Origin of the sequence: Streptomyces sp. NPDC059499 (assembly GCF_042749285.1) — a bacterium.
Classification (GTDB): Bacteria; Actinomycetota; Actinomycetes; order Streptomycetales; family Streptomycetaceae; genus Streptomyces.
Genome location: NZ_JBHYTT010000010.1, coordinates 230,007 through 287,348, shown reverse-complemented (window position 1 = coordinate 287,348; position 57,342 = coordinate 230,007). Strand labels below are relative to the sequence as shown.

51 protein-coding genes (1 of these 51 cut by a window edge) are annotated in these 57,342 nt (G+C 69.9%); 32 read left to right on the top strand and 19 right to left on the bottom strand.

All coding sequences use genetic code 11. The annotated features are described in order from the left end of the window. From rimO to ACFW9O_RS23815, 7 genes are all read left to right on the top strand, one after another. On the top strand, positions 1-1,131 hold the 3' portion of the coding sequence (rimO, locus tag ACFW9O_RS23845; protein ID WP_384611960.1) for a 30S ribosomal protein S12 methylthiotransferase RimO. 351 nt of this gene lie to the left of the window's left edge; only the last 1,131 of its 1,482 coding nucleotides appear in the window; its start codon lies beyond the left edge, outside the window; the stop codon is at positions 1,129-1,131. Then, a complete protein-coding gene (pgsA, locus tag ACFW9O_RS23840; protein WP_351167759.1) occupies positions 1,128-1,907 on the top strand; it encodes a CDP-diacylglycerol--glycerol-3-phosphate 3-phosphatidyltransferase in 780 nt (259 codons plus the stop codon). Before rimO ends, pgsA begins: the two co-directional genes overlap by 4 nt. Then, positions 1,904-2,416 (top strand): CinA family protein, encoded by a 513-nt coding sequence (locus tag ACFW9O_RS23835; RefSeq protein ID WP_384611959.1) that lies wholly within the window; start codon positions 1,904-1,906, stop codon positions 2,414-2,416. The genes pgsA and ACFW9O_RS23835 overlap by 4 nt, the downstream gene beginning before the upstream one ends. Positions 2,417-2,525: 109 nt before the next feature. Further along, complete coding sequence (locus ACFW9O_RS23830) at positions 2,526-2,909, top strand: helix-turn-helix domain-containing protein (RefSeq protein ID WP_384611957.1); 384 nt, start codon at positions 2,526-2,528, stop codon at positions 2,907-2,909. A 198-nt stretch (positions 2,910-3,107) separates the two neighbouring features. Then, a complete protein-coding gene (locus tag ACFW9O_RS23825; RefSeq protein WP_351167763.1) occupies positions 3,108-3,578 on the top strand; it encodes a DNA starvation/stationary phase protection protein in 471 nt (156 codons plus the stop codon). A 65-nt stretch (positions 3,579-3,643) separates the two neighbouring features. Then, positions 3,644-3,838 (top strand): CsbD family protein, encoded by a 195-nt coding sequence (locus ACFW9O_RS23820; RefSeq protein WP_351167765.1) that lies wholly within the window; start codon positions 3,644-3,646, stop codon positions 3,836-3,838. 277 nt (positions 3,839-4,115) lie between these two features. Continuing rightward, entirely contained in the window at positions 4,116-4,322 is a 207-nt protein-coding gene (locus tag ACFW9O_RS23815) for a hypothetical protein (protein ID WP_384611955.1), read from the top strand. A gap of 79 nt (positions 4,323-4,401) precedes the next feature. Here the strand turns inward: ACFW9O_RS23815 and ACFW9O_RS23810 are convergent, their stop codons facing one another. Both ACFW9O_RS23810 and ACFW9O_RS23805 read right to left on the bottom strand, forming a co-directional pair. Further along, positions 4,402-5,208, bottom strand: a complete 807-nt coding sequence (locus ACFW9O_RS23810) for an Fpg/Nei family DNA glycosylase (RefSeq protein WP_384611953.1) — start codon at positions 5,206-5,208, stop codon at positions 4,402-4,404. A 119-nt stretch (positions 5,209-5,327) separates the two neighbouring features. Then, positions 5,328-10,016: a DEAD/DEAH box helicase gene (locus tag ACFW9O_RS23805; RefSeq protein ID WP_384611951.1), complete on the bottom strand. Its 4,689-nt coding sequence runs from the start codon at positions 10,014-10,016 to the stop codon at positions 5,328-5,330. Between the two features lie 101 nt (positions 10,017-10,117). Between ACFW9O_RS23805 and ACFW9O_RS23800 the strand changes: the two genes are divergently transcribed. The 3 genes from ACFW9O_RS23800 to ACFW9O_RS23790 are packed head-to-tail and all read left to right on the top strand — an operon-like array spanning position 10,118 to position 12,070. Beyond that, entirely contained in the window at positions 10,118-10,981 is an 864-nt protein-coding gene (locus tag ACFW9O_RS23800) for an AraC family transcriptional regulator (RefSeq protein ID WP_384611949.1), read from the top strand. A 10-nt stretch (positions 10,982-10,991) separates the two neighbouring features. Then, positions 10,992-11,768, top strand: coding sequence for an AzlC family ABC transporter permease (locus ACFW9O_RS23795; RefSeq protein ID WP_384611947.1), 777 nt, complete (start codon positions 10,992-10,994; stop codon positions 11,766-11,768). Beyond that, complete coding sequence (locus tag ACFW9O_RS23790; protein WP_351167777.1) at positions 11,765-12,070, top strand: AzlD domain-containing protein; 306 nt, start codon at positions 11,765-11,767, stop codon at positions 12,068-12,070. The genes ACFW9O_RS23795 and ACFW9O_RS23790 overlap by 4 nt, the downstream gene beginning before the upstream one ends. Positions 12,071-12,085: 15 nt before the next feature. Here ACFW9O_RS23790 and ACFW9O_RS23785 read toward each other — a convergent pair whose 3' ends face one another. Continuing rightward, positions 12,086-13,000 carry a hypothetical protein gene (locus ACFW9O_RS23785; RefSeq protein WP_384611945.1) on the bottom strand — a complete coding sequence of 305 codons (915 nt, stop codon included), beginning with the start codon at positions 12,998-13,000 and terminating at the stop codon, positions 12,086-12,088. A gap of 79 nt (positions 13,001-13,079) precedes the next feature. Between ACFW9O_RS23785 and ACFW9O_RS23780 the strand changes: the two genes are divergently transcribed. After that, positions 13,080-13,274, top strand: coding sequence for a DUF3046 domain-containing protein (locus tag ACFW9O_RS23780; protein WP_384611943.1), 195 nt, complete (start codon positions 13,080-13,082; stop codon positions 13,272-13,274). A 164-nt stretch (positions 13,275-13,438) separates the two neighbouring features. Next, positions 13,439-14,560: an AI-2E family transporter gene (locus tag ACFW9O_RS23775; protein ID WP_384611982.1), complete on the top strand. Its 1,122-nt coding sequence runs from the start codon at positions 13,439-13,441 to the stop codon at positions 14,558-14,560. Positions 14,561-14,611: 51 nt separating this feature from the next. Here ACFW9O_RS23775 and ACFW9O_RS23770 read toward each other — a convergent pair whose 3' ends face one another. Next, entirely contained in the window at positions 14,612-15,529 is a 918-nt protein-coding gene (locus tag ACFW9O_RS23770) for an SDR family oxidoreductase (protein WP_384611941.1), read from the bottom strand. A gap of 268 nt (positions 15,530-15,797) precedes the next feature. Here ACFW9O_RS23770 and recA point away from each other — a divergent pair, with 268 nt between their 5' ends. Beyond that, positions 15,798-16,925, top strand: coding sequence for a recombinase RecA (recA, locus tag ACFW9O_RS23765; protein WP_351167785.1), 1,128 nt, complete (start codon positions 15,798-15,800; stop codon positions 16,923-16,925). Between the two features lie 3 nt (positions 16,926-16,928). Beyond that, complete coding sequence (recX, locus tag ACFW9O_RS23760) at positions 16,929-17,621, top strand: recombination regulator RecX (RefSeq protein ID WP_384611940.1); 693 nt, start codon at positions 16,929-16,931, stop codon at positions 17,619-17,621. Between the two features lie 158 nt (positions 17,622-17,779). Here the strand turns inward: recX and ACFW9O_RS23755 are convergent, their stop codons facing one another. The 9 genes from ACFW9O_RS23755 to ACFW9O_RS23715 all read right to left on the bottom strand — a co-directional run bounded on the left by ACFW9O_RS23755 (position 17,780) and on the right by ACFW9O_RS23715 (position 24,971). Next, the gene (locus ACFW9O_RS23755) at positions 17,780-18,415 is read right to left on the bottom strand and encodes a hypothetical protein (protein ID WP_384611938.1); all 636 of its coding nucleotides are present in this window, start codon (positions 18,413-18,415) and stop codon (positions 17,780-17,782) included. Between the two features lie 222 nt (positions 18,416-18,637). Further along, positions 18,638-19,045: a rhodanese-like domain-containing protein gene (locus ACFW9O_RS23750; RefSeq protein ID WP_384611936.1), complete on the bottom strand. Its 408-nt coding sequence runs from the start codon at positions 19,043-19,045 to the stop codon at positions 18,638-18,640. Next, positions 19,042-19,590: a cysteine dioxygenase gene (locus ACFW9O_RS23745; RefSeq protein ID WP_384611934.1), complete on the bottom strand. Its 549-nt coding sequence runs from the start codon at positions 19,588-19,590 to the stop codon at positions 19,042-19,044. The genes ACFW9O_RS23750 and ACFW9O_RS23745 overlap by 4 nt, the downstream gene beginning before the upstream one ends. A gap of 74 nt (positions 19,591-19,664) precedes the next feature. Further along, positions 19,665-19,712, bottom strand: coding sequence for a hypothetical protein (locus tag ACFW9O_RS23740; protein WP_309506048.1), 48 nt, complete (start codon positions 19,710-19,712; stop codon positions 19,665-19,667). 71 nt (positions 19,713-19,783) lie between these two features. Next, complete coding sequence (locus ACFW9O_RS23735) at positions 19,784-21,418, bottom strand: FAD-dependent monooxygenase (RefSeq protein ID WP_384611933.1); 1,635 nt, start codon at positions 21,416-21,418, stop codon at positions 19,784-19,786. A 189-nt stretch (positions 21,419-21,607) separates the two neighbouring features. After that, positions 21,608-22,519 (bottom strand): amino acid ABC transporter permease, encoded by a 912-nt coding sequence (locus tag ACFW9O_RS23730; protein ID WP_351167797.1) that lies wholly within the window; start codon positions 22,517-22,519, stop codon positions 21,608-21,610. Continuing rightward, on the bottom strand, positions 22,516-23,181 hold the full coding sequence (locus ACFW9O_RS23725) for an amino acid ABC transporter permease (RefSeq protein WP_351167848.1): 666 nt from the start codon (positions 23,179-23,181) through the stop codon (positions 22,516-22,518). The genes ACFW9O_RS23730 and ACFW9O_RS23725 overlap by 4 nt, the downstream gene beginning before the upstream one ends. Positions 23,182-23,278: 97 nt before the next feature. After that, positions 23,279-24,121 carry a glutamate ABC transporter substrate-binding protein gene (locus ACFW9O_RS23720; protein ID WP_351167799.1) on the bottom strand — a complete coding sequence of 281 codons (843 nt, stop codon included), beginning with the start codon at positions 24,119-24,121 and terminating at the stop codon, positions 23,279-23,281. 64 nt (positions 24,122-24,185) lie between these two features. Next, complete coding sequence (locus ACFW9O_RS23715) at positions 24,186-24,971, bottom strand: amino acid ABC transporter ATP-binding protein (protein WP_351167801.1); 786 nt, start codon at positions 24,969-24,971, stop codon at positions 24,186-24,188. Positions 24,972-25,314: 343 nt separating this feature from the next. Here ACFW9O_RS23715 and ACFW9O_RS23710 point away from each other — a divergent pair, with 343 nt between their 5' ends. Beyond that, a complete protein-coding gene (locus tag ACFW9O_RS23710) occupies positions 25,315-26,007 on the top strand; it encodes a response regulator transcription factor (RefSeq protein ID WP_329206760.1) in 693 nt (230 codons plus the stop codon). Positions 26,008-26,022: 15 nt separating this feature from the next. After that, entirely contained in the window at positions 26,023-27,417 is a 1,395-nt protein-coding gene (locus tag ACFW9O_RS23705; RefSeq protein WP_351167805.1) for a HAMP domain-containing sensor histidine kinase, read from the top strand. Between the two features lie 9 nt (positions 27,418-27,426). Here ACFW9O_RS23705 and ACFW9O_RS23700 read toward each other — a convergent pair whose 3' ends face one another. Beyond that, positions 27,427-28,425, bottom strand: a complete 999-nt coding sequence (locus tag ACFW9O_RS23700; protein WP_384611929.1) for a TAXI family TRAP transporter solute-binding subunit — start codon at positions 28,423-28,425, stop codon at positions 27,427-27,429. 99 nt (positions 28,426-28,524) lie between these two features. Between ACFW9O_RS23700 and miaB the strand changes: the two genes are divergently transcribed. Both miaB and ACFW9O_RS23690 read left to right on the top strand, forming a co-directional pair. Then, on the top strand, positions 28,525-30,045 hold the full coding sequence (miaB, locus tag ACFW9O_RS23695; protein ID WP_384611927.1) for a tRNA (N6-isopentenyl adenosine(37)-C2)-methylthiotransferase MiaB: 1,521 nt from the start codon (positions 28,525-28,527) through the stop codon (positions 30,043-30,045). 92 nt (positions 30,046-30,137) lie between these two features. Continuing rightward, the gene (locus ACFW9O_RS23690; RefSeq protein WP_384611925.1) at positions 30,138-30,857 is read left to right on the top strand and encodes a class III extradiol dioxygenase subunit B-like domain-containing protein; all 720 of its coding nucleotides are present in this window, start codon (positions 30,138-30,140) and stop codon (positions 30,855-30,857) included. A gap of 90 nt (positions 30,858-30,947) precedes the next feature. On the opposite strand, the gene ACFW9O_RS23685 is transcribed toward ACFW9O_RS23690, so the two are convergent. Further along, positions 30,948-31,199: an antitoxin gene (locus ACFW9O_RS23685; protein WP_351167813.1), complete on the bottom strand. Its 252-nt coding sequence runs from the start codon at positions 31,197-31,199 to the stop codon at positions 30,948-30,950. Positions 31,200-31,362: 163 nt separating this feature from the next. Between ACFW9O_RS23685 and miaA the strand changes: the two genes are divergently transcribed. The 6 genes from miaA to hflX all read left to right on the top strand — a co-directional run bounded on the left by miaA (position 31,363) and on the right by hflX (position 39,434). Next, positions 31,363-32,301, top strand: a complete 939-nt coding sequence (miaA, locus tag ACFW9O_RS23680) for a tRNA (adenosine(37)-N6)-dimethylallyltransferase MiaA (protein ID WP_351167815.1) — start codon at positions 31,363-31,365, stop codon at positions 32,299-32,301. A 108-nt stretch (positions 32,302-32,409) separates the two neighbouring features. After that, complete coding sequence (locus tag ACFW9O_RS23675) at positions 32,410-32,847, top strand: hypothetical protein (RefSeq protein WP_351167850.1); 438 nt, start codon at positions 32,410-32,412, stop codon at positions 32,845-32,847. Positions 32,848-32,951: 104 nt separating this feature from the next. Beyond that, a complete protein-coding gene (gene dapF, locus ACFW9O_RS23670; protein WP_384611923.1) occupies positions 32,952-33,824 on the top strand; it encodes a diaminopimelate epimerase in 873 nt (290 codons plus the stop codon). A gap of 140 nt (positions 33,825-33,964) precedes the next feature. After that, complete coding sequence (locus ACFW9O_RS23665; RefSeq protein WP_351167819.1) at positions 33,965-36,112, top strand: HD domain-containing protein; 2,148 nt, start codon at positions 33,965-33,967, stop codon at positions 36,110-36,112. Between the two features lie 178 nt (positions 36,113-36,290). Beyond that, entirely contained in the window at positions 36,291-37,781 is a 1,491-nt protein-coding gene (locus ACFW9O_RS23660) for a M1 family metallopeptidase (RefSeq protein ID WP_384611921.1), read from the top strand. Between the two features lie 132 nt (positions 37,782-37,913). Then, the gene (gene hflX, locus ACFW9O_RS23655) at positions 37,914-39,434 is read left to right on the top strand and encodes a GTPase HflX (protein ID WP_351167823.1); all 1,521 of its coding nucleotides are present in this window, start codon (positions 37,914-37,916) and stop codon (positions 39,432-39,434) included. Between the two features lie 112 nt (positions 39,435-39,546). On the opposite strand, the gene ACFW9O_RS23650 is transcribed toward hflX, so the two are convergent. Together ACFW9O_RS23650 and ACFW9O_RS23645 are read right to left on the bottom strand one after the other, a co-directional pair. Beyond that, positions 39,547-40,722 carry a trypsin-like serine peptidase gene (locus tag ACFW9O_RS23650; RefSeq protein WP_384611919.1) on the bottom strand — a complete coding sequence of 392 codons (1,176 nt, stop codon included), beginning with the start codon at positions 40,720-40,722 and terminating at the stop codon, positions 39,547-39,549. Between the two features lie 226 nt (positions 40,723-40,948). Then, positions 40,949-42,169 (bottom strand): trypsin-like serine peptidase, encoded by a 1,221-nt coding sequence (locus ACFW9O_RS23645; RefSeq protein WP_384611917.1) that lies wholly within the window; start codon positions 42,167-42,169, stop codon positions 40,949-40,951. 343 nt (positions 42,170-42,512) lie between these two features. Between ACFW9O_RS23645 and ACFW9O_RS23640 the strand changes: the two genes are divergently transcribed. Genes ACFW9O_RS23640 through ACFW9O_RS23620 form a run of 5 tightly spaced genes read left to right on the top strand, consistent with a single transcriptional unit; the run spans position 42,513 to position 50,578 of the window. Further along, positions 42,513-43,904: a diaminobutyrate--2-oxoglutarate transaminase family protein gene (locus ACFW9O_RS23640; RefSeq protein ID WP_384611915.1), complete on the top strand. Its 1,392-nt coding sequence runs from the start codon at positions 42,513-42,515 to the stop codon at positions 43,902-43,904. 29 nt (positions 43,905-43,933) lie between these two features. Then, the gene (locus ACFW9O_RS23635; RefSeq protein ID WP_384611913.1) at positions 43,934-45,874 is read left to right on the top strand and encodes an IucA/IucC family protein; all 1,941 of its coding nucleotides are present in this window, start codon (positions 43,934-43,936) and stop codon (positions 45,872-45,874) included. A gap of 40 nt (positions 45,875-45,914) precedes the next feature. Continuing rightward, entirely contained in the window at positions 45,915-46,643 is a 729-nt protein-coding gene (locus ACFW9O_RS23630; protein WP_351167833.1) for a GNAT family N-acetyltransferase, read from the top strand. Between the two features lie 60 nt (positions 46,644-46,703). Further along, complete coding sequence (locus tag ACFW9O_RS23625; protein WP_384611912.1) at positions 46,704-48,560, top strand: IucA/IucC family protein; 1,857 nt, start codon at positions 46,704-46,706, stop codon at positions 48,558-48,560. A 50-nt stretch (positions 48,561-48,610) separates the two neighbouring features. Further along, the gene (locus ACFW9O_RS23620) at positions 48,611-50,578 is read left to right on the top strand and encodes an ATP-dependent DNA helicase (protein WP_384611910.1); all 1,968 of its coding nucleotides are present in this window, start codon (positions 48,611-48,613) and stop codon (positions 50,576-50,578) included. 69 nt (positions 50,579-50,647) lie between these two features. Here the strand turns inward: ACFW9O_RS23620 and lexA are convergent, their stop codons facing one another. Continuing rightward, complete coding sequence (gene lexA, locus ACFW9O_RS23615; protein WP_384611908.1) at positions 50,648-51,445, bottom strand: transcriptional repressor LexA; 798 nt, start codon at positions 51,443-51,445, stop codon at positions 50,648-50,650. 544 nt (positions 51,446-51,989) lie between these two features. Between lexA and nrdR the strand changes: the two genes are divergently transcribed. Together nrdR and ACFW9O_RS23605 are read left to right on the top strand one after the other, a co-directional pair. Next, positions 51,990-52,505: a transcriptional regulator NrdR gene (gene nrdR / locus ACFW9O_RS23610; protein WP_351167840.1), complete on the top strand. Its 516-nt coding sequence runs from the start codon at positions 51,990-51,992 to the stop codon at positions 52,503-52,505. A 156-nt stretch (positions 52,506-52,661) separates the two neighbouring features. Further along, positions 52,662-55,571 carry a vitamin B12-dependent ribonucleotide reductase gene (locus ACFW9O_RS23605; RefSeq protein ID WP_384611906.1) on the top strand — a complete coding sequence of 970 codons (2,910 nt, stop codon included), beginning with the start codon at positions 52,662-52,664 and terminating at the stop codon, positions 55,569-55,571. Between the two features lie 405 nt (positions 55,572-55,976). Here ACFW9O_RS23605 and ACFW9O_RS23600 read toward each other — a convergent pair whose 3' ends face one another. After that, positions 55,977-56,513 (bottom strand): TerD family protein, encoded by a 537-nt coding sequence (locus tag ACFW9O_RS23600; protein WP_384611904.1) that lies wholly within the window; start codon positions 56,511-56,513, stop codon positions 55,977-55,979. Between the two features lie 201 nt (positions 56,514-56,714). Between ACFW9O_RS23600 and ACFW9O_RS23595 the strand changes: the two genes are divergently transcribed. Next, positions 56,715-57,320: a YdbC family protein gene (locus tag ACFW9O_RS23595; protein ID WP_384611902.1), complete on the top strand. Its 606-nt coding sequence runs from the start codon at positions 56,715-56,717 to the stop codon at positions 57,318-57,320. Positions 57,321-57,342: the final 22 nt, after the last annotated feature.

Genomic DNA, 57,342 nt, shown 5'->3' with positions numbered 1-57,342 from the left:
ACCATTCTCAACGGCGGCATCCACGCCTCCCACACCCCGCGCGACCGGCGCAAACTGCTCCCGATCAGCCCGGCCGAGCGGCAGGACGCCGCCGTCGCGCTGCCCGGACACGCCCAGGAGGAGGTCACGCCGGCTCCTGCCGACCTCCCGGAGGGCCTCGCGCCCGTATCCGGTCCGCGGGCACCGCTGCGCCGCAGGCTGGGTACCAGCCCCGTCGCGTCGGTGAAGCTCGCCTCCGGCTGCGACCGCCGCTGCACCTTCTGCGCCATTCCCTCCTTCCGGGGGTCCTTCATCTCCCGGCGTCCGTCGGACGTCCTGGGGGAGACGCGCTGGCTCGCCGAGCAGGGCGTCAAGGAGGTCATGCTGGTCTCCGAGAACAACACCTCGTACGGCAAGGACCTCGGCGACATCAGGCTCCTGGAGACCCTGCTGCCGGAGCTCGCCGACGTCGACGGGATCGAGCGGATCCGCGTCAGCTATCTGCAGCCCGCCGAGATGCGCCCCGGACTGATCGACGTCCTCACGTCCACGCCGAAGGTCGCCCCCTACTTCGACCTCTCCTTCCAGCACTCCGCCCCCGGCGTGCTGCGCGCGATGCGACGCTTCGGCGACACGGACCGTTTCCTGGAGCTTCTGGAAACCATCCGCGGCAAGGCGCCGCAGGCCGGTGCCCGGTCGAACTTCATCGTCGGCTTCCCCGGCGAGACCGAGGCCGACCTCGCCGAGCTGGAACGCTTCCTCACCGGAGCGCGCCTGGACGCCATCGGGGTGTTCGGCTACTCCGACGAGGAGGGCACCGAAGCCGTCGGTTACGAGAACAAGCTGGACGCCGACGTCATCGCCGAGCGGCTCGCCCACATCTCGCAGCTGGCCGAGGAACTGACCTCGCAGCGTGCCGAGGAGCGGGTCGGCGAGACCCTTCAGGTTCTTGTCGAGTCGGTGGAGTCCGAGGAGGACGGTCCCGTCGCGGTGGGCCGTGCCGCGCACCAGGCGCCCGAAACGGACGGTCAGGTCGTCTTCACCGCACGCGAGGGTCTCGTGCCGGGCCGTATGGTCGAGGCAAAGGCAGTGGGCTCCGAGGGAGTGGACCTCGTGGCCGAACACCACGAGCTTGCGGAGGCAGCCAGATGACGGGAGTCCCGGCATCCGCGGCAGGCGGCTCCGGCGCGACGCCGGTACCCCGCGGCGGCAAGCTGGGCACGGCGGCCGTCAACCAGGCCGGTCTGTGGAACATCGCCAACATCCTGACCATGGTGCGGCTGCTGCTGGTCCCGGGCTTCGTGATGCTGCTCCTGCACGACGGCGGCTACGACCCGGTCTGGAGGTCCTTCGCGTGGGCGGCCTTCGCCGTGGCGATGATCACCGACCTGTTCGACGGCCATCTGGCGCGCGCGTACAACCTGGTGACGGACTTCGGGAAGATCGCCGACCCGATCGCCGACAAGGCGATCATGGGCGCGGCGCTCATCTGCCTTTCCTCGCTCGGGGATCTGCCGTGGTGGATCACGGGCGTGATCCTCTTCCGGGAACTCGGCATCACCCTCATGCGGTTCTGGGTGATCCGGCACGCGGTGATTCCGGCCAGCCGCGGCGGGAAGATGAAGACGCTGGCGCAGGGCACGGCCGTCGGGATGTACGTCCTGGTGCTGACGGGGCCGCTGGCCACGATGCGCTTCTGGATGATGATGGCCGCCGTCGTGCTGACGGTCGTCACCGGCCTCGACTATGTGCGCCAGGCCGTCGTGCTGAGGCGCCAAGGGCTGGCGGCGGAGCGGTACGCGGCCATGGAGGCGGTCACGGCGGCAGCGGACTCGGGCACGGGGCACTGCGCTTCGAGCACGGAAGCCGGCGGAGAGGCCGCGGAGCCCGTGACCGGCAGCCGGGGCGCCGCGGAGGCCGAGCGGTGACTGCCGTGGCGGCCCGGGTGCTGCGGCGGCTCGTGGAGCGGGGCGAGACACTCGCCGTCGCCGAGTCACTCACCGGCGGCATGGTCGCCGCGGAGCTCACCTCTGTACCCGGCGCCTCGCGGTCCTTCCGCGGGTCCGTCACGGCGTACGCGACGTCCCTGAAGCATGACGTCCTGGGCGTCGACGGGCTGCTTCTCGCCGAGCGCGGTGCGGTGGACCCCGACGTCGCGCGCGCGATGGCAACGGGCGTACGGCTGACCCTGGGCGCAGACTGGGGAGTGTCGACCACCGGGGTGGCGGGTCCCGAGCCGCAGGACGGCAAGCCCGTCGGAACGGTCTATGTGGCGGTCTCCGGGCCCGGTGGCGTACAGAAAGTCGCCGAGCTGAGGTTGAACGGCGAGCGGGCGGACATCCGTAGAGAGAGTGTACGGAGCCTTCTCGAGCTGCTCTCCGGCGAACTCGGCGACAATGCGAGGGCACAGGATACGGAACAGAACGGGGGGAATTGATGTTTGCAGCCCTGAGTGAACACGACATCGCTCCCCGCACGGCCGCAGCGCAAGGCGGTACGGTGGGGCGTGAAGGATGCGGCTACGCGGTCCGAGGAGGGAGCCACCGATGATTCTGCTCCGTCGCCTGCTTGGTGACGTGCTGCGTCGGCAGCGCCAGCGCCAAGGCCGTACTCTGCGCGAAGTCTCCTCGTCCGCCCGAGTCTCGCTCGGCTATCTCTCCGAGGTGGAGCGGGGGCAGAAGGAGGCATCCTCCGAGCTGCTCTCCGCCATTTGCGACGCGCTTGACGTACGGATGTCCCAGCTCATGCGTGAAGTGAGCGATGAACTGTCTCTGGCAGAGCTGGCCGAGTCGGCAGCTGCCAGCGACCCGGTGCCTGTGCCGGTACGCCCAATGCTCAATTCCGTCTCCGTGTCGTCGGTCGCAGGCGTGCCGACGGGACGAGTGACAATCAAGGCGCCCGCGGAAGCGGTGGATGTCGTCGCCGCCTGACCTGCGTGGTTCAATGAGAACCGAAAGCCCCGGTCGACCCTGATGGGTCGGCCGGGGCTTTCGGTGTGTGCGGGGCTGTTCGCCGGGCAGGCGCGGAGTGAGGCGAAGTCTCGCAGCAGCCGCCCGATGAGTGTTTTATGACATATGTGCCATCGTGGACGGGTGGTACGCCGAACAGCAATCTGATCGGAGAATCGCATGTCTGTCGTGAAGAGTCCGTTGTCGGAGAGCGACCGCAAGGTCGTGGGGGATGCGTTGCAAGGCGCCCTGGTCGACCTGATCGACCTTTCCCTGGCGGCGAAGCAGGTCCACTGGAATGTGGTCGGTCCGCGCTTCCGGTCCGTACACCTTCAGCTCGACGAGGTCGTGGACACGGCGCGGCAGCATTCGGACACGGTCGCGGAGAGGGCTTCAGCGGTCGGTGTCAATCCTGACGGGCGAAGCCGGACCCTCGCCAAGACCACGGCCATCGACTCCGTACCGGAGGGCTGGATCAAGGACGTGGACGCGGTACGGGCACTCGTGGACGCCCTCCGTGTGGTCGTCGACCGCATGCGGGAGCGGATCGACGCGACCGCTGAGCCGGATCCCGTCAGCCAGGACATCCTGATCACGCTGACGGCGGATCTCGAGAAGCACGCCTGGATGTTCCAAGCCGAGAGTGCCTGACCAGCGACCGGCGACCAGCCGGCAGCTGTTGTCAGCGGCCGGCGGCGAACGAGTGAGGAGTGAACATGAGTGGCAAGAACGAGATGGACAAGGCCAAGGGCAAGGCCAAGGAAGCCACCGGCAAGCTGACCGGTGACCGCCGCATGGAGACCGAGGGAAAGGCCGACCAGGCGAAGGCCAAGGCCAAGGACGCCCTGGGCGGAGCCGGTGACCGCGCCAAGGGTGTCAAGGACTCGATGACCGACGGTGACGGCCGCTAGTTCCCTGTCGAAGCGGCCCGAAGGCCGCGTACGCCCCCGCTGACTCCTGTCGCGGGGGCGTACGCATGTCGGCAGGCACACCGGGGTGCGGGATGCAGGCGGGGCCGTATCGGGGGAAACTGCGGGGAGGGCCGCGGTTCCACCCTCTCCCAGCGGCCCGTCGGAGAGTGCGCGTCATCGCCCTGTTCGCGCCGCGCACGCCGGTAGTGCACCGGTGCGCCCTCCCCTCAGCGGATCGAGCCGTACTAGCGTCCAGCGTCGGCCGGAGGAGGCAGCCATGGTGCGGCGGTGGGCGCTGGTGCTCGTCCTCGGCGGAGTGTGGTGGTGGGCCGTGCTCCGCCTGTTACTGGCGCCTGAACACGCCGGACTGGTCGAGGGCGCGGTGGCGGCCGGCGGCTGGGGGCTGAGCCTGCTGCCCGTTCATGTGACGGCGACTGCCCGGCACGGGCGCGCGGCGAAAGAGGGCCGTGCCGGACCGTCGTGAAAGCAGTGAGTTCGGAGTGGAGTGATTCCCGCGCGCGGCGGTGCCGTGGCGAGTGACCCGGCCCCGCGGCGGGCGTCCTCTAAGGAGTGGGCCCCGACTGGCAGCGCGGACACCAGTACGTGGGCCGGTCGTCCTGGTCCGCTTTCCGGATCGGCGTGCGGCACCTCAGGCAGGGGCGGTGGGCCCGGCCGTAGACGAAGAGCCGCTCCCGCGTGGGGGCCCGGCCGAGAGCGGCGACAGGGCCGGTAGTCGTCCGTGTGGGGCGGTCACGGTTGGCTTCGAGGAGCTGCTTGGCGGTCGTCACCAGCCGGCCGGCCGTGGGCACCGGCAGCTCGCCCACGGGCAGCCACGGGGTGACGCGGGCCAGGAAGCAGAGCTCGCACTTGTAGACATTGCCGATGCCGGCCAGGTTGCGCTGGTCCAGGAGCGCTTCCCCGAGGGGGCGTGCGGGGTCGCTGAGCAGATTGCGCAGAGCGGTGTGCGGTTCCCAGTCCGGCCCCAGCAGATCAGGGCCGAGATGGCCGACGGCCTGCTCCTCGTCCCGGGTGCGGAGCAGCTCGAGGACGGGGAGCCGGTAGCCGACGGCGGTGTGCTCCGCGGTGGCGAGGACGGCTCGGATCTGGTGGGCGGGCCCGCCGCCCCAGCGTTCTCCCGCGCCGTAGACGCGCCAGGCACCGTCCATCCGCAAGTGGCTGTGAAGGGTGAGACCGTCCTCGATGCGGGTGAGGAGATGCTTTCCCCGCGCGGTGACATCGAGCACAGCACGTCCGGTCAGGTCCGCGGTGGCGAAACGGGGGACCCGAAGGTCGGAGCGGGTCAGCACATGACCTGCGAGCGCCGCGTCGAGGCGCTTGGCGGTCTGCAGGACGGTGTCACCTTCGGGCATGTCTCCATGATGCGCGGCCCCCGGCATGGACGGGAGCCGCCGGCCGCCACCGTCGCCCGAGGATCTTCAGGCGCGAGCCGTCGCCAGAGGTCTCAGGCGGGCTGCCGTCAGCGGAGGGCTCAGGCGCGCAGACGCAGCCCTCTGGGCGTGGCGAGGAAACCAGCGGCTTCCAGGGTGCGGCCCAGCGGGGAGGTGAGGGAGGAGGCACCGTTGGTGCGCTCCACCGTCACCGTGCCGAGCGTCCCGGCACGGGCCGCCGACGCGAGCGCCTCGGCCGCCGCCAGAAGCGCGGGATCGGCGGGATCGGTCGGCCATGCCAGCAGGGTCTTGCCGCCACGCTCCATGTACAGCGTCAGTTCACCGTCGACGACGACCACCAGCGCGCCGGCCTTGCGACCGGGCTTGTGCCCTGCGCCGTCCGGGGAATCGGGCCACGGCAGGGCCGCGCCGTACGCGTTGGCCGGATCGGCCGCCGCGAGAACGAGCGCGTGGGGAGTCGCCCCGGGGTCCCTGCGGTCACGGGCTGTCGACGTCGCCCTGAGCCGGTCCACGGCACCGTCCATCGCGAACTGGGCCGCTCCCAGGCCCTCGACGACATATCCCCGGCGTGCCTGGCCGCTGTCCTCGAACGCGGCGAGGATGCGGTACGTCGCGGAGAACCCGCCCTCGACACCTTCCGCCTGCACGGCGCCACGGGTCACCACACCGTGGCGGTCCAGGAGCGTGCGGGCCAGGGCGTGTGCGCGGTGGGTCGGTTCGGGCTCGGCCGGGGGCAGCAGGGACCACCGGCCCGAGACGGTCGGCGGACCGGTGCGGGACGCCGGACGAGCGGAGGCGGTCAGGGAGCCGTAACGACCGCGCGGAACACTGCGCTTGGCCCGGTGGGCGGTGGATCCTGCCGTGCGCCCCGAACCCAGGAGCGAGCGCAGCGGGGCGAGGGTGTCGTTGGTGAGGCGGCCGGACCAGACAAGGTCCCAGAGCGCGTCCGCCAGTTGTGGATCGGTGCAGTCGGGGTGGGTGGTGGCGCGGACCTGATCGGCGATCTGCCGGAAGAACAGGCCGTACCCGCCCCGCAGGGTGGTGAGGACCGACTCGTGCAGTGCGGTCTGCTCCAGCGGATGAGGCGGCGGCAGGAGCAGAGGCGCGCTGTCCGCGGGATAGAGGGAGAGCCAGCCGTCCTTCCCGGGCAGCGCGCCCGCGCCGGCCCAGACGACCTCGCCGGTGGTCGTGAGCTCGTCGAGCAGGGCGGGGGTGTACCCCGCGACGCGGCTCGGCAGGATCAGCTTCTCCAGAGCCGAGGCCGGGACCGGGGCACCCTGCAACTGCTCGATGGCGCGTGCCAGTCCGTCGATCCCTCGCAGGCTGTTGTCGCCGAGGTGCTGCCACTGGGGGAGGAAGCCGGCCAGTGCGGCGGGCGGCACAGGCTCCAGCTCCTGGCGGAGTGCTGCGAGCGAGCGGCGGCGCAGGCGTCGCAGGACCGTGGCGTCGCACCACTCCTGTCCGATACCTGCCGGGTGGAACTCGCCCTGGACGATCCGGCCGGACGCGGCGAGCCGTTGCAGCGCGCCGTCCGTGACAGCGCTGCCGAGACCGAAGCGGGCGGCGGCCCGGGTGGTGGTGAACGGGCCGTGCGTACGGGCATGGCGGGCCAGGAGGTCGCCGAGAGGATCCTTCACCGGCTCGGTGAAGGCCTCGGGAACCCCCACGGGCAAAGCGGTTCCGAGGGCGTCGCGCAGCCGGCCCGCGTCCTCGATGGCCGCCCAGTGGGCGGACCCGCCGATCCGCACCTGGATCGCGCGCCGGGCCGAGGCGAGCTCGGGCGCCCATTCCGGCTCGGCACCGCGCGCGGCCAGTTCGTCGTCGGTGAGCGGACCGAGGACGCGCAGGAGATCGGCGACGCCTTCGATGTCCTTGATTCTCCGGTCGTCCGTCAGCCACTGCAGCTCCCGCTCCAGTTCGTCCAGGACATCGGCGTCGAGCAGCTCGCGCAGCTCCGCCTGGCCGAGCAGCTCGGCCAGGAGGTGGGAGTCGAGGGAGAGTGCGGCGGCACGCCGCTCGGCGAGAGGGGAGTCACCCTCGTACAGGAACTGTGCGACGTAACCGAAGAGGAGCGAGCGCGCGAACGGTGAAGGCTCGGTGGTCGTCACCTCGACCAGACGGATGCGGCGTGCCTCCAGGTCGCCCATCAGCTCTGTGAGACCCGGGACGTCGAAGACGTCCTGGAGGCACTCACGGACCGCTTCGAGAACGATCGGGAACGACCCGAACTCGGAGGCGACCTGCAACAACTGGGACGCTCTCTGGCGCTGCTGCCAGAGCGGTGTGCGCTTCCCCGGGCTGCGGCGGGGCAACAGGAGGGCACGCGCCGCACATTCACGGAACCGGGATGCGAACAGGGCCGATCCGCCCACCTGATCGGTGACGACCTGGCTGATCTCCCCCTTGTCGAAGACCACATCTGTCGCGCCGACGGGAGGCTGCTCACTGTCGTACCCGCCGGCAGCCGGGAACCCGGGGGCCGTGTCGGCCGGCCCGGACTCGGGATCCGCCCGATGTCCGGGATCCGCCTGCACCGGATCGAAGTCGAGCAGATCGAGGCCCATCAGATCGGCGTCCGGAAGCCGCAGCACGATGCCGTCGTCCGCATGCATGATCTGGGCGTCCATGCCGTAGCGCTCGGCGAGCCGGGCGGACAGGGCGAGGGCCCAGGGGGCGTGCACCTGGGCACCGAACGGCGAATGCACCACGATCCGCCAGTCGCCGAGCTCGTCTCTGAACCTCTCGACGAGGATGGTCCGGTCGTCGGGGACGTGACCGCAGGCGCGACGCTGCTCGTCCAGGTACGACAGGATGTTGTCCGCCGCCCAGGCGTCCAGGCCGGCAGCGAGCAGCCGGTGCCGGGCGTCCTCGGGTGACAGCCCGCCGACCTCCCGGAGAAAAGCGCCCAGCGCACGGCCCAGCTCCAGCGGCCTCCCCAGCTGGTCGCCCTTCCAGAACGGCAATCGGCCCGGGACACCGGGGGCGGGCGAGACCAGGACCCGGTCCCTGGTGATGTCCTCGATCCGCCAGGACGTGGTGCCCAGCGTGAAGACGTCGCCGATCCGGGACTCGTACACCATCTCCTCGTCCAGCTCGCCGACCCGTCCGCCGCCCTTCTTGGGGTCCGCTCCGGCGAGGAAGACCCCGAAGAGCCCGCGGTCGGGGATGGTGCCGCCCGAGGTGACGGCGAGCCGCTGGGCACCGGGGCGGCCCGTGACCGTACCGGTGATGCGGTCCCAGACGACGCGTGGGCGCAGCTCCGCGAAGGCGTCGGACGGATAGCGCCCGGCCAGCATGTCGAGCACCGCGGTGAACGCGGATTCGGGGAGCGAGGCGAACGGGGCGGCCCGCCGGGCGAGAGCCAGCAGATCGTCGGCCTGCCAGGTGTCGAGCGCGACCATGGCGACCAGTTGCTGGGCCAGCACGTCCAGGGGGTTGGACGGGATCCGCAGGGCCTCGATGGCTCCCTGGCGCATCCGCTCGGTGACCACCGCCGCCTGCACCAGATCGCCGCGGTACTTGGGGAAGACCACTCCGGTGGACACGGCTCCCACCTGGTGCCCGGCGCGGCCCACCCTCTGCAGCCCCGAGGCGACGGACGGCGGGGACTCGACCTGGATCACCAGGTCCACGGCACCCATGTCGATACCGAGTTCCAGGCTCGAGGTGGCCACCACAGCGGGCAGCCGGCCGGCCTTGAGGTCCTCCTCGACCTGGGAGCGCTGCTCCTTGGACACCGAACCGTGGTGCGCACGGGCGAGCAGAGCGGGCGCGCCCTTGGCCGCCCCGGACTCGGCCATGATCTCTGCGGGGGAGTGGGCCTCGGGCATGGCCTCGCCCGTTGCCCGTTCGTAGGCGATCTCGTTGAGCCGGTTGCAGAGACGCTCCGCCAGCCGACGGGAGTTGGCGAAGACGATGGTGGAACGGTGGGACTGTACGAGATCCGCGATCCGCTCCTCGACATGCGGCCAGATCGACGGCTTCTCCGCCTGGTCCGCCCCGCCGTCGGTTGCGGGAGAGCCGCCCAGTTCACCGAGATCCTCGACAGGAACCACGACCGACAGGTCGAACTCCTTGGTGGACGGAGGCTGGACGATCTCCACCTTCCGCTGCGGCGACAGGAAGCGCGCCACCTCGCCGACCGGGCGCACGGTCGCCGACAGCCCGATGCGGCGCGCAGGCCGCGGCAGCAGCTCGTCCAGGCGCTCCAACGACACGGCGAGGTGGGCACCACGCTTCGTGCCCGCGACGGCGTGCACCTCGTCCAGAATCACCGTCTCGACCCCGGCGAGCGCCTCCCGGGCCGATGAGGTGAGCATCAGGAACAGCGATTCGGGGGTGGTGATGAGGATGTCGGGCGGCTTGGTCGCCATCGAACGACGCTCGGCCGGCGGGGTGTCGCCGGAGCGGATCCCGACCCGCACCTCCGGCTCGGGAAGCCCCAGACGCACCGACTCCTGGCGGATCCCGATCAGTGGCGAGCGCAGATTGCGCTCCACGTCGACCGCGAGAGCCTTCAGGGGCGACACGTACAGCACCCGGCAGCGCTTCTTCGCCTCGGCCGGCGGCGGGGCCGCGGCCAGGCGGTCCAGCGAGGCGAGGAAGGCGGCGAGCGTCTTGCCCGAACCGGTCGGCGCGACGACCAGGACGTCCGAACCCTCGCCGATGGCACGCCAGGCACCCTCCTGCGCCGCGGTGGGCGCGTCGAAGGCACCTGCGAACCAGCTACGGGTCGCGGGTGAGAACGAATCGAGTGCGGAACCGGCCATGTCCCCCATCGTGCACCCCACCACTGACAACGGCCGCCGAGCGTGCCCGACGTCCACCGCCGGACCTGCGGGCACCGGCCCGGAGCTGCGAGAATGCGAGCATGGCGGCAGCGGGAGCAACGAAGGAATGGGCGAGGTACTGGCAGCACTCCGAGCTGCCCGAGCTCGATCTGCTGCGCGCCCGGTATGTCCGTCACACCTTCCCGCGCCACAGCCACGAGGGCTACGTCTTCGGCACGATCACCCGCGGGATCGAGGACGTGGGGCTGCCCGACGGCACCGTGCACGCCGGTCCGGGCACCGTGGTCATGATCAACCCGGAGGTGCCGCACACCGCCCGCGCCGGAGACCCCGACGGCTGGGTGTACGCCACCCTCTACCCGTCCGCCCAGGTGGTCAACGACATCGCGGCCGACCTGACGAGCCTGCGCGGCACCGTCGGTTTCGCCGAGACCAGCACGGCGGACCCGGAGGCGGCCCGGCTGATCACCGAGGTCCACCGCGCGGCGGAGGAGAGCAATGCGCTGGCGGCCGACAGCCTGCTCAGGGTTCTGGTCGCCCGGCTGCTGGACAGCCACGGCCGAGTGATGCCCACCCGTACGCCCCGCTCCGCAGGTGCCGGCGACGCAGCCCGTGCGCGGGCGGCACTGGAGGCGCGGATGGAGCGGCCGCCCACCCTGGAAGCGCTCGCCGCCGAGCTCGGCACCAGCCCCTTCGCGCTGCTCCGGGCCTTCAAGAAGCAGTACGGAATGCCACCGCACACCTGGCTCACCGACGCCCGGGTCCGCCGGGCACGACAGTTGCTGGACGCGGGGACGGCGCCCGCCGAGGCCGCCACGGCCGTCGGCTTCACCGACCAGCCGCACCTCAACCGTCACTTCACCCGGATCGTGGGAGTGCCCCCGGGCGCGTACCGGCGCGAGCGTGCAAGAACGTACAAGACCGGCACGTCACTCACCACGTAGCGTTCCGGGCGTGGCAGAACAGACAGCACCCCCCGAAAGTGTCGGCGTCATAGCCGGCAACCCGCCCGCCGTCGAGGAGAAGACGGACGCGGCGGTCGTCCGCGACGCGCTCGGCGTGGGCGTGGCCGTAGGGCTCTCCGGCTTCGCGTTCGGGGTCACCTCGGCAGGCTCCGGGCTGACCCTCCTGCAGACCTGCGTACTCAGCCTCCTCGTCTTCACCGGTGCCTCGCAGTTCGCCCTCGTGGGCGCGCTCGCGGCGGGCGGCAACCCCTATACCGCCGCGGCCGGGGCGTTCTTCCTGGGCGTACGCAACGCCTTCTACGGGCTGCGGCTGTCGCAGCTGCTCGCCCTGCCGCGCGCGATACGGCCCTTCGCCGCCCACTGGGTCATCGACGAGACGACCGCGGTCACTCTGCCCCAGCCCACCCGCCGGGCCGCACGTATCGGTTTCACGGTCACCGGACTCACCCTCTACGTGCTGTGGAACCTGACCACGCTGGTGGGCGCACTCGGTGCCGAGGCGCTCGGTGACACCGACACCTGGGGGCTGGACGCGGCGAGCCCCGCCGTGTTCCTCGCCCTGCTCGCGCCGATGCTGAAGAGCACCACGGAGCGCGTCACGGCCGGCGTCGCCGTCCTGCTGGCCCTCGGACTGCTGCCGGTACTGCCCGCCGGCGTACCCGTACTGCTGTCCGCGCTGGCAGCACCCGTAGTCCTCTTCCTGATGGGACGCGGGAAGACCGCTCAGACCGACACCGCCACAGAAGAGCCCGAGGAGCGCCGATGAACGTCTGGATCGCCATCGGACTCACCGTGGCCGGCTGCTATCTGGCCAAGCTCGCGGGGCTGCTGGTCCCTGCCGGAGTGCTGGAGCGACCGGTCGTCCAGCGACTGGCCGCGCTGCTGCCGGTGGCGCTGCTCGCGGCCCTCACCGCGCAGCAGACCTTCGGCGACGGACAGCAACTGGTGCTGGACGCCAGAGCTGCCGGGCTTGCCGCAGCGGCCCTCGCACTCGTTCTGCGGGCCCCCTTCCTGGTCGTCGTCGGCGCCGCCGTCGTGGTCACCGCTGGGGTACGCGCCCTGGGATAGACGGGCGGCAGCGGTTCAGCGGAGGCTGCGTCCGTGCGCCCGCAAGGTCTGCAGGGCCTTCAGCGTCACGATCGGGCGCCCCTCCAGAGCCGTGCCCGGTGCCCACTGCCGCCAGGTGACCGGCCAGCCGCCGTCCTCCTGCTGCCCGGTCTCCAGGTGATCGAGCGAACGGTCCAGTTCGGCGTCGCTGAACCAGCGGCGCGCGAGCGACCCGGGCGTGCGCACGTAGTCGTACGGGAAGTGGTGCTCACCCGGCGCGTATCCGGGAGCCACCGGGTGGTCCTCGGACCGCTGCGGATCCAGCACCACCAGCCGCTGCTCACGCACCAGCCGCCCCAGACGGTCCGCGGCGGCTTCGGCGCGCGCCCGGTCAGGGACACCGTCCAGGAAGGCGACGGCCGCCTCGATCTCGTAGGGATGGGACTGCTCCAGCGCTTCCACGGCGGCCCAGCAGAAATCGGTGGCCCGGAAGAGCCAGGCGTGCCACACCTGATTGCGGTGCAGCAGCCCGACGACGGGGCCCGTGGCCAGCAGTTCGGCGGGCGGATCGTCGATGACCGGGATGAACGGGGCGGCGGGATAGCCGCGCTGAGAGGGGTGGAGCGCCGGCAGTGCGCCCTCTTTGGTCGACACATCGGTCAGATAGCGACAGATCCGTTCCACGCGCAGACCGCTGCAACGGCCGATCGAATCGAGAACACTCAGCCCGTGAGCGGTGTGCAGCGGCTGGCTCACGGGCCCGCGCAGATCGGGTTCGAGCGCGTGCCCGTAGCCGCCGTCCTCGTTCAAATAGGCGGCGAGCGCGGTCTCGACCACATCCGCACCCCCGTCCAGGAAGTGGTGGGCGAACCGCCGCTGCTCGAGGACACGTGCGGTGAGCCAGATGAACTGCTCGGCGCGGGCGAGGGAATTTGCTCCGGTTCCAGCCATGGACCGACCGTAGAGGGGAAAGCACAGCCGGTAGGGCGTACCGGCTCGGCTGCACCCTCAGGAGCGGGATACTGAAGGCATGCGGTTGACGATTTTCTGGGAGCGGATGGCGGACCACTTCGGTGAGGGGTACGCGGATTCCTTCGCGCGCGACCACGTGATGGCCGAGCTCGGCGGCCTGACGGTGCACGAGGCACTGGCCGCGGGCTGGGAGACCAAGGACGTCTGGCGCGGGGTCTGCTCGGCGGTCGGCATCCCCGCCGACAGACGCTGACCGGACGATCCGGCGCCCGGGGCGGGCAACCGGCTGTCACCGGAGTGAGCGAGACTTGTCCCGTGGCACCGACAGACGAGACCGCCGAGATCCAGCCGCCCGACTCACCACCCGTCCCGCCCGCCGAGCCACCGACCCCACCGCCCGGCAGCGGTCCGGTCCGGATGCCTGCCTGGCTGCCGCGCGCGATGATCCTCGCCCTGGCGCTCTACGGGTGCTTCCGGCTCGGCAGCTGGGCGTTCGACCAGCTCATCGGGTTGCTGACCAACATCCTCATCGCCTTCTTCCTGGCGCTCGCCATCGAGCCGGCGGTCAGCCGCATGGCGACGCGCGGGATGCGCCGTGGACTCGCCACCTTCCTGGTCTCTCTCGGTGTGCTGATCTTCGGAGTCGGCTTCGTCGTCCTGCTCGGCTCCATGCTCGCGGGCCAGATCGTCGACATGGTCGAGGACTTCCCCCAGTACCTCGACTCGGTGATCAACTGGGTCAACGAGACCTTCCACACCTCGCTCTCGCGGGTCGAGGTGCAGGACAGCCTGCTCCACTCTGACTGGCTCCAGAAGTACGTCCAGAACAGTGCGACCGGGGTGCTCGACGTCTCCACGACGGTGCTCGGCGGGCTCTTCCGGCTGCTGACGATCTTCCTGTTCTCGTTCTACTTCGCGGCCGACGGCCCCCGGCTGCGGCGGGCGCTGTGCTCCGTACTGCCGCCCGCCCGCCAGGCAGAGGTGCTGCGCGCCTGGGAGATCGCGGTCGACAAGACCGGCGGCTACATCTACTCGCGCGGCCTGATGGCGCTGATCTCCGGAGTGGCGCACTACATCCTGCTGGTGATCCTCGGTGTGCCGTACGCTCCGGCCCTCGCGGTCTGGGTCGGTCTGGTCTCGCAGTTCATCCCGACGATCGGTACGTACCTCGCAGGTGCGCTGCCGATGCTGATCGCCTTCACCGTCAATCCCTGGTACGCGCTGTGGGTGCTCGGATTCGTCGTGGTCTACCAGCAGTTCGAGAACTACGTGCTGCAGCCCAAGGTCACCTCGAAGACGGTCGACATCCACCCCGCCGTCGCCTTCGGGTCCGTGGTCGCGGGTACCGCTCTGATGGGCGCGGTCGGTGCGCTGATCGCCATTCCGGCGGTCGCGACGCTCCAGGCATTCCTGGGCGCCTACGTGAAGCGCTACGCCGTGACGGACGACCCGAGGGTGCACGGTGGCCACGGCCGGCGCCGTGGTGAGCCGGTGATTTCCCGGATCCGCCGTGCGATCAGGGGCCGCGGCGACCGGTGACGCGGCGCTGCGATCGGCGTCAGCCGCGGGCCGGCGACGCGGGCTGCCGGCTCAGCGGTAGCCGGAGACGTCGGCGGGCAGTCCGGGGTCCTGGACCTCGGTGAGGTACCTCCAGGCGTCGGGCCGGCTGCCGTCGAGATCGGTGAAGCCGTAGACCCGCGCCAGCTGCCCGCTCGACAGCGAGTCGCCGTTCCAGCGAGCCACCTCGGGATCCTGGGCGAGCGCGGCCACGGCCCGTCCGACGAACGCCGGTGACTCGGAGATGGCGAAGTGGGGGGAGCGGGCGACGGCGTCATGCCAGTTCGCCTCGGTGACGCCGTGGGCCTGGAGCATGGCCTCGGACCTGAGCCAGCCCGGAGTGAGCGACACCGCGGTCGCCCCGTGCGGCTCCACCTCGTGCGCGAGGGCGAAGGCCATGCGGTTCACCGCGGCCTTCGCGAGGTCGTAGAAGAACGACACCCGGTAGTTGGTGGCGTTGTACTCGTCCGTGCCGTCCGTCACCTCGACCACGAGGCCGCCCGGTCTCGCGATGAGGAGCGGGACCGCGAAGTGGCTGGTGATCGCGTGGGTGTCCACGGCCAGGCGCAGCGTGCGCAGCCCGGTGTCCAGGGAGGACTCCCACACGGTCTTGTCCCACTCGATCTCGGCGCCCCAGATGTCGTTCACCAGGACGTGCAGAGCACCCTGCTCGCTGCGGATGCGTGCCACCAGCGCGCTGACCTGGGCGGGCACGAGATGGTCGACCTGGACGGGGATGCCGTGACCGCCTGCCTCGTCGACGAGCGCCGCGGTCTCCTCGATGGTCTCGGGGCGGTCCATCTCCGACCTCTCGGAACCGCTGGTGCGTCCGGTGACGTACACGGTCGCTCCGGCCGCTCCCAGCTGTACGGCGATCCCTCGGCCCGCACCGCGTGTACCACCGGCGACAAGAGCGACTTTTCCTGACAGACCACTCGGAGGCATCTCCATGACGCCGGAACCTAGCATGGTGCCTGTCACTTTTCGTTGACTCGGTCGTCCTCGGCTGTTATAAGCCACTACTCTCGGCTGTGCCGGCCCGGCGCGGTGCGCTTGACACCGAAATCGAACATCCATTCTCATTGGATTCCGGCCGGGTTTTCCCGGGCGCGACCGTGGAGTTGTCCACAGGTCGGGAGGACGTCGAGGCCCATTGTCAGTGGCAGGGGTTAGCGTCTTTGACGTGAAGCGATCGACTCAAGCAAATCGGGTGGAACCCATGGCAGGTAACGACCGCGAGAAGGCGCTGGACGCCGCACTCGCACAGATTGAGCGCCAATTCGGCAAGGGCGCGGTGATGCGCCTCGGTGAGCGGCCGAACGAGCCCATCGAGGTGATCCCCACCGGGTCGACGGCACTCGACGTCGCGCTCGGCGTCGGCGGCCTGCCGCGCGGCCGTGTGGTGGAGGTGTACGGACCGGAGTCCTCCGGTAAGACGACGCTGACGCTGCACGCCGTGGCGAACGCGCAGAAGCTCGGCGGCACGGTGGCCTTCATCGACGCCGAGCACGCCCTCGACCCCGAGTACGCGAAGAAGCTCGGCGTCGACATCGACAACCTCATCCTGTCCCAGCCGGACAACGGCGAGCAGGCTCTCGAGATCGTCGACATGCTGATCCGCTCGGGCGCCCTCGACCTGATCGTCATCGACTCCGTCGCGGCCCTGGTGCCCCGTGCGGAGATCGAGGGCGAGATGGGTGACTCGCACGTGGGCCTGCAGGCCCGTCTGATGAGCCAGGCGCTCCGGAAGATCACCAGCGCGCTCAACCAGTCCAAGACCACCGCGATCTTCATCAACCAGCTCCGCGAGAAGATCGGCGTGATGTTCGGCTCGCCGGAGACCACCACCGGTGGCCGCGCGCTCAAGTTCTACGCCTCGGTGCGCCTCGACATCCGACGGATCGAGACGCTCAAGGACGGCACCGACGCCGTCGGCAACCGCACCCGCGTCAAGGTCGTCAAGAACAAGGTCGCGCCGCCCTTCAAGCAGGCCGAGTTCGACATTCTCTACGGCCAGGGCATCAGCCGAGAGGGCGGTCTGATCGACATGGGCGTGGACCACGGCTTCGTCCGCAAGGCCGGCGCCTGGTACACGTACGAGGGCGACCAGCTCGGCCAGGGCAAGGAGAACGCCCGCAACTTCCTCAAGGACAACCCCGATCTCGCCAACGAGATCGAGAAGAAGATCCTGGAGAAGCTCGGTATCGGTGTGCGGCCGAAGGACCCGGCTGCGGAGCCCGCTGCCGACGCGACCACCACCGCGGGTGCGGCCGACGGAGCGGCGAAGTCGGTGCCCGCTCCTGCGACCAAGGCCAAGCCCGCCAAGACGGCGGCGGCCAAGAGCTAGGCCGTGACGCGTCGCACGGAGTGGCAGGACGGCGCCGCCGGCGCGGGTCCCGGCCCCGAATTCGCCGCAGAGTCCGCAGACGGTCCCCCGGGTTCCGGCCCGGGGACCGGGTTCGGTGAGGGGGCGGGCCGTCGTTCCCGCTCCCGTTCCAGAAGCAGCGGTTCCCCCGCCCCGTCGAGGGCCGGGAAGGGGGAACCGCTCGACCCGGTCGAGCAGGCGCGCAACATCTGCCTGAGGCTGCTGACCGGGACCCCGCGCACCCGCAAGCAGCTCGCCGACGCCCTGCGCAAACGGGAAATCCCCGACGAGGCGGCCGAGGAAGTGCTCTCGCGCTTCGAGGACGTCGGGCTGATCAACGACGCGGCGTTCGCGGGCGCCTGGGTCGAGTCCCGGCACCACGGCAGGGGGCTGGCCCGTCGTGCTCTCGTGCAAGAGCTGCGCACCAAGGGCGTGGACTCCGCACTGATCGACGAGGCGGTCGGACAGCTTGATTCCGAGCAGGAGGAGGAGACCGCCAGGGAGCTCGTCGCGCGCAAGCTCCGCTCCACCCGGGGGCTGGACCGGGACAAGCGGCTGCGTCGGCTCGCGGGCATGCTCGCGCGCAAGGGGTACGGGGAGGGGATGGCCCTGCGCGTGGTCCGTCAGGCGATCGAGCAGGAGGGCGAGGACACGGAAGGGCTGGACGAGACCTACTGAGAGTGGTCGGCGGTAGCGGAGGGGGCTGTCGCCGGCCGGTGTCGGAGGGGATCGGCACCCCGCGCGTATGGTCCGGAGTCCCGCAGGCCGCGGCGTGCGGCAGGTCCTGGGCCCGCATGACTGGCCTGCGGTGTGCACAGGTCCAGGGTCCCGCACGCTCAGTGTCCGGCCAGGGATGCCCGGCGGATCGTGGCGTCGAGCAGGGCCAGTGCATCCGAGGCGGTACGCCCGGGATGACGGTTCCACGGGCCGATCAGTCCGGTCCAGCCCTGCGAGCGCAGCTCGGTGATCAGCCAGGCGCCCGCCCGGTCCACGGTGTCCAAGGAGCCGTAGCCGAGCCTGTGTGCGGTCAGCATGGCGCCGCACACACAGCGGGCACCCCGTGCGTTGCGCAGTCGGTACGGCGTGTTCTGCCAGCCCCACTCGGTCAGGATCTGCCGCGCGTAGCCGAGATGGGTGGAAGGGCGGACATCAGGCTGCCCGATGCGGCGCCATGCGTGAAGGCGCTCCGGCAGGACTGCACCCAGCCGCCCCGGGAGCGGACGCTCGCGGGGGAGTCCCACGGGCATCGCCCGCAGAGAGTCGTCGATGAGCCGGTCGACGGGCACGGACAGCAGATCCCGCCAGTCGGCCGGGGGCCGGGACGGTGCCGAGTGTGACGGCGTGGATGCCGGGAGGTCCGGCTCGGGGGCGGTGCGCTCCCAGCCCGTGACGATCCGCTGCCACGCCTGCGTGTCATGGAGCAGCGAGGCCTGGGTGTCGAGCTGGTCAGGGGTGAGGTGAGCAGTCTCCATCGGCGCGACATCTCCGTACATTCCGATCCTCAGTGATGAGGCGAATGTCCGTCGCGCGAGGCGAATGCTCCACCGGGGAGCGGCGTTCGGGTGGGTCGGGGCACCATTCGGTCCTGCCGGCGGCAGCGCGTGCCCCGGCGTCACTCGTACGGCGACCGATGGTGGGGGCCTCCGGGCGGAGGCCCCGGCACCCTGACAGGTTCTGCCGCGGAGGACCGCCGGTCAGAGCGCGACTGGGAGCCCTGCGGAACGCCACGCCTGGAAGCCGCCGACCAGGTCGGTGGCCCGGTGCAGTCCCAACTGCCGCAGGGAATCGACCGCGAGACTCGACGCGTACCCCTCGTTGCAGATCACCACGACCCGCAGATCGTGACTCACGGCCTCCGCAGCGCGGTGGCTCCCCTGCGGATCGAGCCGCCACTCCAGCTCGTTGCGCTCGATGACCAGTGCCCCCGGGATCAGCCCGTCCGCCTCGCGCAGCGCCGCGTAGCGGATGTCGACCAGCAGCGCTCCGTCCGCCGCCGCGGCAGCGGCCTCCTCGGGGCCGATCCGCTCGTAGCCGGCCCGGACCCGGTCCAGCAGCTCGTCGATCCCGACCCGCTCCGTCCGCTGCTCCTGTGTGCTGCTCACTGCCAGTCCTCCGGGCGTTCGGTCTGCTCCAGGCGGAGCACCGCACCCGTCCGGCTGAACCGGCGGATCTGCGGCAGTGGCGGGTAGTAGGCGTGCACCGATACGGCGTGTTCGTCTTCGGACTCGTTGAGCACCTCGTGCACATGGTGCCGGCCGAACGCCCTGCCCCGGCCCTTCGCCAGCTGCCGGGTCCGGTCGATCCCGTCCGCCAGTTCAAGGGTCTTCCAGCCGTCGGCGGGCAGCCGGGCGGCCAGCGAGTGCTCGGTGAGGGCACCTGCGGCCAGGGTGAACGCGCCGATCGACTCGGCGTGGTCGTGCCAGCCGGTGCCGGTACCCGGCGGCCAGCCGATCAGCCAGGCCTCGCTGCCACCAGGGCCGTCGAGCCGGAGCCAGGTGCGGCCCTCGGGATCGAGCGGGAGCGAGGCGATGAGCGCGGCGTCGTCCGCGGTACGTCGGACGAAGTCGAGGAGCTCCGTGGCCGTCGGCGCGGGGGTGGCGGTGCCGACGGCGGACGCGGGCGTGGGTACGGAGGGGGATGCAGACACGGGGACCGTCCTGAAGGTTCGCTTGGAGGCACGCGTCCGTACGGAAAGCGGCACGGCGCGGCATGACGAGGCGATCAGCAGGACGGGCGACACACGCAGCCCGCATAGCGGACGAGGTCCATATGGACCCTCCGCCACAGGCGCACATCGGTGTCGGTCATGATCTGGAGTACACCATGTGCGTGTGAGACGGTCAATTGACGTCCGCAGTCCGGTCGGAGGCCGCGGTCGCACGCCCCGTGCCGTCGTCAGCCGCGTCGACCGCGCCACCGCGCGCCGCGTCGGCCGCGGCGAGGAGCTCCGCGGACCGGACCCCGCTGAACGCCGCCACGAGGTGTCCGTCCGGCCTGACCAGCAGCACGGTGTGCGCCGTTGCACCCGGATAGCTCTCGGTCACCAGGAGCTCGGCCTTCACGGGCAGCGCGTCCACCGCCTCGACGAGCCTGGGCATGACCCCGGCGGTCAGCCAATGCCGCCGGTCCCACACCCCGGTTCCCGGTGCGACCAGGATCACCAGCAGATGTCCCTGCCCCAGCCGGTCGCGCAGGCGCACGGTCTTCCCGTCGGGAGCCGTCACCCGCACGTCGGCGACCGGCGCACCGGGGGGCGTGCCCACGGCAGTGTGCGCCCCGGCGCGTTGAGGTGAAAGAGGGGACTGGGCGTACGAGGGGGGCGCACCCAGGGGACCGCATCCCAGATGGCCATCGGCCAGCAGGGTGTCGTGCCCGCGCCCGCTGCCCGGTACCAGCGTCCGCAGGCCGGGTCCGCCACGCAGTATCGGCAGCGACTGGTCGGCCGCGCGCAACCGGGAGGCGACAGCAGCCCTCCGCTCCGCCTGGTAGCTGTCGAGCAGCAGCTTTGAGGCGCCGTGGTGCCAGGCCTGCGCAAGCTTCCAGGCCAGGTTCTCGGCGTCCCGCAGTCCCTCGTCCAGCCCCTGGGTGCCGAGAGCCCCCAGCAGGTGGGCGGCGTCGCCGGCCAGGAAGGCGCGCTTCGACCTCCAGCGCAGGGCGAGGCGGTGGTGCAGCGTGTACACGCCGGTGTCCAGCAGCTCATAGGCCGGGGTCTCGCCGCACCAGCCCGCGAGGGTGTCACGGATCCGGGTGACCAGAGCGTCAGGGGTGACGAGCTCACCACGAGGCGGAAGGAGCCAGTCCAGCCGCCAGACGCCGTCGGGCAGGGGCCGCGCGGTGACCTCCGCACCCCCGGTGCGCCACGGCGGCGCCCGGTGCAGCACGGCCTCGTCGGGCCACGGCAGCTCGGCACGGAGAGCGGCCACGGCATGCCGCTCCACCGCCGTACGGCCGGGGAACCTGATGTCCAGAAGCTTGCGCACGGTGGACCTGGCACCGTCGCAGCCGACCAGGTAGCTGCCGCGCCACCACGTGGAACCGGGCTCCCTGGTGTGCACGGTGACGCCGTGGGGGTCCTGCTCGAGCGTGTCGATCCTGCTGAACGGGACCAAGGTGATCAGGTGCTGCGCGGAGGCGGCGGCCCGCAGACCCTGGGTGAGGGCGTGTTGGGGAAGGTGAACGGGCGAGGGCAGCGGAACAGTGCCTTCCGCGTCACCGAGCGGAACCGCGCGAACCAGCTGCTTGCGCCGCACCGAGCGCCATCCCGCCCAGCGCAGCCCCTCCTCGTGGAGGTTCTCGCACCCGAGCCGTTCGACCAGGTCCGCGGTGTCCTCGCGCAGAACCACGGTGCGGGCGGGGCGGGGTTCGTCTTTGCCCGGCCCTTCGTCCAGTACGACGGAGGGGACGCCCTGGGCGGCGAGGGCGAGCGACAGTGCCAGGCCGACCGGCCCGGCACCGACGACGATCACCGGGTCCACGGTGTGAACCCTCCGGCACTGACGGTCGACGGCGTGAGGGAGGAAGGGGTTGCGGCGGCGGAGGCTCGGGGCGCGATCACAGAACGTATGCAACCTACTGCCGGTGCTTGCGTCAAGTGACAACGGAACGTGGCGGGGGGCGCGGCAACTGCGCCGGCGCCCCCCAGTGGATCCTTGACCGATGGCCCGTCAGACCTCGCGTGTGCCGTCCGACTTGACCGGCGGCGCCTCGATGGTCTCCAGACCACCGTCCGGCGCGACACCGACCACTGCGCCCGTGCTCTTCTTGGCGCGGCGCAGCCTGCCTTCGAGCCAGCTCGCGAACGAGGTGAGTGCGAAGTTCAGCACGATGTAGATCAGCGCGATGACGGTGAAGCACGCGATGGTGTTCGCGCCGTAGTTCGCGCTCATCGGACGGACCGAGGCGAGCAGCTCGGGGAAGGTGAGCACCGCACCGCCGAGAGCGGTGTCCTTCACGATGACGACGATCTGGCTGACGATCGCGGGCAGCATGGCGGTGACCGACTGCGGCAGCAGCACGTACCGCATGGTCTGGCCCTTGCGCATGCCGATCGCCTTGGCGGCATCCGTCTGCCCCTGCGGGAGGGACTGGATTCCGGCCCGCACGATCTCGGCGAGAACCGAGGCGTTGTACAGCACGAGACCCGTGACGACGGCGTACAGCGGCCGCACGTCGCTGCTGATGTTCGTGAATTCCGAGTACGCGGCGTTCGCCGCGATCATCAGGATCAGGACCGGGATGGCGCGGAAGAACTCCACGACGATGCCGGACGGCATCCGCACCGCCCGGTGGTCGGAGAGCCGACCGATACCGAACAGTGCCCCCAGCGGCAGAGCGATGATCAGGGCGAAGAACGCGGCCTTGAGCGTGTTCTGGAGCCCCGGCCAGAGGTACGTCTCCCACGGCAGGGAACTCGTGAAGAACGGCTCCCACTTCACCCAGTCCAGCTGGTGCTTCGAGTTCAGCCCGTCGTAGACCCACCACAGCACGCCGGCGAAGACGAGCAGGAAGAGGACCGAGTACAGGACGTTGCGCCGCTTGGCGCGGGGCCCCTGTGCGTCGAAGAGGACGGATGTCATCGCTTCACCGCCACCTTCTTGCTCACCCAGCCGAGGACAAGCCCGGTCGGGAGGGTGAGGCAGATGAATCCGAACGCGAAGACAGCAGAGATCAGGATCAGTTGAGCCTCTGCCTCGATGATGGTCTTCATGAGCGACGCAGCCTCGACGACACCGATCGCCGCGGCGACGGTGGTGTTCTTGGTCAATGCGATCAGCACATTGGCCAGCGGGTTGACGACCGAGCGGAAGGCCTGCGGAAGGATGATCAGGCGCAGTACCTGGGTGAAGCTCAGCCCGAGTGCGCGGGCGGCCTCGGCCTGGCCGGCAGGCACGGTGTTGATGCCCGAGCGCAGCGCCTCGCAGACGAAGGCGGCGGTGTAGAGGGCGAGCGCGAGTACCGCGAGCCGGAAGTTGATGACCTTGAAGTCGTCGGATCCGAAGGTGATCCTGAGTGTCTGGAAGAGACCCAGAGACGCGAAGACGATGATCACGGTCAGCGGGATGTTGCGGACGATGTTCACATAGGCGGTTCCGAAACCGCGCATCAGGGGGACCGGGCCGACCCGCATGCCGGCCAGCAGCGTTCCCCATATGAGGGCACCGAGGGCGGAGTAGACGGTGAGCTTCACCGTCACCCAGAAGGCCCCCAGTAGGTCGTAGGGCTCAAGAAAGTCGAACACGATCTCCCGTGCTTCCGCGTGTGGGGAGGGCACGGTGCGCCGCCTCGATGGCGGCGCACCTCATCGGCCCAGCTTCGGACCGCCCGCAATGGGGGCCTTACTTGACGATGTTGCCGATCTTCGGGGCAGGCTCGTTCTTGTAGTTGGCCGGGCCGAAGTTGGTCTCGACCGCCTTGTCCCATGAACCGTCCGAGACCATCTTGGTGAGCGCGGCGTCGATCTTCTTCTTGAGGTCGGCGTCGCCCTTCTTCAGACCGATGCCGTAGTTCTCGTTGGACATCTTGAAGCCGGCGAGCTTGAACTTGCCCTGGAACTGGGCCTGCGAGGCGAAGCCGGCCAGGATGGAGTCATCGGTCGTCAGAGCGTCGACGGCCTCGTTCTCCAGACCGGTCAGGCACTCGGAGTAGCCGCCGTACTCCTGCAGCTGCGCCTTCGGGGCGAGCTTCTCCTTGACGTTCGCCGCAGAGGTCGAACCGGTCACGGAGCAGAGGTTCTTCGAGTTCAGGTCCGCCGGGGACTTGATCGAGTCGTCGTCGGCGCGGACCAGGATGTCCTGGTGAGCCAGCAGGTACGGGCCGGCGAAGTCGACCTTCTGCAGGCGCTCGTCGTTGATCGAGTAGGAGGCGGCGATGAACTTGACGTCGCCGCGCTCGATCGCGGTCTCACGGTCGGCGCTCTTCGTCTCCTTGAAGACGATGTTCTTCGCGTCGAAGCCGAGCTCCTTGGCGACGTACGTGGCGACGTCGACGTCGAAGCCGGTGTACTTGCCCTCGGGCGTCTTCAGACCGATGCCGGGCTGGTCGATCTTGATACCGATCGTGATCTTCTCGCCGCCGCCGGATCCCGCGGCGTCGTCCTTGCTGTCGGAACCACAAGCGGTGGCGGTGAGGGCGAGCGCGAGCACGGCGGCCGAGGCGGCGGTGACCTTACGAAGCTGCATGGTGAAATTCCCTGGGTTGACGCGATGTGAGTATTCAGCTGGTCCGGAGAACAGTCGTGCGGGGTCAGTGGTGAAGGATCTTCGACAGGAAGTCCTTGGCCCGGTCACTGCGCGGGTTGCTGAAGAACTGGTCGGGCACTGCCTCTTCGACGATCTTCCCGTCCGCCATGAAGACGACGCGGTTGGCCGCCGACCTGGCGAAGCCCATCTCGTGGGTGACGACGACCATGGTCATCCCGTCCCGGGCGAGCTGCTGCATGACCTCCAGCACCTCATTGATCATTTCCGGGTCGAGCGCGGACGTCGGCTCGTCGAACAGCATGACCTTGGGGTCCATCGCCAACGCACGTGCGATGGCGACGCGTTGCTGCTGACCCCCGGAGAGCTGCGAAGGGTACTTGTCGGCCTGTGTTGCCACGCCCACCCGGTCGAGCAGTGAACGTGCCTTGTCCTCGGCGACCGCCTTGTCCATCTTGCGGACCTTGAGCTGGCCCAGCATCACGTTCTCGAGCACCGTCTTGTGCGCGAAGAGATTGAACGACTGGAAGACCATGCCGACGTCGGCACGCAGCCTGGCCAGCTCCTTGCCCTCCTGGGGCAGCGGCTTGCCGTCGATCGTGATCGCGCCCGAGTCGATCGTCTCCAAGCGGTTGATCGTGCGGCACAGCGTGGACTTCCCGGACCCGGAGGGCCCGATGACGACGACGACCTCGCCACGGGCGATGGTCAGGTCGATGTCCTGGAGCACATGCAGCGCGCCGAAGTGCTTGTTGACGTTGCTCAGTACGACAAGGTCGTCTCCCGCAGGTGCGGCATCCTCGGCGGCCTTGGTCACTGAAACTCCGCTCATCGGCTTTTTGCTCCGTCCTCCTCGGTTAGGGAAAGACCCTAGTGACGCAGTGCTACCAGCGTCATTACATCTGAGCGGAAATTGAGCATAACGATCCGGCCGCAACCGGACACACCGTGTGAACAGGGCGTCACGAGGCGCACGTCGGAGTACCGGGTGGGTAACGGAAACCCAGTGGTAACGGGCTGGGCCTTGACTGGCGTACCCGTCATCGGAGTGGATGCCCTGGTACGGGATGGCGTGAATCGTCGCCGTACGAGAAGGTTCGCGGGGCGGAACGCCTGCGCAACATCACGCATCGTTTTCAATCGTCCCGAAATGTCGGGAAGCGGAGAGGGGGGCCATGAGACTGCTGCTCGTCGAGGACGACGACCACGTCGCGGCGGCCCTGTCCGCCGTGCTCGCGCGGCACGGATTCCGGGTCGTGCACGCCCGGAACGGCGAGGAGGCCCTGCAGGCGCTGCTGCCCGCGGACAAGGAGCCCTTCGGAGTCGTGCTCCTCGACCTCGGCCTTCCCGACCAGGACGGCTACGAGGTGTGCGGGAAGATCCGCAAGCGCTCCGCGATCCCGGTGATCATGGTGACGGCGCGTGCCGACGTACGCTCACGGATCCACGGCCTCAACCTCGGCGCCGACGACTACGTCGTCAAGCCCTACGACACCGGCGAGCTCCTTGCCCGGATCCACGCGGTCGCCCGGCGCAGGACGGCCGGCGAGGACACCGGCCAGACCCCACTCGCAGCTCTGCGGGTCGGCCCCGTGCACATCGAGCTGCCGACCCGCAGGGTCAGCGTCGACGATCACGAGGTCCAGCTCACACGCAAGGAGTTCGACCTCCTCGCGCTGCTCGCCCAGCGTCCGGGTGTGGTCTTCCGCCGGGAACAGATCATCAGTGAGGTGTGGCGGACCAGCTGGGAGGGGACGGGGCGCACCCTCGAGGTGCACGTCGCGTCGCTGCGTTCCAAGCTGCGCCTTCCCGCACTGATCGAGACCGTGCGGGGCGTCGGTTACCGGCTCGTCCCGCCGTCCGCGTAGGGGCGAACGTTCCAGGTGCGTACCCGTCTGCTTCCCCTGCTCATCGTCCTGATGGCCGCCGTGCTGCTCGCGCTGGGCTTCCCGCTGGCCGTGCGGGTGGCCGCCGCCGAACAGCAGCGGGTCGTCATCGACCGGATCGACGACACGGCACGCTTTGCCGCACTCGCCCAGTTCGTCAGCGAGCCCGTGGAGGGCAACGACGAGCGGCAGCGGATACTCCAGACCGAACTCGAGGCGTACGACTCGGTGTACGGGATCCGGGCAGGGGTCTTCTACCGGGACGACAGAGCCCTCGCTAAGGCGCCCGGCTCCTGGACCCTGCCGGTCGAGGGGGAGGGGCGTGAAGCGTTCAAGGAGGCACTCCTCGGCCGCCGTTCCCATGACCCGCCCCAGGTGTGGCCGTGGCAGAAGGGCCGCATCGTCGTCGCTTCACCCGTGGTGCGCGACGGTGACGTGGTCGCTGTCGTCGTGACCGACTCGCCCACCGGCGAGATGCGGTCCCGCACACTGCGCGGCTGGCTGCTGATCGCTCTCGGCGAGGCCGTGGCGATGCTGGTGGCGGTCGGCGCCGCGTTCCGGCTCACCGGCTGGGTGCTGCTGCCCGTACGGATTCTGGACGCGGCGACCCACGACATCGCCAGCGGCCGGATGAGGTCCCGGGTCGTCGCGTCCGGAGGACCGCCCGAGCTCAGGCGCCTGGCACGCTCGTTCAACGAGATGGCCGACAACGTCGAGGACGTACTGGAGCAGCAGCGCGCCTTCGTCGCGGACGCGTCGCACCAACTGCGCAACCCCCTGGCCGCGCTGCTGCTGCGGATCGAGCTCCTCGCGCTCGAACTCCCCGAGGGCAACGAGGAGATCGCCTCGGTGCGTACGGAGGGCAAGCGCCTGGCCCACGTCCTGGACGATCTGCTGGACCTGGCCCTGGCCGAACACGCCGCGGCGGATCTCCAGCTCACGGACATCGGGGCGCTCACCGCGGAACGCGTGGCCTCGTGGCGTCCGTCGGCCGAGTACAAGGGTGTACGGCTGGTCCTGGACGGCGCGTCCGCGGTGACCGGCTGGGCCGACCCGATCGCGCTCTCCAGCGCCCTGGACGCCGTCGTCGACAACGCGCTGAAGTTCACGCCGGAGGGCGAGGAGGTCCGGGTCACCGTAGCCTCCGACGGCGCGGTCGCCACGGTGGTCGTCGCCGACCGCGGGCCCGGGCTGACCGAGCAGGAACTGGAGCGCATCGGTGACCGCTTCTGGCGCAGCAACCGGCACCAGAACATCAAGGGGTCGGGCCTCGGGCTCTCGATCGCCCGGGTGCTGCTCGCCGCGGGCGGCGGGACGGTCGGGTACGACAAGCACGAACCGCACGGGCTGCGGGTGACGGTCAGCGTGCCCCGCAACCTTCCGCACGCGTGATGCGGAGGTTCAGGGCTTGGCCGAGCGGTAGTAGCGCTTGGCGCCTTCGTGCAGCGGCAGCGGATCGGTGTAGATCGCGGTTCGCAGGTCCACCAGTTGCGCCGCGTGCACCTCGCGGCCTATCCGGTCCCGGCTGTCGATCACCGTACGGGTGAAGGCCTCGGTCATCAGAGGATCGGTGCGATCCGTCGTGATCAGCAGATTGGCGACCGCGACGGTCTGCACGGCCTGACCCTGCTGCGCGTGACGGTACGCGTCGGCGGGCATCACGGCCGAGCGGTAGTGGCGGGTGGACCCGCCGGCTGCCTGGAGCTCGGTGATCAGAGTGTCCTCCAGCGGAACCAGGCGGATGGCGAACCGCTCCGAGAGCTCCTGCACCGCGCCGGTCGGCAGGCCTCCCGACCAGAAGAAGGCGTCGAGCCCGTCGTCCATCAGCCTGGCGGGCATCGTGTCGATACCGGCCGGGACCGGCGTGATGTCCTCGGCCGGATCGATGCCCGCCGCCGTCATCAGCCGGTCGGCGACCAGGCGCACCCCCGATCCCTTCTGGCCCACACCCACTCGTTTGCCAACCAGATCGGAGACCTTCTGGATCTTCGAGCCCCTGGGCACGATCAGCTGGACGTAGTCGTCGTACAGCCGGACGCAGCCGCGCAGACGAGCGCCACCCGGCTTGCCGCTCTGCAGATAGGTGGTAACGGCATCGGCGGTGGCGATGGTGAAGTCCGCCTGCCCCGTCGCGACGCGTTCGATGTTCTGCTGCGACCCCTCGCTGGTCTGCAGCTCTATCGACACCTTGGGCATGTCCTTGGCCAGCGCACCCTCGAGCCGCTGCCCGTAGCGCTGGTAGACCCCGCTGCGTACGCCGGTGGAGAAGGTCAGCGATCCGCTCGGCTCCGGCTCCCCGAGCGGGAGCACCCACCACAGCAGCAGCCCGAGAACGACAGCGGCTACCGCGCCCCCCTGAAGGGTGCGTCGTCGGCCGAATCGGGACAGGGCGTGCAGCATGGCGCGATCCTGCCAGGCCGCCCCCCGTCCTGGCCAGGCCGGACGGCGGGCAGAGGCTCCGGCGGCGGGAGGGGCGTCGCCAGCGCCTACCCTTGTCCCATGAGCAGCGGCAACCGGAGCGAAGCAGTGGACGTCCAGAAGAGCTACGAGGTACGCACTTACGGGTGCCAGATGAACGTCCACGACTCCGAACGCTTGTCGGGGCTGCTCGAGGACGCCGGCTACGTGCGCGCCCCGGAGGGCTCCGACGGTGACGCCGACGTCGTCGTCTTCAACACCTGCGCGGTACGTGAGAACGCCGACAACAAGCTCTACGGCAACCTCGGCCGGCTCGCCCCGATGAAGACGAAGCGCCCCGGGATGCAGATCGCCGTCGGCGGCTGCCTCGCGCAGAAGGACCGCGACACCATCGTGCGGCGGGCGCCCTGGGTGGACGTGGTCTTCGGTACGCACAACATCGGCAAGCTGCCGGTGCTCCTGGAGCGCGCGCGCATCCAGGAGGAGGCGCAGATCGAGATCGCCGAGTCCCTGGAGGCGTTCCCCTCCACGCTGCCCACCCGCCGCGAGTCCGCGTACGCCGCGTGGGTGTCGATCTCCGTGGGCTGCAACAACACCTGCACGTTCTGTATCGTCCCGGCGCTGCGGGGCAAGGAGAAGGACCGCCGCACCGGCGACATCCTGGCCGAGATCGAGGCGCTGGTCGCCGAGGGCGTCAGCGAGATCACGCTGCTCGGCCAGAACGTGAACGCGTACGGCTCCGACATCGGTGACCGCGAGGCCTTCTCCAAGCTGCTGCGCGCCTGCGGCGGCATCGACGGTCTGGAGCGGGTGCGGTTCACCTCGCCCCACCCGCGCGACTTCACCGACGACGTGATCGCGGCGATGGCCGAGACGCCGAACGTGATGCCGCAGCTCCACATGCCGATGCAGTCGGGCTCGGACACGATCCTGAAGGCGATGCGGCGCTCGTACCGTCAGGACCGCTTCCTCGGGATCATCGAGAAGGTGCGCGCCGCGATGCCGGACGCCGCCATCTCCACCGACATCATCGTGGGCTTCCCGGGTGAGACCGAGGAGGACTTCGAGCAGACGATGCACGCGGTGCGCGAGGCGCGATTCGCGAACGCCTTCACCTTCCAGTACTCCAAGCGTCCCGGGACCCCGGCCGCCGACATGGAGGGGCAGATCCCCAAGGAGGTCGTCCAGGAGCGCTACATGCGCCTGTCCGCCCTCCAGGAGGAGATCTCCTGGGAGGAGAACAAGAAGCAGGTCGGCCGCACCCTGGAGGTCATGGTCGCCGAGGGTGAGGGGCGCAAGGACGGTGCCACGCACCGTCTCTCCGGCCGGGCACCTGACAATCGCCTCGTGCACTTCACCAAGCCGGAGCAGGAGGTGCGTCCCGGGGACGTGGTGACCGTCGAGATCTCCTATGCCGCTCCGCACCACCTCCTGGCCGAGGGCGCTCCCCTGGGCGTACGGCGTACCCGGTCGGGAGATGCCTGGGACAAGCGGGCCGGGGCGGCCGCCGCCCAGCCCGCCGGAGTGATGCTGGGCCTGCCCGGCATCGGCGCTCCGGATCCGCTGCCCGTCGCCGCGGCCCCGGGGTGCGCCCGGGACTGACGGCCGGAGGCCGACCCGGGGGATTGGGCAGTGGCCGCTCCGGGGTGGCCGCGCATGATCGCGCCGGGGGCGGCAGCAGTACGCTGACCGGCATGCTTGTCGCCGCCGCCGTCTGTCCCTGTCCGCCGCTCCTGGTTCCCGAAGTAGCCGCCGGAGCCGCGCCCGAGCTCGACACCGCGAGGGCCGCGTGCGTCGACGCGCTGGGGGTGCTGGCCGCCGCGCGTCCCGACCTGCTGATCGTGGTCGGGCCGGCTGGGCCTGAGGCGTGTGGGCCGTTTCCCGCAGGCTCGCCCGGTTCCTTCGCCGGGTTCGGCGTCGACCTCGGCGTGCGGCTGGGCGACGTACCCCCGGGGGCACCGGCTCCCGAGCGCCCGCTCCCGGAATCCCTTGCCGTCGGCGCCTGGCTGCTGGCCCGCGCCCGGTGGGCCGGCGCACCTGTCGAAGCGCTCGGAGTGAGGGAGCAGCTGGCCGCCGACCGCTGCGTCCAGGCCGGTCTGGACCTGGCCGGCCGGGCGGACAGGGTGGCCTTGTTGGTGATGGGCGACGGCAGCGCCTGCCGCACGGTCAAGGCCCCCGGCTACCTGGACGAGCGTGCGATCGGCTTCGACACCGCCGTGGCCCGTGCGCTGGGTGCCGCGGACCTCGCCGCGCTGGGCTCGCTGGACGAGTCGCTCGCGTACGAACTGAAGGTGGCGGGCCGGGCGCCGTGGCAGGTGCTCGCGGGCGCCGCCCAAGGGGCCGGGCTCGGCGGGCAGCTGCTGTACGAGGAGGCTCCCTACGGCGTGGGCTATGCCGTTGCCGCCTGGTCGTGATCCGCAGGAGGCCCGAGGAACGGCGGACCGCAGCGCCGAGGCCCGTGGAACGCTCGCGCGTCACGGGCCTCAGGGCTGTTCACTCCCGGGTCAGGAAGCGGGCGGTGCGGGCGGTGGAGGCGTACCGCCTTCGTTCTTGTGACCCAGGCGGTCGACCGCGTCCTTGGCCTTCTGCGTGCCGGACACGATCTTGTCGCTGTACTTGCCCTTGGTCTTTTGGTCGACCGTTCGAGCGGCCTTGTCGAGGCCTTGGTCGATCTTTCCCCCGTGTTGCTGCGCGAGGTCACCGACCTTTTCCTTGGCCGGGGCCAGCTTGGCCTTCAGGCTGTCCAGAAAACCCATGGGTCACCTTCCGTGCTGGGGGACTGACGTCACATTTTACTCGCGCGGGAGGGAAAGTGCGTTACTCGGAGTGTCCGACTGGGCCGACCGGGCAAGGACTCGGCATCCGCGGTGTGAAACGCACTTGGCCGGGAAGCGTCCCGGGGTTTGGGACACTGTCGCAGTGAGAAGACCAGCTCCCGTTCCCCGCGTCATCACCGTCGTCGGTCCCACCGCAGCCGGAAAGTCCGATCTGGGAGTGTTCCTCGCCCAGCAGCTCGGTGGTGAAGTCGTCAACGCCGACTCCATGCAGCTCTACCGGGGGATGGACATCGGCACAGCGAAGCTGACGGTCCCCGAGCGCGGTGACATTCCCCACCATCTGCTGGACATCTGGGACGTCACCGAGGCCGCCAGTGTCGCCGAGTACCAGCGGCTCGCCCGTGCGGAGATCGACCGGCTGCTCGCCGAAGGGCGCACGCCCGTCCTGGTGGGCGGTTCCGGCCTCTACGTGAAGGGCGCGATCGACGCCCTGGAGTTCCCCGGTACGGATCCCGAGGTGCGCGGGCGGCTCGAACAGGAGCTGACGGAGCACGGTTCCGGCGCGTTGCACGCCCGGCTCGCGGCGGCGGATCCTGACGCCGCCCGGGCCATTCTGCCCAGCAACGGGCGTCGCATCGTCCGCGCCCTGGAGGTCATCGAGATCACGGGCAGACCCTTCACGGCCAACCTCCCGGGGGACGAGGCGGTCTACGACGCACTCCAGATCGGTGTGGACGTCGAGCGCCCGGAACTGGACGCGAGGATCAGCGCCAGGGTGGACCGGATGTGGGAGGCCGGCCTCGTCGACGAGGTGCGCTCCCTGGAGGCCCTGGGGCTGCGCGAGGGGCGCACCGCCTCCCGTGCGCTCGGCTATCAGCAGGTGCTCGGGGCGCTTGCGGGTGAATGCACCGAGGAGGAGGCGCGCGCCGAGACGGTACGCGCCACCAAACGCTTCGCGCGCCGCCAGGACTCGTGGTTCAGGCGCGACCCGCGAGTCCACTGGCTGAGCGGTGCCGAGGAACGGCGTGGGGAACTCCCGCACCGGGCGCTGGCGTTGGTCGAACGAGCGGTTACAGCCTGATCACGTGATGGCATCGGGACGCTCAGCGCGTCATTTCGGTGCCCGGGGCCGTGCCATCATCGAGCATCGATCGACCAGTGGAGTCCGAGTATGGGAGGGCGCGTGGCGATGGAGGCCGGCCCTCGCGATACAGACCAGGACGCACCGGATACGCAGCACGAGGCAGGACGACTGAGCCCTGACGGGCCGGACGAGCACGACGTGACCCCCGAGGTCGAAGTCGAGCTGCGCCCCGCCCGCCGCATGCGGATCTGGCAGCTCGCACCGATCGTCGTGCTTGCGGCGCTCGGCTCCCTGATGTTCGCCTTCCCGCTCGCCTTCGAGTTCGGCGACGGCGGCGCGGTCGTGGCCATGCTGGGACTGCTCATCAGCTGCTGCGCCGCGGGCTGGGGCATGATGGCGGCCCGCCGGGTCGGCCACACATGGCCCGGTCTGCCGTCCAGAGGATCGAGCGAGCGCCCCGACTGGCGGGTGATCGGCCTGTACGTCGCCGTGTGCGCCGGAATCGTCGCCCTGGCCGTCTGGCGCGTGGCACGGCTCCGCTGACCGAGCGGCCCGGGTCCCGGAGTGGAGACAGGGTCCGGCCTGCCGGATCCGGCTCGGCCGCCCCGGCTCTGCGGACTGTCGGCGAGGCCTCGTACAGTTGCTCCGTGAGCACTTCGCAGATCCCCTTCCTCAAGGGCCACGGCACAGAGAACGACTTCGTGATCGTTCCCGACCCCGACAACGCCGTCGACCTGCCCGCTTCCGTCGTCGCCCGGCTGTGCGACCGCCGGGCGGGCATCGGCGGCGACGGTCTGCTGCACGTCGTGCGGTCCGCGGCGCACCCGGAGGCGCGAGGCATGGCCGACCGGGCCGAGTGGTTCATGGACTACCGCAACTCCGACGGCTCGATTGCCGAGATGTGCGGCAACGGCGTGCGCGTCTTCGCCAGCTACCTGCAGCGCGCCGGACTCGTCGCCGAGGGCGATCTGGCCGTCGCGACCCGGGGCGGTGTCAAGAAGGTGCACATCGCCAAGGACGGCGACGTCACGGTCTCCATGGGACGCGCCGTGCTCCCCGAGGACGACGTCACGGTCTCGGTGAACGGCCGCAGCTGGGCCGCCCGCAACGTGAACATGGGCAATCCGCACGCCGTCGCCTTCGTCGACGACCTGGCACACGCGGGGGAACTGCGCTCGGCGCCGCCTTTCAGCCCCGCCTCCGTCTACCCGGACGGCGTCAACATCGAGTTCGTCGTGGACCGCGGGCCGCGCCACGTCGCGATGCGCGTCCACGAACGCGGCTCGGGGGAGACCCGCTCCTGCGGTACGGGCGCCTGCGCCGTCGCCGTCGCCGCCGCCCGCAGGGACGGTGCAGATCCCGCGGAGACCGGTGTCCCCGCCACGTACACGGTGGATCTCCCCGGCGGCACACTGGTGATCACCGAGCATCCGGACGGCTCCGTCGACATGACCGGGCCCGCCGTGATCGTCGCCGAAGGCTTGATCGACCCGGCCTGGCTCGAAACGGTGATCGGGTAGAGCTTCGCTCGAATGGGTGATCCGTTTCACGCTGAGCGAGAGCTGGACTGCGCCGCGTGGTGGGGTCGGTAGCATCAAGCACCGGCCCGGAGGCGCATCCGCATCTCCTCACCGCCGGTCGACGTTGCCGGAGGTGCCCCATGAGCGCAGAGGCCACCAATCCAGGTGCTCCCCTACGCAAGCGCAGTCGTCCGCGGATCGATCTGCGCAGGCTCGGCCGTGTCGCCCTGCTCGGGCCTGCCTCCCGCGGCCGGCTGCCGGACGCCATCGGACACGTTGCGGAGACCCACCGTGCCCACTACCCGGACGCGGACCTCGATAACCTCCGTCGGGCCTACGTGCTTGCCGAGTCGTCCCACCGCGGTCAGATGCGCAAGAGCGGCGAGCCGTACATCACGCATCCGCTGGCCGTGACCCTGATCCTCGCCGAACTCGGCGCCGAGACGACGACCCTGACCGCTTCCCTCCTCCACGACACCGTGGAGGACACCGAGGTGACCCTCGATCAGGTCCGGGAGGAGTTCGGCGAAGAGGTCTGCTACCTGGTCGACGGAGTCACCAAACTGGAGAAGGTCGACTACGGCGCGGCAGCCGAACCCGAGACCTTCCGCAAGATGCTCGTCGCCACCGGAAACGACGTCCGGGTCATGTCGATCAAGCTGGCGGACCGGCTGCACAACATGCGGACCCTCGGTGTCATGCGTCCCGAGAAGCAGGAACGGATCGCCAAGGTCACCCGCGACGTGCTCATTCCGCTCGCCGAACGGCTCGGCGTGCAGGCACTCAAGACCGAGCTCGAGGACCTCGTCTTCGCGATCCTCCATCCCGAGGAGTACGAGAACACCCGGGCCCTGATCACCGCGTCGGAGAACGCGCAGGACCCGCTCGCGGAGATCGCGGAAAGCGTCAGATCCACACTGAGGGACGCCGGCATCACCGCCGAAGTCCTCATCAGACCGCGTCACTTCGTCTCGGTGTACCGGGTCAGGATCAAACGGGGCGAGCTGCGCGGCACCGACTTCGGACGGCTGCTGGTGCTGGTCGGCGAGGACGCCGACTGCTACGCCGTCCTCGGTGAGCTGCATACCTGTTTCACCCCGGTGATCTCCGAGTTCAAGGACTTCATCGCAGCCCCCAAGTTCAACCTCTACCAGTCGCTGCACACCGCCGTCGTGGGCCCCGAGGGCGCGGTCGCCGAAGTCCTCATCCGGACGCACCAGATGCACAAGGTGGCGGAGGCGGGAGTCGTCGCGCTCGGCAACCCGTACACCCCCGACAACGCCACCGCGGCGCTGCAGGCCGAACCCGCCGACGGCGAGCGCGCCGACCCGACAAGGCCCGGCTGGCTCTCCCGGCTCCTGGACTGGCAGGAGTCCGCCACCGACCCCGACACCTTCTGGACCACACTGCGGGACGATCTCGCCCAGGACCGGGAGATCACGGTCTTCCGCACGGACGGCGGGACGCTCGGCCTGCCCGCCGGGGCCAGCTGCGTCGACGCCGCGTACGCGCAGTACGGCGAAGAGGCGCACGGTTGCATCGGCGCCCGCGTCAACGGCCGCCTGGCCACGCTCAGCACCGTTCTGAACGACGGCGACACGGTGCAGCTCCTGCTGGCCCAGGACGCCTCCTCCGGCCCCTCTCCCGAGTGGCTCGACCATGCCCGTACCCCCGGGGCACGGATCGCGATCACCGGCTGGCTCGAGGCCAACCCCGGCGACGCGCAGGGACCTCACGGAAGCCGCCCCGCCTCCCCGAGGCCGCAGACCCAGCCGGCCGACGATGCGGCGATCGGCCGCGGCAAGGCGGGAGGCCGCGCCGCGAGCGTCGCCGTCGACGGTCCGGGCGCCCCGGTCCGTCTGGCCGGCTGCTGCACTCCTGTTCCCCCCGACGACATCATCGGCTTCACGGTGCGCGGAGGAGCCGTCACCGTGCACCGGCGTGAATGTGCGGCGGTGGCCCGGATGCGTTCGCTGGGCCGGGCGGCCGTCGGGGCGCGCTGGAACGACACGGGCGACTGGTGCGACGCGGCCGACTACCGGGTCACCCTCGTCGCCGAATCCTTCGGACGCCCCCGGCTCCTCGCCGATCTCACCGAGGCCATCGCGACCGCGGACGCGGCCATCGTCGCGGCGACCGTCGAGCCGCCCAGCGAACAGCGCGTCCGGCACACCTACACGCTGCAACTCCCGGACGCGGCAGGGCTGCCCGGGCTGATGCGGGCGATGCGCGACGTACCGGGTGTGTACGACGTGAGCCGGGCCCAGCAGCCCGCCGCCACGGCCTGAACCCGCTGCCCGCCGCGGCCCCTCTGTCCCGTTACACCACGCCCCGCCGGCGCCGGTCCTTTCATCGGACCGCGCCGGACGACCGGGCATCCAGCCGTGAGGACCCTCTACGAACCCGTTCGGGTGGCGCGGCGCGCGGCACCCCCGTGTGGGGCGTTCCCGCTGGTAGCCGTAGTCCATGCCGCTCATCTCCCGTCGACTGCGGGCCGCTCTGCTGGTCACCGCGTCGGCCACCCTTGTCGCCGCGACCGCGCCCACGCCAGTGCCGCTCGGCATCGGCGACCGCCTGTTCCCTCAGCTCGGAAACCCCGGCTACGACGTCCTCTCGTACGACATCTCGCTCACCTACCACGGCAGCAACACCAAGCCGCTCGATGCCGTCACCAGGATCGTGGCGCGGACCACCGCGCCACTGGAACAGATCAATCTCGACTTCGCCCGTGGTGCCGTCCGCGCCGTGGAGGTCAACGGGCTGCGGTCCGAGTTCGCACTCAAGGGCGAGGACCTGATCGTCCGGGCCCCCGACCGGCTGCCGGCCGGCGTACCCGTGAACATCACCGTCCGGCACACGAGCGATCCGTCCGGGGAGAGCAGCGACGGCGGTTGGGTCCGCACGGCGGACGGCCTGGCCATGGCCAATCAGGCCGACGCGGCGCACCGGGTCTTCCCGGGCAACGACCATCCGTCGGACAAGGCGTACTTCACCTTTAGGGTCACCGCCCCGAAGAACCTCACGGTCGTGGCGGGCGGGCTGTCCGCCGGAACGCGACGACACGGAACGGCGACGACCTGGACGTACCGCACGGAGCACCCGATGGCCACGGAGCTGGCGCAGGTCTCCATCGGCCGTTCCGCCGTCCTGCGGCGGAACGGCCCGGACGGCCTGCCCGTGCGTGACGTCGTCCCGGTGGCCGACCGGGAGAAGCTGGAGCCGTGGCTGCGGAAGACCCCGGGGCAGGTGGCCTGGATGGAGGCACAGGTCGGCCCCTATCCGTTCGAGACGTACGGGCTGCTCGTGGCAGACGCGGAGACCGGCTTCGAGCTGGAGACCCAGACGCTGTCGCTCTTCGAGCGGTCACTGTTCACCGCCTCCGGGTACCCGGAGTGGTACGTCGACTCGATCATGGTGCACGAGCTGGCCCACCAGTGGTTCGGCAACAGCGTCTCCCCCCAGGCATGGTCCGATCTGTGGATCAACGAAGGCCACGCCACCTGGTACGAGGCCCTCTACGCGCAGGAGCACGCACAGAAGCCGATGGAGCGGCGGATGCGCGAGGCCTACACCCGGTCCGACACGTGGCGCGCCGCCGGCGGTCCGCCGGCGCATCCCGACGCTCCGTCCCCGGACAACAAGATCAGCCTGTTCAGGCCCGTGGTGTACGACGGCAGCGCGCTCGTCCTGTACGCGCTGCGGCAGGAGATCGGTGCGGAGGCCTTCGACCGGCTGGAGCGGACCTGGGTGCACAGGTACCGGGACGAGTCGGCGAGCACCGCGCACTTCACGACGCTGGCATCGAGGATCGCGGGTCGGGACCTGACCGCGTTCTTCGACGGCTGGCTGTACGGGGAGAAGACCCCTCCGATGCCGGGGCACCCGGACTGGCGCAGCGCGAAGCCGCAGAAAGCGGCGGGCCCGCAGGGTTCGGCACGCACAGCGAAACCCGCGTGACGCGTCCAGCGGGGACATGCCACTATCAGGGCGTCGGCACCGCGGCCGGCCGGGGAATCCACCCACGGGAATCTTCCGGCAGGGTCACGCGTTGTGACTGACGTATCGGACTTCTATCGACGTAAGGATCCAATGACCTCCTCTTCTTCCCTTCCCCAGGACGCGCAGGACGCGCAGAGCGCCACGGAAAGCAACTCCGAGAGCCTCACCGAGAGCCTTCGGGCCGACGCCCTGATGGAAGAGGACGTCGCCTGGAGCCACGAAATCGACGGCGAGCGGGACGGCGATCAGCTCGACCGCTCCGAGCGCGCGGCACTTCGTCGCGTTGCAGGGCTCTCGACCGAGCTCGAGGACGTCACCGAGGTCGAGTACCGGCAGCTGCGCCTCGAGCGCGTCGTGCTGGTCGGTGTCTGGACCTCGGGGACGGTGCACGACGCGGAGATTTCGCTCGCGGAGCTTGCGGCACTGGCCGAGACGGCCGGCGCCCAGGTGCTCGACGCGGTCTTCCAGCGGCGCGACAAGCCCGACCCGGCCACCTACATCGGCTCGGGCAAGGCGCTGGAACTGCGCGACATCGTTCTCGAAACCGGGGCCGACACCGTCGTCTGTGACGGTGAGCTCAGCCCGGGTCAGCTGATCCACCTGGAAGACGTCGTCAAGGTCAAGGTGGTCGACAGGACCGCCCTGATCCTCGACATCTTCGCCCAGCACGCCAAGTCCCGAGAGGGTAAGGCGCAGGTGTCGCTGGCACAGATGCAGTACATGCTGCCGCGACTGCGCGGCTGGGGTCAGTCGCTCTCCCGGCAGATGGGCGGTGGCGGATCCAGCGGCGGCGGGGGCATGGCGACCCGTGGTCCCGGTGAGACCAAGATCGAGACGGACCGGCGTCGTATCCGCGAGAAGATGGCGAAGATGCGCCGTGAGATCGCGGAGATGAAGACCGGCCGCGAGATCAAGCGCCAGGAGCGCAAGCGCAACAAAGTGCCGTCGGTCGCGATCGCCGGGTACACCAACGCCGGAAAGTCCTCGCTGCTCAACCGCCTCACCGGTGCGGGTGTCCTCGTGGAGAACTCGCTGTTCGCCACCCTTGACCCGACCGTGCGCCGGGCGGAGACGCCCAGCGGCCGGATCTACACCCTGGCCGACACCGTCGGTTTCGTGCGTCACCTGCCGCACCACCTCGTCGAGGCGTTCCGCTCCACCATGGAGGAGGTCGGCGAGTCCGACCTGATCCTGCATGTGGTGGACGGCTCCCACCCGGTGCCGGAGGAGCAGCTCGCCGCCGTGCGTGAGGTGATCCGGGAGGTCGGCGCGGTCAACGTGCGCGAGGTCGTCGTGATCAACAAGGCGGACGCGGCGGACCCGCTCGTGCTCCAGCGGCTCCTGCGCACCGAGAAGCACGCGATCGCCGTGTCGGCCCGTACCGGTGCCGGCATCGACGAACTGCTCGCCCTGATCGATGTCGAGCTGCCGCACCCGTCCGTGGAGATCGAGGCACTCGTGCCCTACATCCAGGGCGGACTCGTCTCCCGGGTGCATGCCGAGGGTGAGGTGATCTCCGAGGAGCACACCGCGGAGGGCACACTGATCAAGGCGCGGGTGCACGAGGAGCTCGGGGCGGAACTTGCGATGTTCGTGCCGGTGACCGGCTGACGCGGCACCGATCTGCCGCCTGGGACACGGTCCCGGGACAGGTACAGACCGAAGGCCCGGACCTCCCTCAGGGGGTCCGGGCCTTCGGCCGTGGCGCGTGGGTCCCGGCCGACTACCGACCCGCGAACTTCTCGCTCATCATGGTGAAGATGCTCCGCGCGCCCTCACCGAGCCGAGGACCTGCCAGCCAGCCCGCCGTGACCGGGCCGATGGAGGTGTTGGAGACCAGGACGGACTTGCCGTCGGGGCCTGCGACGAACCAGCCGCCACCGGAGGAGCCGCCGGTCATCGAGCAGCCGATGCGGTACATCGTCGGCGTCCCGGGAGTGACCGAGAGGCGGCCGGGGCGGTCGACGCACTTGTGCATGAGCAGTCCGTCGTACGGCGGACCCGCCGGGTAGCCCCAGGCGCCCATGCCGCTGATCTGCTGGATCTCAGGGGCGTCGAAGTCGACGGCCAGGGCGTTGCCCACGGTCTCCTCGAGCGACTTGGTGCCCTTCTCCGGCTTCACATGGAGCACCGCGTAGTCGTACGGGGCTCCCGCGCCGCCCGTGTGGCCACCGTCGGCGATCCACTCGCCGGAGGACGCGGCCCAGTCCGCCCAGTACGTACCGTACGGAGCGATCTCCTGAGGCTGTGCGCTCTCCAGCGCGGCGGCGGACTTGCCCTGGTCGTTGTACGAGGGGACGAAGACGATGTTGCGGTACCAGCCGCCCTCCGAGCCGGCATGGACGCAATGCCCGGCGGTCCAGACGAGGTTGGACCTGCCCGGGTTCTCCGGGTCCTTCACCACGGTGCCCGAACACACCATGGAACCCTCGGGGGAGTCGAAGAAGACCTTGCCGACCGGGGCCGCGTGTTGGTGATACGGCAGCTTCTCGGGCTCGGCCCGGACCGGGGCAGGCTCAGGGTCGCTCACACCCTGGTCACCGGAGAGGTCGCCGGCCGACATGGTCCTTGCCGGGTCCTTGGCGGTCTTCATCCGGTCGGGCTTCCACAGCCCCTCGATGACCGGGTTGACGAAGTCCTTGGCCTCACGCAGCCACTTGTCCTCGTCCCAGTTCTTCCATTCGCCCTTCTTCCACTTCTCCGGATCGACACCGTGCTTCTTCAGGGCGTCGGCCAGATCCGCGGGCGTATCACCCGACCCGGAGCCCCCGGTGGATCCGGCGGTTTCGGCGGCAGGTTTGCCGGCGGCGTTGTCCTCGCCCGGGCCGCATGCCGTGGCGGTGAGTGCGAGCGCCGCGACAAGGCCGGTCGCGGCCAGCAGCGGACGTATCGGTCGCATGGAAAAGGTCCCCCTGAGTGCCGTACAGATTGCCATGAGCGCGTCATGTGGGTGCGTCGGCGCACCCACTGACCATCCGTGGTGAGGGCCCACCTTATGACGTGGGGGCCCTCCGAAGCCTGTCGTGGGGCAGTACGCCCACCCGGCCCCACTGGGCCCCCGGTACGTCAACTGCCGTACCGGGGGCCCGATGTGTCGCCGCTCGCGCGAGCGGCCGCGACGGGACCTACCGGCCCGCGTACTTCTTGCTGACCGCCGTGTAGACGCCCTGGGCCTCCGAACCGAGGCGCGGCCCGGCAAGCCAGCCCGCCGTGACCGGGCCGATGGAGGTGTTCGAGACCAGCGCGGGCTTACCGTCCTGCCCGGCCGCGACCCAGCCGCCACCGGAGGAACCACCGGTCATCGTGCACCCGATGCGGTACATCGTCGGCTCGTTCTCGGCGATGGAGAGGCGGCCCGGCTTGTCGGCGCACTGCAGCGCCTTCTGGCCGTCGAACGGCGGCGCCGCCGGATAGCCGGTGGCCGTCATGGTGTCGATCTCCGGGACGGCCGGGGCGTTGAACTCGACCGGCAGCGCCGAACCGACGGTCTCCTCCAGGGACTTGCCCGTCGCACCCTTCTCCGGCGTGACCTGCAGGACCGCGAAGTCGTACGGAGCACCCTGTCCGCCCGTCGAGGCGCCCTGGGCGATCCACTGCTCGGAGGTCTGTGCCCACTGGCCCCACCACACGCCGTAGGGAGCGATCTCCTCCTTGGTCGCGTCCTGCAGCTCGGCCACCGACAGACCGCTGTCGTTGTACGACGGGACGAAGGCGATGTTGCGGTACCAGCCACCGTTCTTGCCCGCGTGCACGCAGTGCCCCGCGGTCCACACCATGTTGGACTTGCCGGGGTGGGCCGGGTCCTTCACCACGGTCGCCGAGCAGACCATGGAGCCCTCAGGACCGTCGAAGAGGAGCTTCCCGGACTCGGGCGCGCTGCCGTTGTACGGGGTCTTCAGGTCCGCGGCCCGGACCGGAACCGGGGTCGGATCCGTCACGCCCTCGTCGCCCGAGATGTCGTTGTCGACAGGCTTCTCGGGGGACTTGTCGGCATCCCGCATCCGGTCGGGGTCCCAGAGGTCCTCGATGATCGGGTTGACGTAGTCCTTGGCCTCACGCAGCCACTTTTCCTTGTCCCAGTTCTTCCACTCGCCGTCCCTCCACTGCTCGATGTCGATCCCGTGCTCCTTGAGCCGGTCCTTCAGATCGTCAGGGATGGTGACCTTGCCGTCGGACGGCTGCTCGGCGGCGGCGCTCGGCTCACTGCTCGCCGCGTCCTCCTCCGGGCCGCAGGCGGTCGTGGTGAGCGTCAGAACAGCGGCGAGGGCGGCTGCGGCGAACACGGGGGAGATGCGACGTGCGCTCCTCCCGCGGCGTGCGGTATCGGTCTGGCGGATGGGTCGCATGTGGTGATCCCCCTGGGACTTCGTCACTTACTCCGGTACTGCACTGCGGACTGCTCGGTGCGCGCGCGGCATTGCCTGGTGGTACGGCAGCGCGCACACCGAGGGCGTCGGAGCGGCAGCCCGTCCGGAGTGCGGCCCCCACTATGCCGGTGCCGTTGGGGACGGTGCGCGGCAGGGCCACGGTTCCACCTCCGCAAGGATCTTCCGATTTACCCGTGATCCCCGGCGTCCCGCGTCGTTGGTACGTACGGGGGACCCCCGGACAGCGTTCACCGATGTCGTCCGTTCCCGGGGAACCGTACTGACGAGCAACGCAACTGTTACAGCAGGAGGACGACCAGCCGTGGCCGTGACCGAACCAGCTCCGGTGGCACCGCCCGCTGCGCACGAGGGGATTCTGCGACGTCAGGCACTGCGTGAATCGGCGGCCCGTACGTACGCGCGATCTCTGCCGATCGTGCCGGTGCGGGCGAGGGGCATGACCATCGAAGGTGCCGACGGGCGGCGCTACCTGGACTGTCTGTCCGGGGCGGGCACCCTGGCTCTCGGGCACAACCATCCCGTGGTGCTCGAGGCCATCAGACGGGTCATCGACTCCGGAGCACCCCTGCACGTGCTCGACCTCGCCACACCGGTCAAGGACGCCTTCACCACCGAGCTGTTCGCCACCCTGCCCCGGCAGTTCGCCGACAACGCGCGGATCCAGTTCTGCGGCCCCGCGGGAACGGACGCCGTGGAAGCGGCGTTCAAGCTCGTGCGCGCCGCGACCGGACGCAGCGAACTCCTCGCCTTCACCGGCGCGTACCACGGGATGACGGCCGGAGCTCTGGCGGCGTCGGGCGGAGCCCCGGACGTACGGGTGACGCGGCTGCCCTTCCCGCAGGACTACCGCTGCCCCTTCGGAGAGGGAGGGGAACGGGGCGCGGACATCGCCGCTCGCTGGACAGAGAGCCTCCTGGACGATCCCAAGGGAGGGGTTCCCGCTCCCGCCGGAATGATCCTGGAGCCCGTCCAGGGCGAGGGCGGAGTGAATCCGGCTCCCGACGGCTGGCTGCGCCGGATGCGGGAGATCACCACGTCCCGCTCCATCCCGCTCATCGCGGACGAGGTGCAGACCGGTGTCGGCAGGACCGGGACCTTCTGGGCGGTCGAGCACAGCGGCATCGTGCCCGACGTGATGGTGCTGTCCAAGGCCATCGGAGGCTCACTGCCGCTCGCCGTGATCGTCTACCGCTCCGAACTCGACGTCTGGCAGCCGGGCGCCCACGCGGGTACCTTCCGGGGCAATCAGCTCGCCATGGCCGCAGGCGCCGCCACCCTCGCCCACGTACGGGAGAACGGGCTCGCCGACCGGGCCGCGACACTCGGGGCGCGCATGCTCGCCAGTCTCCGGGCGCTGAGCGCGGATCACCCCAGCATCGGTGACGTCCGCGGCCGCGGGCTGATGATCGGGATCGAGCTCGTCGACCCCGAAGCCGCGCCGCTCGCCCGCACCGCGGAGAACGGTGCGCCCCCGCCGCCGGACCCGGCCCTCGCCGCCGCGGTCCAGCAGGAATGCCTGCACCGGGGCCTCATCGTCGAACTCGGTGGGCGTCACGATGCCGTGGTCCGTCTCCTTCCCCCGCTCACCCTCACCGACGAACAGGCAACGGCCGTGGTCGACCGCCTCGCCGACGCGTTGAGGGCCGCAGAGCGCTCGCCGTACCGCCGGGCCGCCGCCGGGCCGACCCGCTGAACCCGGATCCCTCACCAAGGAAGACCGCCGTGAACCCCACCCCTGCGCCCGAGGCCGACGGCCCTCTCACCAGCCAGCAGCGAGGACAGAACCTGCCGGACGGCCCTCTCACCTTCGAATCGACGAGTGTGCCGCGGCAGAAGGTCGGGCCACACGGAACCCGGCGCACTCCGGCCGGAAGCCCCGCAGGCACGCTTGCGGAAGACCTCCTCGACGCCCCGGACACCCCGGCCCGGCCCGATGCGTCCGGTCTGCTCGACCCTCTCGGGCACCCCGACCCACTCCAGGCCGCGGACGCTGCGGGAACGGAGAATCTGCTGCGCTGCTGGGTCAGGGAGAACGACCTGCCCCAGCCGAAGGGCGGCACCCTGCGCGTCCCCCTGCCCGCCAGTGGTACGGCACTCCTCGCCCCCGTCATCCACTGGTCCGCGACCGGGTGGCACCGATTCGGCACGCCCACCCTGGAGAACGCGCCCGGAGCCGCGAGCGCCGATGCCGTCACCGTCGCCGCACTCATGGGACGCGAGACCTGCAGGAACGCCGGCGTGGACATGGTCGCCCGAGTGGCCGACTCGGTAAGGCGCACGGCCGACTTCATCGCGGACCGGCGTCGCGAACCGGCAGCTCCCCCCGGGGCCGACCTCTTCCTCACAGCGGAACAGTCACTCCTCCTCGGTCATCCGCTGCACCCCACACCGAAGAGCCGTGAAGGCCTCTCGGATTCCGAAACCCGCCTCTACTCACCCGAGTTGCGCGGCTCCTTCCCTCTTCACTGGATGGCTGTGGACCGGTCCGTGCTGGCCACCGGCTCGTCCTGGAGCCAGGGGGAGCGTCCGGTGTCCGCGGAGGAACTCCTGGCACCCCACTCCGAAGGGCTGCGCCTCCCCAGCGGGACCACGGCGCTCCCCCTCCACCCCTGGCAGGCCGCGGAGCTCAAGCGCCGCCCCGAAGTCGCCGCGCTGTGCGACAAGGGGCTGCTGCACGACCTCGGCCCGTACGGGGAGGAGTGGCACCCCACCTCCTCCGTACGCACCGTGCACCGGCCGGGTGCCGGGATCATGCTGAAGCTCTCCCTGGGCGTACGCATCACCAACTCCCGTCGGGAGAACCTCCGCAAGGAACTCCACCGCGGCGCAGAGGTCCACCGGCTGCTCAGCACCGGACTGGGGGACCAGTGGCAGAAGGCCCACCCGGGCTTCGACATCGTCAGGGACCCTGCCTGGCTCGCAGTCGACGCCCCGGACGGCAGCCCCGTCCAGGGCCTGGATGTGATGCTCCGCCACAATCCGTTCGGCCCGGCCGACGACGCCGTCTGCATCGCCGGACTCACCGCACCGCGCCCCTGGCCTGGCCGTGGGGGCATGCACTCACGACTCGCGGAGATCGTGTCCCGCCTCGTCGCCCGTACCGGAAGGACGCCCGGGGCCGTCTGCGCCGAGTGGTTCCTCCGCTATCTCGACCGTGTCGTCCTCCCCGTTCTCTGGTTCGATGCCACCGCCGGTGTCGCCCTGGAAGCCCACCAGCAGAACACTCTCGTCCTCCTCGACCCGGACGGCTGGCCGGTCGGCGGCAGGTACCGCGACAACCAGGGCTACTACTTCCGTGAGTCCCACCGCGCCGCACTCGAGCACCGGCTCCCCGGTATCGGCGCGGTCAGTGACACCTTCGTCTCCGACGCCGTGACCGATGAGCGCCTCGCGTACTACCTCGGCATCAACAACGTGTTCGGACTCATCGGAGCCTTCGGGTCCCAGCGGCTCGCCGAGGAACAACTGCTCCTCGCCGCCTTCCGCCGCTTCCTGGAGGCCGCTGTGCCACTGGGTTCGCCACTGCCCGCGTATCTGCTCGGGACCTCCCAGCTCCGCTGCAAGGCAAACCTGCTGACCCGACTGCACGGTCTCGACGAACTCGTCGGCCCCGTCGATACCCAGTCCGTCTACGTCACCATCGCCAACCCCCTCCGCGCCTGACAGGCAGGACCGTCTGAAACCACGAGAGGAGAGCGTCACGGTGCCTCCCGCCGATGCGCACGCCGATGCCGGAACAGGTGCCGCCCCACCGGGCGTCACAAGTGTCGAGGACACCCTGGACCTGCGGCTGACCGAAGAACTTCTCGCCCTGCTCGGCGACGAACAACCGGTAGCAGCCGTCCGGCCCCCCGACGCCTCCGATCTGCTCGGCAGCCCTGCCGCATGGCACCCGGTCACCACCGCCGCCGGCGTGTTCCAGCTGGTTCCCGTCCATCCGGCTCGCGATCTCGCGATGATCAGCCGCTGGATGAACGACCCCGCGGTCGCCGCCTTCTGGGAACTCGCGGGACCGGAATCGACCACTGCCGGTCACATTCGTCGCCAGCTCGACGGAGACGGCCGCAGCGTCCCCTGCCTCGGAGTGCTGGACGGCAGGCCCATGAGCTACTGGGAGATCTACCGCGCCGACCTGGACCCGCTGGCCCGCCACTACCCTGCCCGGCCCCACGACACAGGCATCCACCTCCTCATCGGTGGTGTGGACAACCGGGGCCGGGGCATCGGCACCACACTGCTCCGTGCCGTATCCGACCTCGTACTCGACAACCGTCCTCTGTGCGCACGCGTCGTCGCGGAGCCCGATCTGCGCAACACCCCTTCCGTCTCCGCCTTCCTGAGCGCTGGTTTCCGCTTCTCCGCCGAGGTGGAACTACCTGACAAGCGAGCCGCCCTGATGGTTCGCGACCGAGCCCACCGTGCACAGCTGTGAACAACTCGCTGCCTTACATACACCGCTCGAACCCCATCGGTTCCCACCCGAGGAGTCCCCGTGCAGACATACCCTGCGAGCCACAACTCAGCGGAGCCTCACACGCTGCTCGACGCACCAGAACTGAACCGGGCGCTGTGGGACCGGGCCGCAGTGCGGCTGCTGGCGAAGATGATCAGTGAGTTCGCCTACGAGGAAGTCATCGAGCCCACGCCGCACCCGGGGAACGGCGGTAGCTACGCCCTGCCGCTCGACGACGGTGGAGCACTGCACTTCCGCGCGCGGCGCGGCGTCTACGGCAGCTGGCGCGTCGACCCGGACTCGATCCGCGAGCTCCCGCAGGACCACTCCCCGGCGGCCCACGCAGGGAACGACCGCGGTACGCCGTTCCGTGACCCGCTGCAGTTCCTCGCCCGCGCCCGCCACCTGCTCGGGCTCGACGGCGCCACGCTCGGCCATCTCATTCGCGAGCTCACCACCACGCTCGCTGCCGATGCCCGGCTCGGTCATACCGCACTCGGCGCGTCACAGCTGGCCGAGCTCCCGTACGCCGAGCTGGAAGGACACCAGACCGGCCATCCCTGGCTCGTGGCCAACAAGGGACGCCTCGGATTCTCCGCCGCCGACGCGGCCCGCTTCACCCCCGAAGCCCGGTCCGCCACCAGGCTGCCGTGGATCGCGGTCAGCACGCGTATCGCGGGCTATCGGGGCGTGAAGGCCCTGGAAACCCCCGGGCATCTCTACGCCCAGGAACTGGATCCGGCCGTCCGGGCCTCCTTCGACGCCGTTCTGAGCGCCCGCGGTCTCGACCCCCAGGACTACCTGTTCCTTCCGGTGCACCCGTGGCAGTGGGACGAGTGGGTCGTGCCGCTCTTCGCGCCGGCGATCGCCGACGGTGCGATCGTGCCTCTGCACGCCGACGACGACCTGCGGCTGCCTCAGCAGTCCATCCGTACCTTCACCAACGTCGGACGGCCCGACCGGCACACGGTCAAGCTGCCGCTGTCGATCCTCAACACACTCGTCTGGCGAGGTCTGCCGACCGAGCGCACACTCGCCGCGCCGGCGGTCACCGCCTGGGTCCAGGGCCTGTGCGACAGCGACCCCTTCCTGCGCGACACCTGCGGAGTCATCCTGCTCGGAGAGGTCGCGTCGGTGACGGTCGAGCACCCCCTCTACGACCACCTTCCCGAGGCGCCGTACCAGTTCAAGGAGATCCTCGGCGCGATCTGGCGAGAACCCCTGCAACCGAGGCTGGCACCGGGCGAGCGTGCGCGCACGCTCGCCTCTTTGCTGCACACGGACGCGGCAGGCCGTGCCTTCACCGCCGAGTTGGTCGCCCGCTCGGGGCTGACCCCGGCCGCCTGGCTGACAAGGCTGTTCGCCGCGCTGCTGCCTCCGCTGCTGCACTTCCTGTACCGCTACGGCACGGTGTTCTCCCCGCACGGCGAGAACGCCATCGTCGTCTTCGACGAGAACGACGTGCCCGTACGCCTCGCGATCAAGGACTTCGTCGACGACGTGAACGTCAGCGCCCAGCCGCTCCCCGAGCAGGAGCCGATGCCCCAGGAGGTCCGCAGCATCCTGCTGACCGAGGACGCGTCCTTCCTCACCCAGTTCATCCACTCGGGGCTCTTCGTCGGCGTCTTCCGCTATCTGTCCCCGCTCTGCGAGGAACAGCTGGATGTACCGGAGAGTGAATTCTGGTCACTCGTCCGGGCCGAGATCCTCCGCCACCACGCCCGGTTTCCCGAGCTGAAGGAGCGGTTCGAGATGTTCGACATGCTGGCGCCGAGGATCGAGCGGCTCTGCCTCAACCGCAACCGTCTGCATCTGGACGGCTACCGCGACAGGCCGGAGCGCCCGCACGCGGCCGTGCACGGTTCGGTTCCCAACCCTCTCCACCTCTACGTGTGAGGCCGGGAGTGAACGCCGGTGTCAGTGGTGAGCCGTAGGGTGGTCGGGCTATGACGAAGCCATCTCTCCCCGAGCTCCTGCACGCCGCCGTCACCGCTGTCGGCGGTACGGAGCGGCCCGGCCAGGCCACCATGGCCGCGGCCGTTGCCGATGCGGTCGACGACAATGCCCACCTCCTCGTCCAGGCCGGTACGGGCACGGGCAAGTCCCTCGGGTACCTGGTGCCCGCGCTGGCCCACGGGGAGCGGGTCGTGGTGGCCACGGCGACCCTCGCCCTCCAGCGCCAGCTGGTGGAGCGGGACCTTCCGCGGACGGTCGACGCGCTGCAGCCGCTGCTCCGCCGCCGCCCGCAGTTCGCGATGCTCAAGGGCCGGTCGAACTATCTGTGTCTGCACCGTCTGCACGAGGGGGTGCCGCAGGAAGAGGAGGAGGGGCTCTTCGACCAGTTCGAGGCCGCTGCCCCGTCGAGCAAGCTGGGCCAGGACCTGCTGCGCATGCGTGACTGGTCGGACGAGACGGAGACCGGCGACCGGGACGACCTCACGCCGGGCGTCTCGGACCGGGCCTGGGCACAGATCTCGGTGTCCTCGCGGGAATGCCTCGGTGCGACGAAGTGCGCGTACGGCGCGGAGTGCTTCGCGGAGATGGCGCGGGAGCGCGCCAAGCTCGCCGATGTCGTCGTCACGAACCACGCCCTGCTCGCCATCGACGCGATCGAGGGCGCGCCGGTGCTCCCGAAGCACGAGGTACTGATCGTCGACGAGGCCCACGAGCTGGTCTCGCGGGTCACCGGAGTGGCCACCGGCGAGCTCACTCCCGGCCAGGTGAACCGTGCGGTGCGCCGTGCGGCCAAGCTGGTCAACGAGAAGGCCGCCGACGCGCTGCAGACCGCCTCGGAGGGTTTCGAGCGGGTGATGGAGCTCGCCCTGCCGGGACGTCTGGAGGAGGTTCCGGAGGACCTCGGCTACGCCCTGATGGCGCTGCGTGACGCCGCGCGCACCGTGATCTCGGCCCTGGGGTCCACCCGGGACAAGTCCGTCCAGGACGAGGACGCCGTACGCAAGCAGGCCATGGCGTCGGTCGAGTCGGTCCACAGCGTCGCGGAGCGCATCACGCAGGGTTCCGAGTACGACGTGGTGTGGTACGAGCGCCATGACCGCTTCGGGGCGTCCGTGCGCGTCGCCCCGCTCTCGGTGTCGGGACTGCTGCGCGAGAGACTCTTCACCGACCGGTCCGTGGTCCTGACGTCCGCGACGCTCAAGCTCGGCGGGGATTTCAACGGGGTGGGGGCATCGCTGGGCCTCGCGCCCGAGGGCACCGCGGGCGAGGACGTCCCGCAGTGGAAGGGGCTGGACGTCGGATCGCCGTTCGACTACCCGAAGCAGGGCATTCTGTATGTCGCCCGGCACCTGGGGACCCCGGGGCGTGAAGGCTCACGCACGGACATGCTGGATGAGCTCGCTGATCTGGTGGAGGCGGCGGGAGGCCGCACCCTGGGGCTGTTCTCCTCGATGCGGGCGGCTCAGGCCGCCGCCGAGGAGCTGCGCGGCCGGCAGGACCGGCCGATCCTCCTGCAGGGCGAGGAGACACTCGGCGAGCTGATCAAGAATTTCGCCGCGGACCCGGATACCTGCCTCTTCGGAACGCTGTCGCTGTGGCAGGGCGTCGACGTGCCCGGTTCGAGCTGTCAGCTCGTCGTCATGGACCGGATCCCGTTTCCCCGGCCCGACGACCCGCTGATGAGCGCGCGACAGAAGGCGGTCGAGGAGGCCGGCGGCAACGGCTTCATGGCCGTTGCGGCCACGCACGCCGCCCTGCTGATGGCGCAGGGTGCGGGCCGGCTCGTCCGCGCGACGGGTGACAAGGGCGTCGTTGCCGTACTCGACCCACGTCTGGCCAACGCCCGGTACGGCAGCTACCTCCGCGCTTCGATGCCCGACTTCTGGTACACCACGGACCGGAACCAGGCGCGACGCTCACTCGCGGCCATCGACGCGGCGGCCAAGTCGACTCCGTAGCGGAAGCGGACACGGCAGGGCCCCGGGATCGGCGCAGAGGATCCCGGGGCCCGGTCCGAACCGGCGGAATCACACCCGCCGCAGCACCGCCACGACCTTGCCGAGAATGGTCGCCTCGTCACCCGGAATCGGCTGGTACGCGGAGTTGTGCGGGAGCAGCCAGACATGGCCGTCCGCGCGCTTGAAACGCTTGACCGTGGCCTCGCCGTCCAGCATGGCCGCCACGATGTCCCCGTTCTCCGCGACGGGCTGGCGCCGGACGGTGACCCAGTCACCGTCCATGATCGCCGCCTCGATCATCGAGTCACCGACGACCTTCAGTACGAAGAGCTCTCCGTCACCGACGAGCTGGCGGGGGAGCGGGAAGACGTCCTCGACGGACTCCTCGGCGAGGATCGGCCCGCCGGCCGCGATCCGGCCCACCAGCGGGACGTACGAAGCCGCGGGCTTCCCCGTGGTGTCCGTCGCCTGGGTGCTGGGCTGGTCCGAACCCCGGACCTCGTACGCCCGGGGGCGATGGGGGTCGCGGCGCAGGAAGCCCTTGCGCTCCAGGGCCATCAGCTGATGAGCGACGGACGACGTGCTGGACAGCCCCACCGCCTGACCGATCTCCCGCATCGACGGGGGATACCCCCGGCGCTGTACGGAGTCGCGGATGACCTCGATCACCCGCCGCTGCCGGTCCGTGAGCCCCGAGCTGTCCGCCCGGATTCCAGGAGGTCGGCCGGGCAACGAGCGCGCGGGGCGCGTGGGCTCCGGCCCCTCCGTGTTTGTGCCTGAGTCATTCATCGCATGCACCGGCTCAAGTCGGCTCTGGGAGCGGTGGTCCTGGGCAGTGATGGTGGCACTGTCTGCGGTGGTGGTCACGTCGGCCCCTCTCGAATGGTCTCCCTAGTTGGACAACGGTAGTAGCTTTCGAAAGGTTGCGCCAAACACACGTTCGAGTGAAAAACAAATAAAGGCCTGCCGCGGCCTTGTTGTGAGGTGTATGAGCGGACTTCCGGGCGAGGGGAATCCGGTCGGTCACGCTAGCGCCCGTGGGTCCGCCGACGGTCCTCGGGGGTCCCGTACGGGGGCGCCCTCCGGGTTCCGTGAGGGGGTGCTTCGAAGCGCGTCCAGGAGTCCCGCGCCAGTCTGCCACCCGGCGGCCCCGGATCCGGGCAGTGGTGCGTTTCCCGTACCCTCGTGCCGGGTCGTAGGCTGCGCCCGGGGTGCCCGTCAGATGCGACACGCGCCGGGGCGAAAGTGGAGCCAAACCCTAGATCTAGTGGTTGGATTGACTCAGCCACCCAGAACTTGTGGTCCCTGTCTTTCGGGGCCGAGTCCATCGCCTATGCTTGTGGCTGCCTCGAAGGTCCGTGACGGACCTGAACAGGCCATTCAGTCGTGCTGTGAAGGAGGGTTGGGAGCCATGCACTGCCCCTTCTGCAGGCACCCCGACAGCCGGGTCGTCGACAGTCGCACCACGGACGACGGGACGTCGATCCGACGGCGTCGTCAGTGCCCCGACTGCTCCCGCCGTTTCACGACGGTGGAGACCTGCTCGCTGATGGTGGTGAAGCGCAGCGGCGTGACCGAGCCCTTCAGTCGTACCAAGGTCATCTCGGGCGTCCGTAAGGCATGCCAGGGGCGGCCCGTCACCGAGGACGCCCTCGCCAAGCTCGGCCAGCGGGTCGAGGAGGCGGTGCGGGCGACCGGCAGCGCCGAGCTGACCACGCACGACGTGGGCCTGGCCATACTCGGCCCCCTGCAGGAACTCGACCTCGTCGCGTACCTGCGCTTCGCGTCCGTGTACCGGGCGTTCAATTCGCTCGAAGACTTCGAGGCCGCAATCGCGGAGCTCCGCGAACAACGGCCTCCCGGGGGGAAATGCGGGAGCGGCGAGATCCTCGAGGTCCCCGCACCCGCCGCTATCGCCGCAGATTGATCACGGCCTCGACCGACAGGAACGACGAGGTCGACGGCGGGCGGCACCAGACCTGCTCCCGACGCCCCACGCGGCGTCCGGAGTATTCAGACACAGACTGTGCCCTGGGAAGAACTGGGCACTTCAGGGCGTTTTTGCCCACATATGGGAGGCGGCATGACAGAGACGGCGAGCGGCCCGGCACGAGGTTCCCGCACCAAGGGAGCCAAGTCGACTGCGACCAAGCAGGGTCTGCGCATCGAGCGCATCCACACCTCTCCCGGAGTGCATCCGTACGACGAGGTCGCGTGGGAGCGCCGTGACGTCGTCATGACCAACTGGCGCGACGGCTCGATCAACTTCGAGCAGCGTGGCGTCGAGTTCCCCGACTTCTGGTCGGTGAACGCGGTCAACATCGTCACCAGCAAGTACTTCCGGGGGGCCGTCGGCACGCCGCAGCGCGAGACCGGTCTGCGACAGCTGATCGACCGGATCGTGAAGACGTACCGGAAGGCCGGCGAGGACTACAGCTACTTCGCCTCGCCCGCCGACGCGGAGATCTTCGAGCACGAGCTGGCGTACGCCCTCCTGCACCAGATCTTCAGCTTCAACTCGCCGGTCTGGTTCAACGTCGGCACCCCTCAGCCGCAGCAGGTCTCGGCCTGCTTCATCCTGGCCGTCGACGACTCCATGGAGTCGATCCTCGACTGGTACAAGGAAGAGGGAATGATCTTCAAGGGCGGCTCGGGAGCCGGCCTGAACCTCTCCCGCATCCGTTCCTCCAAGGAGCTCCTCTCCTCCGGCGGCAACGCTTCCGGCCCGGTCTCGTTCATGCGGGGCGCCGACGCGTCCGCCGGAACGATCAAGTCCGGTGGTGCGACCCGCCGCGCGGCCAAGATGGTCATTCTCGACGTCGACCACCCCGACATCGAGAACTTCATCGAGACCAAGGTCAAGGAGGAGGAGAAGATTCGCGCCCTGCGAGACGCGGGCTTCGACATGGACCTGGGCGGCGACGACATCACGTCCGTCCAGTACCAGAACGCCAACAACTCGGTCCGCGTGAACGACGAGTTCATGAAGGCCGTCGAGTCCGGCGGGAAGTTCGGCCTCCGCGCCCGTATGACCGGTGACGTCATCGAAGAGGTCGAGGCCAAGTCCCTCTTCCGCAAGATGGCCGAGGCGGCCTGGGCCTGCGCCGACCCGGGCATCCAGTACGACGACACCATCAACCAGTGGCACACCTGCCCGGAGTCCGGCCGGATCAACGGCTCGAACCCCTGCAGCGAGTACATGCACCTGGACAACACCTCGTGCAACCTGGCCTCGCTGAACCTGATGAAGTTCCTCAAGGACGACGGCGAGGGCAACCAGTCCTTCGAGGTCGAGCGCTTCGCCAAGGTCGTCGAGCTGGTCATCACCGCGATGGACATCTCGATCTGCTTCGCGGACTTCCCGACCCAGAAGATCGGCGAGAACACCCGCGCCTACCGTCAGCTGGGCATCGGCTACGCCAACCTCGGCGCCCTCCTGATGGCGACCGGTCACGCGTACGACAGCGACGGCGGCCGTGCGCTCGCCGGCGCGATCACCTCGCTGATGACGGGCACCTCCTACCGGCGCTCCGCCGAGCTGGCCGCGGTCGTCGGCCCGTACGACGGCTACGCCCGCAACGCCGAGCCGCACCAGCGCGTCATGAAGCAGCACTCCGACGCCAACGGCAAGGCCGTCCACGTGGACGATCTGGACTCGCCGATCTGGGCCGCCGCGACGGAGGCCTGGCAGGACGTGATCCGCATCGGTGCCAAGAACGGCTTCCGCAACGCGCAGGCCTCGGTCATCGCCCCCACCGGCACCATCGGTCTCGCGATGTCCTGCGACACCACCGGCCTGGAGCCCGACCTCGCCCTGGTCAAGTTCAAGAAGCTCGTCGGCGGCGGCTCGATGCAGATCGTCAACGGCACGGTGCCGCAGGCCCTGCGCCGACTCGGCTACCAGCCGGAGCAGATCGAGGCGGTCGTCGCCCACATCGCCGAGAACGGCAACGTCGTCGACGCCCCGGGTCTGAAGCCCGAGCACTACAGCATCTTCGACTGCGCGATGGGCGAGCGTTCCATCTCGGCCATGGGCCACGTACGGATGATGGCGGCGATCCAGCCGTGGATCTCCGGCGCACTGTCCAAGACGGTGAACCTGCCGGAGACGGCCACCGTCGAGGACGTCGAAGAGGTCTACTTCGAGGCGTGGAAGATGGGCGTCAAGGCGCTCGCGATCTACCGCGACAACTGCAAGGTCGGCCAGCCCCTCTCCGCGAAGACCAAGGAGAAGGAGAAGGCCGCGGTCACCGCCAAGGCCGAGGACACCATCCGTACCGCGGTCGAGAAGGTCGTCGAGTACCGCCCGGTCCGCAAGCGTCTGCCCAAGGGCCGTCCCGGCATCACCACCTCCTTCACGGTGGGCGGCGCCGAGGGTTACATGACCGCCAACTCCTACCCGGACGACGGTCTCGGTGAGGTCTTCCTGAAGATGTCCAAGCAGGGTTCGACCCTCGCGGGCATGATGGACGCCTTCTCGATCGCGGTCTCGGTCGGTCTGCAGTACGGCGTGCCGCTGGAGACCTACGTCTCCAAGTTCACCAACATGCGCTTCGAGCCGGCCGGTATGACGGACGACCCGGACGTGCGGATGGCGCAGTCGATCGTCGACTACATCTTCCGTCGCCTGGCGCTCGACTTCCTGCCCTTCGAGACGCGTTCGGCACTCGGCATCCACTCGGCCGAGGAGCGCCAGCGTCACCTCGACACGGGTTCGTACGAGCCTTCCTTCGGGGACGACCAGCTGGATGTCGAGAGCCTGGCCCAGTCCGCCCCCGTACAGGTGGAGCCGCTGAAGGCGGTGGCGTCGCCCAAGGAGAGCGTTGCCGAGACGCCGGCTCCCAGGACGGCACACACCTCGGCCGAGCTGGTCGAGATGCAGCTCGGCATCAGCGCGGACGCTCCGCTGTGCTTCTCCTGCGGGACGAAGATGCAGCGCGCCGGATCCTGCTACATCTGCGAGGGCTGCGGCTCGACCAGCGGTTGCAGCTGACACCGAGCGCCGCGAGGGCGTGACGTAGTTGGTCAGGGCGGTGGAGCCGGTCTCGCGGCTCCACCGCCCTGATGCGCGTGATGCCCGGCTGTCGCCGGGGGCCCCCCCCACCCCGGCGGGGGGGGCCCCCCCCCCGGGGGGGGGGGGGGGCGCGGGCCCGGCGCCCCCCCCCCCCTGTTGGGGGGTGTGGCCGGGGGTGGGCCCCCCCCCCCCCCGGCGGGGGGCCCGCCCCCGACACTCGTGCGTGTCAGGTCTCGCGCGTCGGCTCCGCCGGCCTGCGGGGCGGGAGCGCTCGTAGGGGAGGGGGACGGCTTTCCCTGGCGGGAGACCGGCGGATCGGCGGCGAGGCGGAAGCGGGCCATCAGCCGCAGACGGCCTTCCCGGCAAGGGCGGCGCTCGTCGTTCTCAGCTCTCGGGGAGGCGGTTTCCCATCACCGCGGCGAACGAATCAGGGTCGCCGTCGTATCCGCGAACGGCCGCGTGGAACCCCCAGGAACCCGAAGCGTTCCGGGTGAATTCCGCGACGACCGCGGCCGTGGCCGCGGAGACTCCCGAGAAATCGTCCTCATCCAGATTGGTGTAGCCCTCGCGGATCTGCACGGCCGTGTGCTCTATCTCGCCGAAGGTCTTCCGCCCGTCGCGCTGCTGGATGGCCACCCCCACGACGACCCTGGTGTACACGTCCGAGAGCCGGTCCAGCTCGAGGGTCATGACCTCGTCGAAGCCGAAACCCTGGCCTGTCCGGCTGTCCCGGTTCAGGGTGATGGTGCCGTCCGGTGAGCGGCTGTCGAAGTGCACGAGGTACGCCGGGCTGCCGTACGGCGCTCCCGACTCGTACGTGGCGGCGATGATGTCGAGGTCGTTGGCGGGCTCGCCGGTCTCGCTCGGGTCCCATTTGACCCTCACTTCGACCTTCTCGATGTCCTTGTTGGGAGTGCTCATCGGACTTCCCTCCTTGCTGCTGGGCCGGCGGACCTCTTCCACCCCGATGATGTCCGTAACTGTCCGTGGATCCAACCGCGTTGGGTCGGTACGGCGGTTTCGGGCCAACGCCTGGCCGATGATGTCCGGTGCCGCTGCCGGCCGGCAGGACGACCGTCCGTAGCGTGACCCGCGCCACCTCCGGCGCCGTACGATGGCCCGGTGCTGGTCAAGTGGATTCGCTGCACCGTGGTGGACCGTCGTGGTTTCGAACGGGGACAGCGAAAGTGGGCGGGGCTGCTCGGTGAGCCGGGGTTCAGGGGGCAGAGCGGTGGGTGGAGCCGGGGGAAGCCCGATGTCGCCCATGTGTTCGCATTCTGGGAGAACCGGGTCTTCTACGACTCGTTCATGGCCCGGGAACACGACCGGCTGGCCGCTTCCCAGTCCGGGATGTACAAGGACATGCAGGTCAAGCTCTTCGAGTGCCGGTTCGACGTGAAGACCGGCTTCGAGCCGCTCTTCACCGATGCGGACGTGCTGAGAGTGGCGCACAGCCGGGTGTACGAGGATCGCGTCGAGCACTTCGCCCTCACGCAGAAGCGGGTGTGGAACCCGGCCATGGCAGGTTCCCCCGGCATGCTCCGTGGGGTCTTCGGAGAAGCGCCGGGGCGCGAGTTCCTGGTGCTGTCCATGTGGCAGTCGAGTGCCGAACGCGGCAAGTACCGGCCGGAGAGCCTCGCGCGGCTGTCCGCACTGGCACAGACGGAGACGGACGTCGAGGCGCTCACCGGCGACGTGGTCCAGCTCGAGGCGTCCTGGACGGTGTGACCGCGCCACCCCGCGACCGGCG

Excerpts from the sequence above, each read along its gene's own strand:
- pgsA (WP_351167759.1), top strand. The coding sequence starts at position 1,128 with ATGACGGGAGTCCCGGCATCCGCGGCAGGCGGCTCCGGCGCGACGCCG.
- ACFW9O_RS23830 (WP_384611957.1), top strand. The coding sequence starts at position 2,526 with ATGATTCTGCTCCGTCGCCTGCTTGGTGACGTGCTGCGTCGGCAGCGC.
- ACFW9O_RS23825 (WP_351167763.1), top strand. The coding sequence starts at position 3,108 with ATGTCTGTCGTGAAGAGTCCGTTGTCGGAGAGCGACCGCAAGGTCGTG.
- ACFW9O_RS23820 (WP_351167765.1), top strand. The coding sequence starts at position 3,644 with ATGAGTGGCAAGAACGAGATGGACAAGGCCAAGGGCAAGGCCAAGGAA.
- ACFW9O_RS23815 (WP_384611955.1), top strand. The coding sequence starts at position 4,116 with ATGGTGCGGCGGTGGGCGCTGGTGCTCGTCCTCGGCGGAGTGTGGTGG.
- ACFW9O_RS23810 (WP_384611953.1), bottom strand. The coding sequence starts at position 5,208 with ATGCCCGAAGGTGACACCGTCCTGCAGACCGCCAAGCGCCTCGACGCG.
- ACFW9O_RS23805 (WP_384611951.1), bottom strand. The coding sequence starts at position 10,016 with ATGGCCGGTTCCGCACTCGATTCGTTCTCACCCGCGACCCGTAGCTGG.
- ACFW9O_RS23800 (WP_384611949.1), top strand. The coding sequence starts at position 10,118 with ATGGCGGCAGCGGGAGCAACGAAGGAATGGGCGAGGTACTGGCAGCAC.
- ACFW9O_RS23790 (WP_351167777.1), top strand. The coding sequence starts at position 11,765 with ATGAACGTCTGGATCGCCATCGGACTCACCGTGGCCGGCTGCTATCTG.
- ACFW9O_RS23785 (WP_384611945.1), bottom strand. The coding sequence starts at position 13,000 with ATGGCTGGAACCGGAGCAAATTCCCTCGCCCGCGCCGAGCAGTTCATC.
- ACFW9O_RS23780 (WP_384611943.1), top strand. The coding sequence starts at position 13,080 with ATGCGGTTGACGATTTTCTGGGAGCGGATGGCGGACCACTTCGGTGAG.
- ACFW9O_RS23775 (WP_384611982.1), top strand. The coding sequence starts at position 13,439 with ATGCCTGCCTGGCTGCCGCGCGCGATGATCCTCGCCCTGGCGCTCTAC.
- ACFW9O_RS23770 (WP_384611941.1), bottom strand. The coding sequence starts at position 15,529 with ATGGAGATGCCTCCGAGTGGTCTGTCAGGAAAAGTCGCTCTTGTCGCC.
- recA (WP_351167785.1), top strand. The coding sequence starts at position 15,798 with ATGGCAGGTAACGACCGCGAGAAGGCGCTGGACGCCGCACTCGCACAG.
- ACFW9O_RS23755 (WP_384611938.1), bottom strand. The coding sequence starts at position 18,415 with ATGGAGACTGCTCACCTCACCCCTGACCAGCTCGACACCCAGGCCTCG.
- ACFW9O_RS23730 (WP_351167797.1), bottom strand. The coding sequence starts at position 22,519 with ATGACATCCGTCCTCTTCGACGCACAGGGGCCCCGCGCCAAGCGGCGC.
- ACFW9O_RS23720 (WP_351167799.1), bottom strand. The coding sequence starts at position 24,121 with ATGCAGCTTCGTAAGGTCACCGCCGCCTCGGCCGCCGTGCTCGCGCTC.
- ACFW9O_RS23715 (WP_351167801.1), bottom strand. The coding sequence starts at position 24,971 with ATGAGCGGAGTTTCAGTGACCAAGGCCGCCGAGGATGCCGCACCTGCG.
- ACFW9O_RS23710 (WP_329206760.1), top strand. The coding sequence starts at position 25,315 with ATGAGACTGCTGCTCGTCGAGGACGACGACCACGTCGCGGCGGCCCTG.
- ACFW9O_RS23700 (WP_384611929.1), bottom strand. The coding sequence starts at position 28,425 with ATGCTGCACGCCCTGTCCCGATTCGGCCGACGACGCACCCTTCAGGGG.
- miaB (WP_384611927.1), top strand. The coding sequence starts at position 28,525 with ATGAGCAGCGGCAACCGGAGCGAAGCAGTGGACGTCCAGAAGAGCTAC.
- ACFW9O_RS23690 (WP_384611925.1), top strand. The coding sequence starts at position 30,138 with ATGCTTGTCGCCGCCGCCGTCTGTCCCTGTCCGCCGCTCCTGGTTCCC.
- ACFW9O_RS23685 (WP_351167813.1), bottom strand. The coding sequence starts at position 31,199 with ATGGGTTTTCTGGACAGCCTGAAGGCCAAGCTGGCCCCGGCCAAGGAA.
- ACFW9O_RS23675 (WP_351167850.1), top strand. The coding sequence starts at position 32,410 with ATGGAGGCCGGCCCTCGCGATACAGACCAGGACGCACCGGATACGCAG.
- ACFW9O_RS23665 (WP_351167819.1), top strand. The coding sequence starts at position 33,965 with ATGAGCGCAGAGGCCACCAATCCAGGTGCTCCCCTACGCAAGCGCAGT.
- ACFW9O_RS23660 (WP_384611921.1), top strand. The coding sequence starts at position 36,291 with ATGCCGCTCATCTCCCGTCGACTGCGGGCCGCTCTGCTGGTCACCGCG.
- hflX (WP_351167823.1), top strand. The coding sequence starts at position 37,914 with ATGACCTCCTCTTCTTCCCTTCCCCAGGACGCGCAGGACGCGCAGAGC.
- ACFW9O_RS23650 (WP_384611919.1), bottom strand. The coding sequence starts at position 40,722 with ATGCGACCGATACGTCCGCTGCTGGCCGCGACCGGCCTTGTCGCGGCG.
- ACFW9O_RS23645 (WP_384611917.1), bottom strand. The coding sequence starts at position 42,169 with ATGCGACCCATCCGCCAGACCGATACCGCACGCCGCGGGAGGAGCGCA.
- ACFW9O_RS23620 (WP_384611910.1), top strand. The coding sequence starts at position 48,611 with ATGACGAAGCCATCTCTCCCCGAGCTCCTGCACGCCGCCGTCACCGCT.
- nrdR (WP_351167840.1), top strand. The coding sequence starts at position 51,990 with ATGCACTGCCCCTTCTGCAGGCACCCCGACAGCCGGGTCGTCGACAGT.
- ACFW9O_RS23605 (WP_384611906.1), top strand. The coding sequence starts at position 52,662 with ATGACAGAGACGGCGAGCGGCCCGGCACGAGGTTCCCGCACCAAGGGA.
- ACFW9O_RS23600 (WP_384611904.1), bottom strand. The coding sequence starts at position 56,513 with ATGAGCACTCCCAACAAGGACATCGAGAAGGTCGAAGTGAGGGTCAAA.